The sequence below is a fragment of the Streptomyces sp. NPDC107498 genome, assembly GCF_055582805.1.
Window position 1 is genome coordinate 111,217 of record NZ_JBVJPE010000009.1, and the last position, 56,397, is coordinate 167,613.

The following is a 56,397-nucleotide window of genomic DNA, read 5'->3' on the forward strand; positions in this document are numbered from 1 at the left end:
GCCGTCCGCTTCGAACCCGGCATCCCCGTCGAGGTCGAACTGGTCCCGATCGCCGGCCGCAGGATCGTGCCCGGCCTGCGCGGCGAGACCGCCGGCCCCCTCGACGCCCCCGCACACGACAAGGACGGCGACCGTGCCTGACCTCCACCGCGCCGTCTACGCCGACCTGTTCGGCCCCACCACCGGCGACCGCGTGCGCCTCGCCGACACCGACCTCCTCGTCGAGATCGAGGAGGACCGCTGCGGCGGCCCGGGCCGGGCCGGCGAGGAAGCCGTCTTCGGCGGCGGCAAGGTCGTCCGCGAATCCATGGGTCAGGCCCGCACCACCCGCGCCGAGGGCGCCCCCGACACCGTCGTCACCGGCGCCGTCGTCATCGACCACTGGGGCGTCGTCAAGGCGGACATCGGCATCCGGGACGGCCGGATCACCGCCCTCGGCAAGGCCGGCAACCCCGACACCATGGACGGCGTCCACCCCGACCTCGTCATCGGCCCCGAGACCGAGATCATCGTCGGCAACGGCCGCATCGTCACCGCGGGCGCCGTCGACACCCACGTCCACTTCATCTCGCCGACCGTCGTCGAGCAGGCCCTCGCCACCGGCGTCACCACCCTCGTGGGCGGCGGCACCGGCCCGGCCGAGGGCACCAAGGCGACCACGATCACGCCCGGCCCCTGGCACATGGCCCGGATGTTCGAGGCGCTGGACACCTTCCCCGTCAACATCGGCCTGCTCGGCAAGGGCAACACCATGTCCCGGGAGGCGATGCACTCCCAGCTGCGCGGCGGCGCCCTCGGCTTCAAGATCCACGAGGACTGGGGCGCCACCCCCGCCGTCATCGACGCCTGTCTGGGCGTGTGCGAGGAGACCGGCGCCCAGCTCGCCATCCACACCGACACCCTGAACGAGGCGGGCTTCGTCGGCGACACCCTCGCCGCCATCGCAGGCCGCACGATCCACGCGTACCACACCGAGGGCGCGGGCGGCGGGCACGCCCCCGACATCATCACCGTCGTCTCCGAGCCGTACGTCCTGCCCAGCTCGACCAACCCGACCCGGCCGCACACCGTCAACACCATCGAGGAACACCTCGACATGCTGATGGTCTGCCACCACCTCAACCCGGCCGTCCCCGAGGACCTCGCCTTCGCCGAGTCCCGCATCCGGCCCTCCACCATCGCCGCCGAGGACGTCCTCCACGACCTGGGGGCCATCTCGATCATCTCGTCCGACTCCCAGGCCATGGGGCGGATCGGCGAGGTGATCATGCGGACCTGGCAGACCGCCCACGTCATGAAGAAGCGCCGCGGCGCCCTGCCCGGCGACGGCCGCGCCGACAACCACCGCGCCCGCCGTTACGTCGCCAAGTACACGATCAACCCGGCCGTCGCCCAGGGCATGGACCACCTCATCGGCTCCGTCGAGCCCGGCAAGCTCGCCGACCTCGTCCTCTGGGAGCCCGCCTTCTTCGGCGTCAAGCCGCTGATGGTCGTCAAGGGCGGCCAGGTCGCGTACGCGCAGATGGGCGACGCCAACGCCTCCATCCCCACGCCGCAGCCCGTGCTGCCCCGCCCGATGTTCGGCGCGCTCGGCCGGGCCGCCGCGGCCGGTTCGGTCAACTTCGTCGCCCAAGCGGCGATCGAGGACGACCTGCCCCGGAGGCTCGGGCTGCACAAGGAGTTCACCGCGATCGGCTCCACCCGACGGGTGACCAAGGCCGACATGCGCGAGAACGACGCCCTGCCCCGGGTCGAGGTCGACGCCGACACCTTCACCGTACGCATCGACGGCGAGGTGGTCGAACCCGAACCGGCCGCCGAACTGCCCATGGCCCAGCGCTACTTCCTCTTCTGATGACACTCTCCGCTCTGCTCGTGCTCGCCGACGGGCGCTTCCCCGCCGGCGGGCACGCCCACTCCGGCGGCGCCGAGGCCGCGGTCAAGGCGGGCCGCATCAAGGACGCCGCCGACCTGGAGTCCTTCTGCCGGGGCCGCCTGCACACCACGGGCCTCACCGCGGCCGCGCTCGCCGCCGCGGCCGCGCACGGACTCGACCCGTACGAGCTCGACGCGGCGGCCGACGCCCGCACGCCCTCACCGGCCCTGCGCGCCACCGCCCGCAGACTCGGCCGCCAGCTGATGCGGGCCGCCCGCGCCACCTGGCCGAGCCCCGAACTCGACGCGCTGGCAGCCGCGTTCCCGCGCGGCGCCCACCAGCCCGTCGTCCTCGGCACCGCCGCGCGGGCCGCCGGGCTCGGCCCCGAGGAGGCGGCGCACTGCGTCGCGTACGAGACGGTCGGCGGCCCGGCGACCGCGGCCGTCCGCCTCCTCAGCCTCGACCCCTACCAGGCCACCGCCGTCCTCGCCCGCCTCACCCCCGAGATGGACCGGGTGGCCGAGCGCGCCGCCGAAGCCGCCCGGCAGGGCGTCGTCGACGCCCTGCCCGCCGCCTCCGCGCCGCTGCTCGACCTCACCGCCGAACAGCACGCGGCCTGGCCCGTCCGCCTCTTCGCGTCCTGAGCACCACCTCGCACGCACCTCGAACACCCGGGAGCCCGCCATGCACCTCGACCACGACCACACCCACCACGGGGCCGTCTCCGCCGACGCCCACCGCCCCGACGGCACCCGCCGCGCCCTGCGCATCGGACTCGGCGGACCGGTCGGCTCCGGCAAGACCGCCACCGTCGCCGCGCTCTGCCGGGAACTGCGCGACACCCTCTCCCTCGCGGTCGTCACCAACGACATCTACACCCGCGAGGACGCCGAGTTCCTGCTCCGCGAGGCCGTGCTGCCGCCCGAGCGGATCGCCGCCGTCGAGACCGGCGCCTGCCCGCACACCGCCATCCGCGACGACATCTCCGCCAACCTCGAAGCCGTCGAGGACCTGGAGGCCGCGTTTTCCTCAAAGGGGGTCGGCCCCCTCGACCTCGTCCTCGTCGAGTCCGGCGGCGACAACCTCACCGCCACCTTCTCCAAGGGCCTCGTCGACGCCCAGATCTTCGTCATCGACGTGGCCGGCGGCGACGACATCCCCCGCAAGGGCGGGCCCGGCGTCACCACCGCCGACCTCCTCGTGATCAACAAGACCGACCTCGCCCCGTACGTCGGATCCGACCTGGAGCGGATGGCCCGCGACGCCGAGGAGCAGCGCGGCGACCTGCCCGTCGCCCTCACCTCCCTGCGCGGCGAGAACGGCGTCGCGCCCGTCGCCGACTGGGTCCGGGCGCAGCTCGCGGCGTGGACCGCGTGAGCCTGCGCGCCACCGCCCGGATCACCGCCGACGCCGACGGCGGACTGCCGCTCCTGGTGAGCGACGGCCCCCTCGCGCTGCGCCGCACCCGGGCCGCCGGACCGCACGCCAGGGTCACCGTCGTCGGCGCGATGAGCGCCCCGCTCGGCGGTGACCGGCTCGCGATCGAGACCGAGGTACGGGACGGGGCCAGGCTCCTGGTCGACTCGGCCGCCGCCACCCTCGCCCTGCCCGGCCGGAGCACCGACCCCGCCGCGTACGACGTGCGGATCGCCGTCGGCGACGGGGCGGAGCTCCGCTGGCTGCCCGAGCAGCTCGTCTCCGCCGCCGGCTCGCACCTGCGGATGCGCACCACCGTCGACCTCGCGCCCACGGCGCGGCTCGTCCTCCGGGAGGAACAGGTACTCGGCCGCCACGGCGAACCGCCCGGCACCCTCGTCACCCGCCTCACGGTCCGCCGCGCCGGCCGCCCCCTGTTCGACCAGGAGCTGGCCTTCGGCCCCGGCGCGCCCGGCGGCTGGGACGGCGGCGCGGTCCTCGGTGGCCACCGCGCCACCGGCCAACTCCTCGTCGTCGAACCGGCGTTCGCCGAGAAACCGGTGGAGGCGCGGTTGTACGGGGAGAACGCCGTGGTCAGCCCGCTCGCCGGCCCCGCCGCCCTCGTCACCGCCGTCGCCCCGGACGCGCTCGCGCTGCGCCGGCTCCTCGATGCGGCCTTGTCCGAACTCGCCCCGTTCTGACCCCTTCCCGAAGCCGTACCGCTCAGCGGTACACCACTCACCGGTTATTGGTTCGGCAAAGAAACACGTGTACGCCCTTACATCCCGAGCCCCAGGAACGAAAGGATCCCCCGGACACACAGACTCCTTCAGGGGGAGGACCATTGAGACGCACAGCAGTGCTCGGCTCCGCCGGCACTCTGATAGCGGGCACGCTCATGGCGACCGCGCTCGCCGCGCCGACGGCCGGTGCCGCCACCGGCCACGACCGTGACGACGAGGCGCGCGGCGCGGTCATCGCCGCCGCCCAGGCCGCCAAGACCGGCATCGACTGGCAGGACTGCCCGGCCGACTGGGGCCTCGCCAAGCCCATCCAGTGCGGCTGGGTCACCGTCCCGGTCGACTACGCCAAGCCCTACGGCAAGAAGATCAAGCTCGCCGTGGACCGCACGGTGTCCACCGGCACCGCCGCCGAGCGCCAGGGCGCGCTGCTCTACAACCCGGGCGGCCCCGGCGGTTCCGGCCTGCGCTTCCCGCGCCGGGTCACCACCAACAGCCCGCTCTGGGTGAACACCGCCAAGGCGTACGACTTCGTGGGCTTCGACCCGCGCGGCGTCGGCCACTCGGCGCCCATCTCCTGCGTCGACCCGACCGAGTTCGTCAAGGGCCCCAAGCTCGACCCGGTCCCGGACAGCGAGGCGGACAAGCTCGCCCAGCGCAAGCTGGCCGCCGAGTACGCCAAGGGCTGCGCCGAGAAGAGCGGCGCCATGCTGCCCTTCATGACGACGCGCAACACCGCCCGTGACCTCGACGTCATCCGGGCCGCGCTCGGCGAGAAGAAGCTCAACTTCATCGGCGTCTCCTACGGCACCTACCTGGGCGCCGTCTACGGCACGCTGTACCCGAACCACGTGCGTCGCATGATCGTCGACAGCGTGGTCAACCCGGCGAAGAGCAACATCTGGTACCAGGCCAACCTGGAGCAGGACATCGCCTTCGAGGGCCGCCTCAAGGACTGGATGACCTGGGTCGCCCAGAACGACGCCACCTACCACCTCGGCGACACCCTGGCGGAGGTCCAGCAGCAGTGGGTGACCCTGCGCGCCGCCGCCAAGAAGAACCCCCTGGGCGGCAAGGTCGGACCGGCCGAGCTCATCGGCTTCTTCCAGAGCGCCCCGTACTACGACTCCTCGTGGGTCCCGGTCGCGGAGGCCTGGAGCGCGTACGCCGCGGGTGACCCGCAGCCGCTCATCGACGGAGCCGCCGCGGACCTCACCGACACCGCCGGCAACATCTCCTCGGAGAACGGCAACGCCGTCTACACCGCCGTCGAGTGCGCCGACTCGCCCTGGCCGACGAACTGGAACAAGTGGGACCGGGACAACTCCCGCCTCCACGAGCAGTACCCGTTCATGACCTGGGCGAACGCCTGGATGAACCTGCCGTGCGCCACCTGGTCCGCCCCGCGGCAGAAGCCGACCGAGGTCAAGACCGGCAAGGGCCTGCCGCCGGTGCTCATCGTCCAGTCCGAGCGCGACGCGGCGACGCCGTACGTCGGCGCGGTCGAGCTGCACAAGCGCTTCAAGGGCTCGCGTCTCATCACCGAGAAGAACGCGGGTTCGCACGGCGTCACCGGTCTGGTGAACCCGTGCATCAACCCGAGGGTCGAGACGTACCTGCTCACCGGCAAGGTGGACAGCCGGGACGTGACGTGCGAGCCGCACGCCACGCCCAAGCCGTAGCACCCCGCACGGTGTGAAGGGAGGGGCGGCCGTCGGACGGCCGCCCCTCCCGTCATGCCCGGGACGCCAGCCAGGCGTCCTCCGCCGCGTAGGCGAAGAAGTCCACCCCGTACTTCGCGAGACCGGGGAAGGCCTCCCGCCACTCCCGCCCCTTCAGGTGCCCGGCCAGCCACTCGACCGTCTCCGGCAGCGACTCCGCGTACGACACCACCGGTCGGTACCCCAACTCCCGCCCCGCCGCCGTCATGTCGTAGACGACGGAGTGCGGCGCGGTCCACGGAGTGAGCCCCACGACCCCTTCCGGCGGCGCCCCCTCGACCAGCACCGTCTCGCTTTCCACGCCCAGGACGGCGTCGATCGCCGCGCCGATCTCCGCCACCGTCGGCGCCTCCGGGTCCGCGGCGTTCAGCACCCGGCTGCCGGGGGCCGCCGCCGCGAGCCGGATCAGTTCGGCCAGGTTGTCCACGTGCGCCGGATGGAACCGCGACGAACCGCCGTACGCCAGCACCCGCACCGGTCGCCCGTCGAGCGCCCGCTTCACGAACCACAGCTCGCGCGGCGACCGGCAGTGCGGGCCGTGGATCGCGCCCGCCCGCAGCAGCGTCGTCGGCAGCAGCTCCCCGGCCGCCGTCAGCGCCCGCTCCAGCGCGATCTTCCGCGTGCCGTACGTGCTGTCGTCCGGCGCGACCGTCGCCAGGGACTCCGGGATCGGCACCGGATAGCACGGGAAGCCGTCCGCCTCGTCCTGGGTGTCGAAACTGCGCCCCTCCTCGTCCTCGTACACCGCCCCGCTGGAGATCACCACCGCCGAGCCGATCCTGTCGGCGAGACCGATCAACTGCTCGGCGTGTCCCGAGCCGTACGCCACCACGTCCACCAGGACGTCGGCGCCCCCGCCGAGCGCCGACGCCAGCGCGCCCTCCTCGTCCCGGTCGAGCCGCACCGACCGCACCCCGTCCGGCCACCCTTCGTCCCCGGCGCCGCCCCGGGAGGCGGCCGTCACCTCCCAGCCGTCCGCGACGAGCGCCCGCACGGCCGCCCGCCCCACCTGTCCCGTCGCACCCAGCACGAACGCGTTTCCCTTGGTCATGCAGGGGACGCTACGGGCGCCCGGGGCCGTGGCCCAGGGGATTGCGCCGTGCGCGGATCCGCCCTCGGCGTTCCCCGCACGGGAACTATTCCGACGGTGCGTCACCACGCGGCCCGGCGGCCTTCACCACCGCCGCGTACTCGTCCACGTACTCCTGACCCGACAGGCGCAGGATCGCGTGCATGATCTCGTCCGTCACCGTCCGGACCGCGGTCCTCTCGTCCGCGGACCCGGCGAACCGGGAGAAGTCCAACGGCTCCCCGAACCGGATGGTGACCCGGCGGATCCTCGGCACGACCTTCCCCGGCGGCTGGATCTCGAAGGTCCCCACCATCGCGCACGGCACCACCGGGACCCCGGCGGTCAGCGCCATCACCGCCACCCCCACCTTGCCCTTGTAGAGCCGCCCGTCGTGCGAACGCGTCCCCTCCGGATAGATCCCGAGCAACTCGCCCCGGCCGAGGACGCCTAGGCCCTCCCGGATCGCCGCCCGGCCGGCCTCCTTCCCCGACCGGTCGACCGGGATCTGCCCGGCGGCCCGGAAGAAGGCCGCCGTCAGCCTGCCCTTGAGGCCGGGGCCCGTGAAGTACTCCTGCTTCGCGAGGAAGGTGATCCGCCGGTCCAGGACGGCCGGCATCAGGAAGTGGTCGGAGAAGGAGAGGTGATTGCCCGCGACGATCGCGGCCCCCTCCTCCGGGACGTGCTCGAGCCCCTCGATCCGCGGCCGGAACAGCAGCTTGAGGAGCGGCCCGAGCAGCACGTGCTTCATCAACCGGTAGAACACCCGCGACCCCCGTTCGTCGTCCGTCACGCCCGTTGTATCCCCGCACGGGCCCGTGGTCCACTGGTGGGGGAGCGTCACATGACAGACGAGCGCGGGGCCAGGCGCCCCGGCCGCGTCCTCACCGCGCTGCTGTGCGCGCTGACGGCGGCCGGGCTCTACGGCTGCTCCGACCCGGGCCGACCGCAGCCGAGCCCCACGCCGACGACCGCGCCCGCCACCGGTGTCTCGCCCCTCACCGGACTTCCCGCGAAGCCCGGCCCCGTCCTGGCCGTGAAGATCGACAACGTGCCGGCGGCCCGTCCCCACACCGGGCTCGGCGCCGCCGACCTCGTCTACGTCGAACAGGTCGAGGGCGGAGTCACCCGGCTCCTGGCCGTCTACTCCTCCCGCCTCCCCGACCTCACCGGCCCCGTCCGCAGCGCCCGCGAATCGGACATCGCCCTGCTCGCCGACCACGGCCGCCCGGTCCTCGCCTACTCCGGCGCCCAGTCCGCCCTCGACCCGCTCCTCCGGGCCGCGCCGCTCGACCTCGTCACGGAGAGCACCGCACCCGGGGCCTTCCTGCGCTCACCGGACCGACCCGCCCCGCACAACCTCTATCTGCGTCCCGGCCGGGCCCTCGCCGCCGCACCGAGGGCCGACGACGCCCGGGACATCGGCTTCCGCTTCGGTGCCGCCCCGCCCGGCGGCACCCCGGTCACCACCTCGACCGTCCGCTACCCGGCGGCCCGCTACGCCTTCACCTGGTCCGCCGCCGACCGCGCCTGGCACGTGGCCATGGACGGCCGGGAGGCCCGCGCCACCGACACGGGACCGCTCACCCCGGAGACGGTCGTCGTCCAGCACGTCACGATCCGCCCCTCCCGCTTCCACGACCGCTTCGGCTCGGTCTCCCCGTACAGCGAGACCATCGGCAGCGGCACCGCCCTCGTCCTGCGCGACGGGCGCGCCCACGAGGCCCGCTGGTCCCGCCCCTCCGCCGGTTCCGGCACCACCTTCACCACCCCGACCGGAGCGCCCCTGCCCTTCGCCCCGGGCCAGACCTGGATCGTCCTGGCCCCGCGCGCGTAGGGGGTTCCCTCGGTCAGGACGTGGTGCCCGGCGGGCGGGGCCCGGGCGACGGTGGTACGGAGCTGTCCGCCGCCGCCATCCCGATCGTCGCCACGACCAGGACCACCAGGCCGAACCAGAGCCAGCCGCTGCTGCCGAGCGCCACCGTGTAGGCCGTCGTCAGCACCAGCGCCGCGCAGGTGAGCACCGTCATCGTCTTCGTGGGACCGGACATGGGTCCGCCCTCCTCCCGACCGGGGCCGCGCAAGCCGTCCAGCCCATCGTGACCCCGCGAGAGGGGCGCGCGCTACTCCCCGGACGCTCCGGCGTGCGCCGGAACGCGGACCGGGCCCGGCGCCGGAAGCGGCACCGGGCCCGGAAGGGGGCCGTGGATCCGATGTCCCGGATCCAAGATCCAAGATCCAAGATCCAAGATCCAAGATCCAAGATCCAGGATTCGGGATCCCGGATCCCGACGTCAGCGACTCCGCGCCCGCAGCGACGCCAGATACGCGTTGTACGCCTCCAGCTCCTGGTCGCCGTCCCGGTCCGCCGCCCGGTCCTTGCGGACGGCCTGCCGCTGCTCGGAGTGGTACCACTGGTAGACCAGCGCGATCAGCACCAGCACGGACGGGATCTCGCTGAAGGCCCAGGCGATGCCGCCCGCGGCGTTCTGGTCGGCGAGGGCGTCGATGCCGAGCGAGGCCGGCGGGTTCTTGTACGCCTCCACCAGCGGCTCGGTCGCCATCATCATCGCGATGCCGAAGAACGCGTGGAACGGCATTCCCGCGAACAGCTCCAGCATCCGCATCACGTAACCGGGCCGGTGGGGGCCCGGGTCCACGCCCATGATCGGCCAGAAGAAGACCAGGCCCACCATCAGGAAGTGCACCATCATCCCGATGTGCCCGGCCTTCGACCCCATCAGGAAGTCGAAGAGCGGGGAGAAGTACAGCCCGTACAGGCTCGCGATGAACAGGGAGATGGTGAACGCCGGGTGCGTGATCACCCGCATGTATCGGCTGTGCAGCAGCTTCAGGAGCAGCTCGCGCGGCCCGGTGGAGCCCCGGCCCGCCACCGGCAGCGCCCGCAGCGCGAGGGTCACCGGCGCGCCGAGCAGCAGCAGGATCGGCGACAGCATGGAGATCACCATGTGCTGCACCATGTGCACGCTGAACATGACCATGCCGTAGTCGTTGAGCCCGGTGCACATCACCAGCGCGATCGTCAGCACGCCGACGGCGAAGAGCACCGTCCGGCTGATCGGCCACGCGTCGCCGCGCCGCCTCAGTCGCGCCACGCCCCAGCCGTACAGGCCGAGCGCCGCCAGGCATCCGACCAGGAAGAAGAGGTCCGGGGAGAACTCCAGGCCCCGCCCCAGCGTGAACGGCGGCAGATCCGTGGTCATGCCGTGCCCGCTGTGATCCATCCGTACACTCCTGGAGCCCGATTCGCGCTTGTTGTCCGCACCAGACTAGAACCGCCCCCGGTCGCGACCGCGACCGGGGGCGGATGTCACGCACGGGAGCCGTCAGAGCACGCACTCCGCCTCGACGTACCGGTCGGCCGGAACCGTCTTGAGGGTCTCCACGGCCTGCGCCAGCGGGACCATCGTGATCTCCGTGCCGCGCAGCGCGGTCAGCATGCCGAACTCGCCGCGGTGCGCCGCCTCCACCGCGTGCCAGCCGAAGCGGGTCGCGAGCACCCGGTCGTACGCGGTCGGCGTGCCGCCGCGCTGGACGTGGCCGAGGATCACCGGGCGGGCCTCCTTGCCGAGGCGCCGCTCCAGCTCGGCGGAGAGCTGGTTGGCGATGCCGGTGAAGCGCTCGTGGCCGTAGATGTCGGTGCCGGCGGTCTTGAAGTCCATCGAGCCCTCGCGCGGCTTCGCGCCCTCGGCGACGACCACGATCGCGAACCGCTTGCCGGCCTCGAAGCGCTCGCCGACCCGGGAGGTCAGCTCGTCGATGTCGAAGGGGCGCTCGGGGACGACCACGGCGTGCGCGCCGGCGGCCATGCCGGAGTGCAGCGCTATCCAGCCGGTGTGGCGGCCCATCACCTCGACGACGAGGACCCGCTGGTGCGACTCGGCGGTGGTCTTCAGCCGGTCGAGGGCCTCGGTGGCGACGGTGACGGCCGTGTCGAAGCCGAAGGTGACGTCGGTGGAGGCGATGTCGTTGTCGATCGTCTTCGGGACGCCGACGATCGGGAGCCCCGCCTCGGAGAGCAGGTTCGCCGCCTTCAGGGTGCCCTCGCCGCCAATCGGGATGATGGCGTCGAGGCCGAGGTCGGCGACGTGGCCCCGGGCGCGCTCGACGCCGTCGACGAGGTGCGCGGGCTGGACCCGGGAGGAGCCGAGGATGGTGCCGCCCCGGGCCAGGATGCCGCCCACCGCGTCGAGATCGAGCTTGCGGTAGTCGCAGTCCAGGAGGCCCTTCCACCCGTCGTGGAAGCCGATGACCTCGTCGCCGTGGTCGACGACGGCGCGGTGCACGACGGAACGGATGACAGCGTTCAGACCGGGGCAGTCTCCGCCGGAGGTGAGCACGCCAATGCGCATAGCCCAAAAACCTTTGCAACGTGGGCCGACTCCCGGACCACGTCGTCCGGCTGGATCCCCGCCACCCTATAGCCGAAGGGGCGGCGGGGCCGAACCGGATGTCCGCACAGTGGACGACGTACGTTCGTACGAGGGGCGGGCGGCGGCCCCGGGGTGACTCAGGCGGGCTGCGTGGCCGCCGCGATGCGCTCGGCGCGCAGCGCCTCGTACCAGCGGTCGTCGGTCGGCGGCAGCGCGTTCACGTCGAGGGCCAGCTTCAGGAGCAGGTCCGCGATCTGCGGGTTGCGGGCCATGACGGGGCCGTGCATGTACGTACCGAAGACGGTGTCGTTGTACGCGCCCTCGGTGCCGTCGCCGGTCCCGTTGCCGTTGCCGAAGACGGTCCGGGCGAACGGCCGGGCCGTCGGGCCCAGATGGGTGATGCCCTGGTGGTTCTCGAACCCGGTCAGCTGGGGGAGGCCCAGGCGCGGGTCGATGTCCCCGAGGACGTCGCCGACGCAGCGGGCGCCCTCGCCACGGGTCGAGATCACGTCGATGAGCCCGAGGCCGGCCTCGCGCTCGCCGAGGTCGTTGATGAACTCGTGGCCCAGGATCTGGTACCCGGCGCAGACCGAGAAGATGATCGCGCCGTTGGAGGCGGCCCGGCTCAGGCCGCCGTCCCGCCGCAGCCGCTCGGCCGCGAGCCGCTGCGGACGGTCCTCGCCGCCGCCGATCAGGTAGATGTCGCCCGAGGTGGGCACCGGCTGGTCGCTGCGGACGTCGACGCGCTCGACGCTGAGGCCGCGCTGTTCGGCACGGCGCTGGACGACGAGGACGTTGCCCTGGTCGCCGTAGGTGCTGAGCAGGTCCGGGTAGACCCAGACCAGGCGCAGGCTGCTGTCACTCATGCTGCAAGTCCTCTACGGGTCAGTTGCCGACGCGGCGGCGGACGTCCTGGAAGGCGGTGTAGTTGGCGATCAGCTCGATCTGTCCGGGCGGGGCCATCGTGACGGCCTCGTCCAGGGTCTCGCAGACGCGGAAGTCCACGCCCGCGACCTCCAGGCGGACCGCGAGGTCCAGCTTCCGGTCGCCGATCACCATGATGGGGTGGCCGGCGAGCCGGCCGTAGTCCACGTCCCACAGCCAGGAGGTGTCCGTGCCGTCGGCGCCCCGGGCGTTGACCGAGAGGATCACCGGGGCGGGCGGCCCGTCGATGAGGGAGAACGTTTCGAGCCAGCCGGCCGGGTTCTTCGCGAGGAGCAGACGCAGGTCGCGGTTCTGGAAGGAGACCACGTCGTAGCGTCCGGCGACGGCCTGCACCTGGTACATGCGCTCCAGGGCCACCTGCGGCGGCACCCCGAAGACCGCGGCGACGGCGGCCGAGGTGGCGGCGTTCGCCTTGTTGGCGCGGCCGGGCAGCTGGAGGCGGATCGGCCAGGCCGAACCGTGCGGGTCGAGCACGTGGTCGCCGCTGAGCGCCCAGCTCGGCGCGGGACGGCGGAAACCGCACTCGCCGCAGAACCAGTCGTCGCCCGGACGCTGCATCACACCGCCGCAGGCGGGGCACGACCAGGCGTCGTCCTTCCACTCCTGGCCGGCGGCGACCCACACCACGTTGGGGGAGGAGGAGGCGGCCCACACGATGAGCGGGTCGTCGGCGTTGGCGATGACCACGGCCTTGGTGCCGTTGAGGCCCTCGCGCCACTTCTCGGCGAGCATCCGGGTCTCGGCCGCGCGGTCGAGCTGGTCGCGGGAGAGGTTGAGCAGCGCGATCGCCTTGGGCGTGGTGTCCCGGGCGACGCCCGCGAGGTACTTCTCGTCGACCTCGATCACACCGAACTTGGAGTCCGTGCCGCCGGCCAGCGCCGAGGTGATGCCGGCGGGCATGTTGGCGCCGAGGGCGTTGGAGACCACGGGGCCGGCGGCGCGCAGGGCCTCCGCGATGAGCCGGGTCGTGGTGGTCTTGCCGTTGGTCGCCGACACCAGGACGACGTCCAGATGCTGCGCGAGCCGACCGAGGAGGTCGGGGTCGAGCTTCAGCGCCACCCGGCCGCCGATCACCGATCCGCTGCCGCGCCCCGCCGCACGCGACACCGCGGCCGCGGCCTTGCCCGCCGTCACGGCCAGCTTGGCGCGCGGCGACAGCGGCTCTGGATTACCGGGGTGTCCTGACATCGTTCTTGTTCCTCCTTGCGTCGGTCCGGGCTCAGCCTATCGAGATCCGGCCAGCAGCCCGAACAGCGGCACCGGCGAGCGGTCACGCGAAACGAGGAGGTCACGACGGACCGTACCCTTACGGCCATGCGAAACCGGCCCATCCCCGGCAGTTCCGGCCTCGTCCGAGCGATGACGCTCCTCGGCGACCCCGTGCTGCACACCCCCTGCGCGCCCGTCACCGACTTCGGCCCCGAACTGGCCCGGCTCGTCGAGGACATGTTCGCCACGATGTACGCGGCGCACGGCGTGGGCCTGGCGGCGAACCAGGTCGGCACGGGCCTGCGGGTGTTCGTGTACGACTGCCCCGACGACGAGGAGAAACGCCATCTGGGCCATGTGGTGAACCCGCGCCTGGTGGAGGCGGACGGCGACGTGGTCCGGGGCCCCGAGGGCTGTCTCTCCCTGCCGGGCCTGGAGGCGCCGACCCCCCGCTTCGACCGCGCGGTGGTGGAGGGCGTACGCCTGGACGGCACCCCGATACGGATCGAGGGGACGGGTTTCTTCGCCCGCTGCCTCCAGCACGAGACGGACCACCTGGAGGGCGGGGTCTACGCGGACCGCGTCACGGGGTGGCGCAAGTCACGCCTGCTGCGCACGATCCGCAAGCAGCCGTGGGGGTCCGGGGCATCCCTCCTGGAGGCCTGAGGCTTCCCGGAGGCCCGGGGCCTCCTAGAAGCCCGGCCCGCCCGGGAGGTCGTCGGCCGCCGCGAGGCGGCCCCACAGGAGGTCGGCCAGGCTCTTGACCAGGTCCGGGCGGGAGCAGGGGCGCTCGCCGAGCCACCAGTCGCCGGCCGCGTGCATCATGCCGACGATGCCGTGGCCCCAGATCCGGGCCTGGGCCTCGGCGGCCGGTCCCAGGTCGACGCGCTCGGCGATGACCTGGCCGAGCTCCTCGCCCATGCGGCGCAGCAGCGGGGCCGAGTGGCGGCCGACGTCGAAGCCCTGCTCGGTCTGGTGGGACTCCTCCGCCGGGTGCATGAGGAAGCGGTAGACCTGGGGCATCGCCTCGATGGACGCCAGGTACGTGTCGAGGGTGGCCTCGACGCGGCGGCGCCGGTCGGCGGGCGCGTCGAGCGAGGCCCGGAGGGAGGCGAGGAGCGCGTCCGTGTGCCGGGTGGCGAGGGCGCGGTAGAGGCCGCCCTTGTCGCCGAAGTGGCGGTAGAGGATCGGCTTGGTGATGCCGGCCTCGGCCGCGATCGCGTTCATGGACGCCTTGGGGCCGTCCCGGAGCACCACCCGGTCCGCCGCCTCCAACAGCTCGCGGCGCCGCTGCTCGGCGGCCGTCTGCTGGTCGGTGGCCCGGTGTGCGATGTCCATGTGCGTGTCTCCCCGCCCGTGCGATTCGTGAGGCTCTCGCAACGTAACACCCGGCCGGGATCCGGTGTCGGTCGGGCCGAACCGCTCCACCGCAGGTTGACAGCCTCTACCCACCGGTAACAGACTGCTGTTACCGCAAGTAACGTCATGCTGGGAGGGAACATGGGCGAGTTCACGCTCGAACTCAACGAGGACCAGAAGCAGGTCCGCGACTGGCTCCACGGCTTCGCCGCCGATGTGATGCGCCCCGCGGCCGCCGAGTGGGACGAGCGTGAGGAGACTCCCTGGCCGATCATCCAGGAAGCGGCCAAGCTCGGCATCTACTCCCTCGACTTCTACGCCCAGCAGTTCTTCGACCCGACCGGCCTCGGCATCCCCATGGTGATGGAGGAGCTCTTCTGGGGCGACGCCGGCATCGCCCTCTCCATCGTCGGCACCGGTCTCGCCGCCGTCGGCGTCCTCGCCAACGGTACCGAGGAGCAGATCGGCACCTGGGTCCCGCAGATGTACGGCGACGCGAACGACGTCAAGGTCGCCGCCTTCTGCTCCTCCGAGCCCGACGCCGGCTCGGACGTCGCCTCCATGCGCACCCGCGCCGTGTACGACGAGGCCAAGGACGAGTGGGTCCTCAACGGGACCAAGACCTGGGCGACCAACGGCGGCATCGCCAACGTCCACGTCGTCGTCGCCGTCGTCGACCCCGGGCTCGGCTCCAAGGGCCACGCCTCCTTCATCGTGCCGCCGAACACCCCCGGCCTCTCCCAGGGCCAGAAGTTCCAGAAGCACGGCATCCGCGCCTCCCACACCGCCGAGGTCGTCCTGGAGGACGTCCGCGTCCCCGGCTCCTGCCTGCTCGGCGGCAAGGACAAGCTGGACGAGCGGCTCGCCCGCGCCCGCGAGAAGGCGAAGTCCGGCGAGCGCGTGAAGAACGCCGCCATGGCCACCTTCGAGGCCTCCCGCCCGGCGGTCGGCGCCATGGCCGTCGGCACCGCCCGCGCCGCGTACGAGGTCGCCCTCGACTACGCCAGGACCCGCGTCCAGTTCGGCCGCCCGATCATCGAGAACCAGGGCGTCGCCTTCCAGCTCGCCGACATGGCCACCCAGATCGACGCCGCCCGCCTCCTCGTCTGGCGCGCCTCCTGGATGGCCACCGCGGGCAAGCCCTTCACGGCGGCCGAGGGCTCGATGTCCAAGCTGTACGCGAGCGAGGTCGCCAAGAAGGTCACCGCCCAGGCCATCCAGATCCTCGGCGGCAACGGCTACACCCGCGAGTACCCGGTGGAGCGCATGCACCGCGACGCCGCCATCTACACGATCTTCGAGGGCACGAGCGAGATCCAGCGCATGGTCATCAGCCGCGCCCTCGCGAAGTAGCCGCCCGGTCCTCACACGAGGCAGAACTCGTTGCCCTCCGGGTCCTGGAGGACCACCGCGTAGTGGTCCATGCCGTTCGGCTCGTCCATCGCGTACAGGACGGTCGCGCCGAGCGCCGTCAGCCGGGCCACCTCGCCGTCCACGCGCTCGCGCCGGACGGCGAGGGGGACCTCGCGGCCGCCGCCGACCTTCAGGTCGAGGTGGACGCGGTTCTTGACGGTCTTGCGCTCCGGGACGCGCTGGAACCAGACCCGGGGGCCCGCGCCCTTCGGGTCGACGATGGACTCCGGCAGCTCCCCGGCGTCCCCGCCGAGCTCGTCCTCCGGCACGCCGATCGCCTCCCAGTACGCCCGCCAGGTCGCGTGCCCGGCGGGCGGCGGGTCGGGGACGTACCGCAGGGCGTCCAGCCAGAAGGGCACCAGCCGCTGGGGGTCGGCGCAGTCGATGGTCAGTTGCAGCGTCAGCTCGGGTCGCTCCATGGGAAGGAGCCTTCCAGACGCCACTGACAACGGCCCCTGACAACGGCCTCCGATCAACGGACCCTGCGACCGACCGACCGACCGACCGACCGACCGACCGACCGGCCGGATCCTGTCCACGGTCCGGGCCTCCCTACCCGTGAGTCACCTCCTGAGGGAGAATCAGCTCGCAGGCGACGATCGAGGGGGAACCGTTCATGGCCATCACCACAGGTGTCGAAGCACCCGAACTCGCGGGAAGTCCGCTGCTCGGCTCCATGCTCGACCTCAAGAAGGACTCGCTGGGCACCTTCCTGCGCGCCCGGCGCGAGCACGGGGACGTCGTGAAGCTGACCGCGGGCCCGCCCGGGATCCGCGCCTCCTTCTACGGCGTCTTCTCCGCGGAGGGCGCCCAGCAGGTCCTCGCCGGGGAATCCGCCAACTTCCGCAAGGACAACGCCTTCTACCAGGAGATCCGCGAGTCCTTCGGCAACGGCCTGCTGACCAGCCAGGACGAGGACTACCTCCGCCAGCGCCGGCTCGTCCAGCCCCTCTTCACCAAGCGCCGCGTCGACGGCTACGCGGGGGCCGTCGCAGCCGAGGTCACCACCCTCGTCGGCGAATGGGAGGACGGCGGCGCCGAGACCGTCGACGTCCTCCACGAGATGACCCGCCTCGCCCTGCGCGCGGTCGCCCGCATCCTCTTCGGCACCGACGTCGACGCGGCCGTCGAGATCGTCGAGCGCTGCTTCCCCGAACTCGGCGCCTACGTGCTCCGCCGCGGCTACTCCCCGGTCAAGTTCCCGCGCGACTGGCCCACCCCCGGCAACCGCAAGGCCGCCGCCGTCCACCAGGCGCTGTACGAGGTCTGCGACCGGATCATCGCCGAGCGGCGCGGCTCCGGCCGGGCCTTCGCCGACGGCGACGACCTCCTCACCCTGCTCGTCGAGGCGGAGAGCGCCGAGGACGGCAGCTTCGACGCCACCGAGCTGCGCGAACAGGTCCTCGTCTTCCTGCTGGCCGGGCACGAGACCACCGCCACCTCCCTCGGCTTCGCCCTCCACCTCCTCGCCCGCCACCCGGAGGTGCTGAAGCGGGCCCACGAGGAGGTCGACCGGGTCCTCGGAGGCCGTACCCCCGGCGCCGCCGACCTCGACGCGCTGCCCTACCTCACGCAGGTGCTCAAGGAGACCATGCGCCTCTTCCCCGCCGCCCCGGCAGTGGGCCGCCGCGCCGTCGCCGCCACCGTGATCGGCGGCGTCACCATCCCGGCGGGCGCGGACGTCATCGTCTCCTCCTGGGTCACCCACCGGCACCCCGCCTACTGGGAGGACCCGGAGCGCTTCGATCCGGACCGCTTCACGCCCGAGGCGGAGGCGGCCCGCCCCCGGTACGCCTGGTACCCCTTCGGCGGCGGCCCGCGGGCCTGCATCGGCCAGCACTTCTCGATGCTGGAGTCGGTGATCGCGCTGGCGATGGTCCTCCAGAAGTACGGCTTCGAGGCCGTCGACACCGAGGTGCCGGTCGGCTCCGCGATCACCCTCACCACGCACGGCCCGGCCCGCTGCCGACTGGTGCCGAGGAAGGCGTAGCCGGGCCGCACGGGGGAGCGGTCAGGGCCGCTCCCCCCGTCTCACGGCCGGGTCGCGACGACGATCGTCGCCCACCACTCCTCGGAGGTGACGACCCGCGGCAGCAGGCCGGCCGCGGACGTCACCGCGAGGGCCGTCTCCGCCTGCCGCTCGCTCGTCTCCACCAGCAGGTGCCCGCCCGGTGCCAGCCACTCCGGAGCCTCGCCGGCGACCCGCCGCAGCACGTCGAGACCGTCCGCGCCGCCGTCGAGCGTGACGAGCGGCTCGTGGTCGCGGGCCTCGGGCGGCAGCAGCCCGATCTCCCCGGTCGGCACGTACGGCACGTTGGCGACCAGGACCTCGACCAGGCCCCGCAGCTCGCGCGGCAGCGGTGCGAAGAGGTCCCCCTCATAGACCCGGCCGCCGCGCGGCTCGACGTTCCGCCGGGCGCAGCGCACCGCCGCCGGTTCGATGTCCGAGGCGTGCACCCGAGCCCCCTCGACCCCGGCGAGCAGCGCGGCGCCCGCGGCGCCGGAGCCGCAGCACAGGTCGACGCAGAGGGCGCCGGGCCGGGCCAGCTCCACCGCCTGGCCGACGAGGAACTCCGTACGCCGCCGGGGCACGAAGACCCCGCCGTCGACCTCGATCCGCAGCCCGGCGAACCCGGCCCAGCCCACGACGTGCTCCAGCGGCAGGCCGGAGGCCCGCCGCCGGACCATCAGGTCCAGCTCGGCGGGCCCGGTGGCGGTCGCGAGGAGCATCTCCGCCTCCTCCTCGGCGAAGACGCACCCGGCGGCCCGCAGCCGTTCGACGACCCCGGGGTCAGACAAGCTGCGCCTCGATCGCCGCCACGACCTCGGGGGCGTCCGGCTCGGTGCGCGGACGGAAGCGGGTGACCTCGCCGTCCCGGCCGATGAGGAACTTCTCGAAGTTCCACTGCACGTCACCGGCCTCGCCCTCGGCGTCGGCGACCTTCACCAGCTCCGAGTAGAGCGGGTGGCGGCCCTCGCCGTTCACGTCCGTCTTCTCCAGCAGCGGGAAGGAGACCCCGTACGTCGCCGAACAGAAGGTCGCGATCTCCTCGGCGCTGCCGGGCTCCTGCCCCGCGAACTGGTTGCAGGGCACCCCGAGCACGGTGAAGCCGCGCTCCCCGTACTCCTTCTGCAGCCGCTCCAGACCCGCGTACTGCGGGGTCAGGCCGCACTTCGAGGCCACGTTCACCACCAGCACGGCCCGGTCGCGGTAGTCGGCCAGGGAGACCGGCTCGCCGGTCAGGGTCTTCAGGGGGATGTCGTACAGGCTCATGGACTGCTCCTCGTCGAAATGGGGTTTGATCTCAACATGGGAGACGAACCACTGGCAATCGCGATCGATTCCGCAGCTCGGACAGGACTTCGCCGGGTGTCCTGCCGACTCTGCGGCCGCCCCCTGACCGGCGCCGACTCCCGGCGCACGGGCCTGGGCCCCACCTGCGACGCCAAACTCCACCCGGCGCCCCCGGACATCCGCACCCGCCGCCACGAGGTGGCCCAGGACACCCTCCCGGGCCTGGACGACGAGCCGTAGGCCCCGGACCCGGCGACGCTACCAGGCGGCAAATCGATCGCCCACGGGAATTCGAGTCGGCACAGTCGGTCGCGATGAGACCGAAACCCGAGCGACCGGAGTCCTGAACCGTGTCCACCCTGCGCGTCACCGCCGAAGTCCTGACCGTCCACCCGCACCCGAACGCCGACGCCCTGGAGCTCGCCCAGGTCGGGCTCTACCGGGCCGTCGTCGCCAAGGGGGCCTACCGGACGGGCGACGCCGCCGTGTACATCCCCGAGCAGGCCGTGCTGCCCCCCGCGCTCGTCGACGAGCTGGGGCTGACCGGACGGCTCGCCGGAGGGAACGCGGACCGGGTGAAGGCCGTACGGCTGCGCGGCGAGCTGTCGCAGGGGATCGTCTGCCGGCCCGCCGCGCTCGCCGGCACGGACCTGGCGCGGGCCGCGGCCGAGGGGACCGACTTCGCGGAGGCGCTCGGGATCGCCAAGTGGGTCCCGCCGGTACCGCCGACGATGAGCGGGGACGTGGAGGCGGCGCCGGACCTGCTGCCGTGGGTCGACATCGAGAACCTCCAGCGCTACCCGGACCTGTTCGAGCCCGGCGAGCCCGTCGTCCTGACGGAGAAGCTCCACGGGACCGCGTGCCTGCTGACCTTCCACGCCGGGGAGGGACGCACGCAGGTCTCCTCGAAGGGATTCGGGGCGAAGGGCCTCGCCCTCCGGGAGGACCCGCGCAACCTGTACTGGCGGGCCGTCCGCGGCCACGGCCTCGCCGCCGTCGCCGAGCGGCTCGCGCAGCGCCTCGGCGCCCGCCGGGTCGGCCTCTTCGGCGAGGTGTACGGCTCCGGGGTGCAGGACCTCGCCTACGGCGCCGACGCGCGCTCCGAGACCGTCGGCTACGCGCTGTTCGACGTGTCCGCCGAGATCGACGGGCAGGTGCGGTGGCTCGACCCGGCGGAGGTCCTGGAGAGCGGCGAGGTCCCCCTCGTCCCGCGCCTGTACTCCGGCCCGTACGACCTCGACACCGTCCTCGCGCACGCGAGCGGCCGGGAGACCGTCTCCGGCCGGGAGGCCCATCTGCGGGAGGGCGTCGTCATCCGCCCCGCGACCGAGCGGTACAGCCCGGTCACCGGCGGCCGGGCCATCGCCAAGGCGGTCAGCCCGGCCTACCTCACCCGCAGGGGCGGCACCGAGTTCGAGTGACGCACGGGGGCCGGGCCCCCGCGGCCCGTGGGGTCAGAGCTTCCTGAACAGGCCCTCCTGGACCACCGACACCAGGAGCCTGCCCTCGCGGTCGTAGATCCGGCCCCGCGCGAGTCCCCGGCCGCCCGTGGCGACCGGGGACTCCTGGTCGTACAGGAACCACTCGTCCGCCCGGAAGGGCCGGTGGAACCACATCGCGTGGTCCAGCGAGGCCATGTCGAAGCCGCGCGGGCCCCAGAGCGGCTCGACCGGGATCCGGACCGCGTCCAGGAGGGTCATGTCCGAGGCGTACGTCAGGGCGCAGGTGTGGACGAGCGGGTCGTCGCCCAGCGGCCCCACCGCCCGCATCCACACCGCGGAGCGCGGGTCGGCGTCCTTGACCTCCTCCGCGGTCCAGCGCAGCCGGTCCACGTACCGGATGTCGAAGGGCTGCCGGCGGGCCATCCGCTCCAGGGCCTCGGGCAGCGCGCCCAGGTGCTCCCGGATCTCGTCCGCGAGGTTCGGCAGCGTCTCCGGATCGGTCAGGTGCCTCGGCGGCAGCTGGTGCTCGAAGGCGCCCTCCTCCGGCTTGTGGAAGGAGGCGGTGAGGTTGAAGACCGTCCGGCCCTCCTGGACCGCGGTGACGCGGCGGGTCGTGAACGACCGGCCGTCCCGCACCCGCTCCACCTGGTACACGATCGGCACCCCGGGCCGACCCGGCCGCAGGAAATAGGCGTGCAGCGAGTGCACCGGCCGGTCGCCCTCCGTGGTGCGGCCGGCCGCCACCAGGGCCTGCCCGGCGACCTGCCCGCCGAAGACCCGTTGCAGCGACTCCTGCGGGCTGCGCCCGCGGAAGATGTCGACCTCGATCCGCTCCAGGTCGAGCAGGTCCACGAGCCTCTCGGCGGGATTGGTCACCACGGGTCTCCTCTACAGCTGTCCGACGGACGTCACGCGGACCACCGCGCGGCCCTCCTCGTCGGAGGCCGCGAGATCCACCTCCGCGCCGATGCCCCAGTCATGGTCGCCGTTCGGGTCGGCGAAGGTCTGCCGGACGCGCCACAGCCCGTGCGCCGCGTCCTCCTCGATCGCGAGCAGCTTCGGACCGCGCGCGTCCGGGCCCGTGCCCAGGTCGTCGTACTCGTCCCAGTACCCGTCCATCGCCTCGCCCCACGCGTCCGCGTCCCAGCCGGACTCGGCGTCCAGCTCGCCGAGCGCGTCGACGTTGTCGAGGGCGGCCAGCTCCACCCGGCGGAACATGGCGTTGCGCACCAGCACCCGGAACGCGCGGGCGTTCGCCGTGACCGGCTTGACCTGGTCGGCCTTCTCCTGGGCCTCCTCGGCCGTCTGGACCTCCGGATTGGCCAGCTGCTCCCACTCGTCGAGCAGCGAGGAGTCCACCTGCCGCACCATCTCGCCCAGCCAGGCGATCAGGTCCTCCAGGTCCTCGGTCTTCAGGTCGTCCGGGATGGTGTGGTCGAGCGCCTTGTACGCGCTCGCGAGGTACCGCAGGACGATGCCCTCGGTCCGCGCCAGCTCGTACCAGGAGGTGAACTCCGTGAAGGTCAGCGCCCGTTCGTACATGTCACGGATGACCGACTTCGGCGACACCGGGTGGTCGCCGACCCACGGGTGCGACTTCCGGTACACGTCGTACGCGTGCCAGAGCAGCTCCTCCAGCGGCTTCGGGTACGAGATGTCCTGGAGCCGCTCCATCCGCTCCTCGTACTCGACGCCGTCCGCCTTCATCCGTCCGACGGCCTCCCCGCGCGCCTTGTTCTGCATGGCGGCGAGGATCTGGCGCGGGTCGTCGAGCGTCGACTCGACGACGGACACCATGTCCAGGGCGTACGAGGGCGACTCCGGGTCCAGCAGGTCGAACGCGGCGAGCGCGAACGTCGACAGCGGCTGGTTGAGCGCGAAGTCCTGCTGGAGGTCGACCGTCAGCCGGATCGTGCGGCCCTCGGCGTCCGGCTCGTCCAGCTGCTCCACCACACCGCCGTCGAGCAGCGAGCGGTAGATCGCGATGGCCCGGCGGATGTGCCGCAGCTGCGCCTTGCGCGGCTCGTGGTTGTCCTCCAGGAGCTTGCGCATCGCCTCGAAGGCGTTGCCCGGCCGGGCGATCACCGAGAGCAGCATGATGTTGGTGACCTTGAAGCGGGAGGTCAGCGGCTCCGGCTCGGCCTCGATCAGCCTCTCGAAGGTGGTGTCGCTCCAGGCGACGAAGCCCTCGGGGGCCTTCTTGCGGACCACCTTGCGGCGCTTCTTCGGGTCGTCGCCGGCCTTCGCGAGCGCCTTCTCGTTCTCGATGACGTGCTCGGGGGCCTGCGCCACCACGAGGCCGGCGGTGTCGAAGCCGGCCCGGCCGGCCCGGCCCGCGATCTGGTGGAACTCGCGGGCGCGCAGCGTGCGCACCCGGTTGCCGTCGTACTTGGTGAGGGCCGTGAAGAGCACCGTGCGGATCGGCACGTTCACCCCGACGCCGAGGGTGTCGGTCCCGCAGATCACCTTCAGGAGGCCCGCCTGGGCCAGCTTCTCCACGAGCCGCCGGTACTTCGGCAGCATGCCCGCGTGGTGCACGCCGATGCCGTGCCGCACGTACCGCGAGAGGTTCTGGCCGAACTTGGTGGTGAAGCGGAAGTTGCCGATCAGCTCGGCGATCCGGTCCTTCTCCTCGCGCGTGCACATGTTGATGCTCATCAGCGACTGCGCGCGCTCGACGGCCTGCGCCTGCGTGAAGTGCACGATGTAGACGGGCGCCTGCTTGGTCTCCAGGAGCTCGGTCAGGGTGTCCGTGATGGGCGTGAGCCGGTACTCGTACGACAGCGGCACCGGCCGGGTCGCCGAGCGGACCACCGAGGTCGGCCGCCCGGTCCGCCGGGTCAGGTCCTTCTCGAACATCGACACGTCGCCGAGCGTCGCCGACATGAGGACGAACTGCGCCTGCGGGAGTTCGAGCAGCGGGATCTGCCAGGCCCAGCCGCGGTCCTGCTCGGCGTAGAAGTGGAACTCGTCCATGACGACCTGGCCGATGTCGGCGTCCTTGCCGTCCCGCAGCGCGATCGAGGCGAGCACCTCCGCCGTGCAGCAGATCACCGGCGCGTCCGCGTTCACGGACGCGTCGCCGGTCAGCATGCCGACGTTCTCGGTGCCGAAGAGCTTGCACAGGTCGAAGAACTTCTCCGACACCAGCGCCTTGATCGGCGCGGTGTAGAAGGTCACCTGGTCATGGGCGAGCGCGGTGAAGTGCGCCCCCGCCGCGACCAGCGACTTTCCCGATCCGGTGGGCGTGGACAAGATCACGTTGGCCCCGGAGACGACCTCGATCAGCGCCTCTTCCTGGGCCGGGTAGAGCGTGATGCCCCGGTCCTCGGCCCAGGAGGAGAAGGCCTCGAAGAGGGCGTCGGGGTCGGCGGTCGGCGGCAGCTGATCGATAAGGGTCACGCCCCCATCTTGCCCGCATTCCGCTCGGATGAGGGAACCGGCCATCAGCCGTCGTGATCACGGACGGTAGGCTCGTCCGTCGACCGGTCGTCAACTGAGCGCCGGCAGGGGAGAAACGGGGCGGGGCAACCATGATGGGACCGGCGCACTCGCTGTCCGGAGCGGCCGCCTGGCTGGGCGTCGGAGCGGCCGCGGCGGCCTTCGACCGTCCCATGCCGTGGCCGGTCCTCGTCGCGGGCGCGCTCATCTGCGCGGGCGCGGCCCTCGCGCCCGACCTCGACCACAAGTCGGCGACCATCTCCCGCGCCTTCGGTCCGGTCTCCCGGGGCCTCTGCGAGATCGTCGACAAGCTCTCGTACGCCGTCTACAAGGCGACCCGCTCCTCCGCCGACCCCCGCAGGTCCGGCGGGCACCGGACCCTGACCCACACCTGGCTCTGGGCGGTCCTGATCGGCGCCGGGGCCTCCGTCGCGGCGGTCACCGGCGGCCGCTGGGCCGTCCTCGCGATCCTCTTCGTGCACCTGGTCCTCGCCGTGGAGGGCCTGCTGTGGCGGGCCGCCCGGATGTCCAGCGACGTCCTGGTCTGGCTGCTCGGCGCCGCCGGCGCCTGGATCCTCGCGGGGGTCCTCGACCAGCCCGGCAACGGCTCGGACTGGCTCTTCACCGGCCCCGGCCAGGAGTACCTGTGGCTGGGCCTGCCCATCGTCCTCGGTGCCCTCGTGCACGACGTCGGCGACGCCCTGACCGTCTCGGGCTGCCCGATCCTGTGGCCCATCCCCGTCGGCCGCAAGCGCTGGTACCCGATCGGCCCGCCCAAGGGCATGCGCTTCCGGGCCGGCAGCTGGGTCGAGCTCAAGGTCCTGATGCCCGCCTTCATGCTCCTGGGCGGCGTCGGCGGAGCCTCGGCGCTCGGCTTCCTCTAGGAAGCGCCCGGCCGGGAAGCGCCCGCCGCGTCATCGGTTCCCCCATCGGGGAACAGATCGCGCCACGTCCGTTCATCGTCCTCTGGACCGCGGCGCGGGACCGCGCTTCACTTCCGCCCCATGAGACCACTCAAGATCACGAGCGTGATCGGCGGTCTGGTGCTCGCCGCCGGCGCGCTGCTCACCGCCCACCCGGCCGCCGCCGACGGTCCGACCGGCCCGACGCCCCCCGCCGAGTTCACCACCGACTGGCACGACCCGGTCACCGCCGCCCCGCCCGTCGCCACCCCCGGCACCCGCACCTGCGAGGTCACCCTCGCCGCCGCGCAGTTCCGCGACTTCACCCCGTACCGGGGGCGCTACGCCCCGCCGAAGGCGTGCGGCCCGGACACCCGCTGGAACAAGGTCGTCCTGCGCCTCGACGGACGGGTCAAGGGCCGCCAGTACGACCGCCTCGGCCACCTCTCCCTCGGCGGCGTCGAGATCCTGCGGACCTCCACCCCCGAGCCCTCTCCCGACGGCATCGCCTGGTCCGTCGAGAAGGACGTCACCCGCTACCGGGACGCGCTCAGCCGCCCGCAGTCCGTCGAGATGCTCATCGGCAACGTCGTCGACGAGACGTACACCGGCGTCATCGACGTCCGCGTGACCCTCACCTTCCACGTCGCCGAGGGCCGCGTGAAGCCCGCCGCCGGCACCCCCGACCGGGTCGTCCCGCTCACCGGCGCCACCCTCACCACCCCGCGCAACACCGAGCGCGTCCTCGCCGAGGTGTACGCCACCGGCTCCGGCGGCGGCTGCGAGGAGTTCTGGTACCTCACCGTCCCCGACGCCGCCCCCTACTCCTGCAAGGCCACCGACGGCCCCTACCGGGAGGTGCGGATCTCCGTCGACGGGAAGCTCGCCGGCATCGCGGCCCCCTTCCCGCACGTGTGGACCGGCGGCTGGTCCAACCCCTTCCTCTGGTACGTGACGCCCGCGCCGCGCGCCTTCGACGTGCGGCCGATCGTCTACGACCTCACGCCGTTCGCGGCCCTGCTCAACGACGGCGCGGCCCATCGCGTCGAGGTGTCCGTCGCCGGCGTCCCCGCCGGACAGTCCGGCTGGAGCGTCCCCGCCAACGTGCTCCTCTGGCAGGACGAGGGCAGCGAGGTCGTCACCGGCGCCCTGGACCGGCACGCGTTCGGCACCCCGCGCAACTCCGCCGTGCACACCGCCGGTTCGCCGGACGTCCTGGAGACCACGGGCGGCGACACGCTCACCGTCGCCGGCCACCTGAACACCTCGCACGGCCGCGTCGCGACGACCGTCACCCGTACCGTCGACCACCGCTCCACCCACCGCTGGGGCGCCGACGAGAACCCGGACGCGCTGACCGCCCGCTGGACCGACGACGAGACCGTGACCGTCGGCCGGACCGCGACCCGCACCCGGCGCGCGTACACCATGGACGGCGAGATCTCCGTCGACGGCGCGAACCGCCTGCGGACCGTCCTCACCGTCGGCGACCGCGCGGCCGTCGACGTCGTCCGGGGCGGCGAGCGGCTGTCCTGGTCGCGCCTGGACGACACGTACACCGGCGACGCCTCCTTCGACCTCGGCGTCCCCCGCGAGCAGCGGCACGCGCTCGGCACCGGCACCGAGCGCTACCGCCTGTACGGCTCCGACGGCTGCTACGACCGGAGCCTGACGTCCGTCCAGGGCACGGTCACCGAGGACCTGCGGCGCTGCTGAGCGCAAGGGCCGCCCGTCCCCGTCACGGGGCCGGGCGGCGCCCCCGCGTCAGACCGGCTTCGCGGAGTCCACGCCCGAGCGGGCCCCGCGCCACTCGCCGCGGGTGAAGTCGGGGATCTCCTGCGGCGCGCCGTCCGCCTTGATCGAGGCGTGGCTCAGCGGCACGGGAGCCGTCCAGGTGGCGGCGTCGTACACGTCGAAGTCCGGCGGAAGACCCAGCTGGAGACACTGCATCAGACGGAAGACCATGAGGTAGTCCATGCCGCCGTGGGCCCCCGGCGGGTCGGCGTGCTCCTTCCACAGCCAGTGGTCGAACTCGGCCGCGTACGCCGAGAAGTCGCCCCACTCGTCGTCCTTGTGGTCCGGCTCCAGATAGATCCGGGCCGGGTAGTCCTCGAAGATCCCCCGCGTGCCGCCGAGGCTGTTGACCCTGCTGTACGGGTGCGGGGTGGAGACGTCGTGCTCCAGACGGATCAGCCGCCCCTTGGCCGTCCTGACCATGCTGACCGTCCGGTCGCTCTCGACGTACGTCTCCTTCCAGCTCGGGTCGCCGGACGGCACGTGCGCCGCCCGGTACTCGGCGAGACCGAGGGCCGGGGTGCCGAAGCTGCTGATGCTCACCGCCCGGTCGCCCCGGTTCACGTCCATGTAGTTGGCGACCGGCCCGAAGCCGTGGTTCGGGTAGAGGTCCCCGCGCAGCCGCGTGTGCCACAGCCGGCGCCAGGGCCCCTCGTAGTACGTCGGCGAGAACAGCAGGGCGCGCAGGTCGTGCTGGTACGCCCCCGCGCCGTGCAGCAGCTCCCCGAACCTCCCCGCGTGCGCCATCCGCAGCACCCGCATCTCGTTCCGCCCGTAGCAGCAGTTCTCCATCTGCACGCAGTGGCGGCGGGTCTGCTCCGACAGGTCGACCAGCTCCCACAGCTCGGCGAGCTCCATCGCGACCGGACACTCCACACCGACGTGCTTGCCGCCCAGCATCGCCGACCGGGCGATCGCGAAGTGGGTCTCCCAGGGGGTCGCCACGTACACGAAGTCGAGGTCCGCGCGGGTGCAGAGGTTCTCGTAGTCCTCCTCGCCACGGGTGTACAGGGCGGGGGCGGGGCGGCCGGCGGCCACGACGGTCGCGGCGGCCCGCTCGGCCTTCTCGCGCACCGGGTCGCAGACGGCGACCACCCGGACCCAGGGCAGGGCGAGGAAGTTGCCGATCATGCCGGCACCGCGGTTGCCGAGCCCGACGAGGCCGACCCGGACCGTGGAACGGCCCTCGAACGGGACCCCGGCCATGGTCGCGCCCCGGCGCCGCGGCACGGCCGCGGCCTCCGGTCGGGCGGCGGGAGGGGGTCCGGTGGCGGCCCGGGCGGTCCGCCCGCCCCCTGCGGCGATGCCGAGTCCGGCCCCGGCCGCTCCCGCGGTGGTCCTGAGGACCGTGCGGCGGCTCGCGGGGCGCGGTGTCTGGTCGTCCATGGGGCCTCCCTGCTGACGGGTGGTTGGACTGTACTGTTCCGGTTCCCCCGCCGAGCCGCACCGGCCGTGGATGATCACCCGAACATACGAAGGGCCCTCACCGCACGGGGTGAGGGGCCCTTCGTGTGTTCGGACCGTCGGACGATCAGGGGCGAGTGGCGCGTTCCAGCGCGAGGAGCACCGAGCCGTAGCTCCGGCCCGTCGCCCGCTCCATCCCGATCTCGCACATCCGGTTGGCCGAGAGGTGCGCGTCGAACGGCCTGGCCGTGACCTCGGCCGCCTCGCGGGCCGTCGCCGAGGCCGTCAGCTCCGGATGCAGCATGCCCCGGTCACCGGCGAAGGCGCAGCAGCCCGCGTCGGCCGGGACGACGACCTCCTCCGCGCAGGCCCCGGCGAGCTCGGTGAGCTTCTCCTCGTCGCCCAGGTGCCGCATCGAGCACGTCGGATGGACCACGGCCGAGGCGACGCGGCGGCGCACCTCCAGCCGGGGGAGCAGTTCGTCCGCCGCCCACACGAGCGAGTCGAGCACGGTCAGTTCGGCGTGCAGGGCCCGGTTGTCCTCCGTCAGGTACGGCACCACCTCGTGCGCGACCCCCAGGGCGCACGAGGAGGCGTCCACCACGAGCGGCAGCCGCCCGCCGGCCGTCCACCCCCAGGCGGCCTCGACGATCCGGTTCGCCATCACCTCGTTGCCCCGCTCGTACCCCTTGGAGTGCCAGATCGTCGCGCAGCACGTGCCGGCCACGTCGTCCGGGATCCACACCGGCCGGCCGGCCCGCGCCGACACCGCGACGACGGCCTCCGGGAGCGAGGGCCCGCCCTCGCCCTCCGGACCGCCGAAGACGCGGTTGACGCAGGCCGGGTAGTAGACGGCGACCGCCGCCGGGCGGTGGGTGCGGGGCAGCCGCCGGGCCGCCGCACCCGGGATCTCCGGCAGCCACGCCGGTACGAGGTCGGGGCGGACGGCCCTGCGGGCGAGGCCCGTCAGCGGCCCCAGGACCCGGTCGCCGATCCGGTCCGCGGCGGCGACCGCGAGCCGCGCGGAGGCCTCCACCGCGCGGAAGTTCCGCGCGGCCAGGGCGGCGATCCGCTCCTCGCGCGCGGAGTGCCGCTCGTGCCGGAACTCCTTCATGAGCGCCCCCGTGTCGATCCCGACCGGGCAGGCCAGCTTGCAGGTGGAGTCGCCGGCGCAGGTGTCGACGGCGTCGTAGCCGTACGACTCCAGGAGCCGGGCCTCGACGGGGGAGCCGTCGGACTGGCGCATCATCTCCCGGCGCAGCACGATCCGCTGGCGCGGAGTGGTCGTCAGGTCGCTGCTGGGGCAGGTCGGTTCGCAGAACCCGCACTCGATGCAGGGATCGGCGGCCCGCTCCACGGTGGGGATCGTCTTCAGACCGCGCAGATGGGCCTGCGGGTCGCGGTCCAGGACGATCCGCGGGGCGAGCACGCCGGCGGGGTCGAGGGCCTCCTTGACCCGCCACATCAGATCGGTCGCCCGCGTCCCCCACTCCAGCTCCAGGAAGGGCGCGATGTTGCGGCCGGTGGCGTGTTCCGCCTTCAGCGAGCCGTCGAAGCGCTCCACGGTCAGCTTGCAGAACTCGTCCATGAAGGCCGCGTACCGCTGGACGTCGGACGGGTCGGCCGCGTCGAAGGCGAGCAGGAAGTGGAGGTTGCCGTGGGCCGCGTGGCCGGCCACGGCCGCGTCGAAGCCGTGCCGGGCCTGGAGGCCGAGCAGCGACTCGCAGGCCTCCGCGAGCCGCTCCGGCGGCACCGCGAAGTCCTCGGTGATCAGGGTCGTACCGGAGGCGCGGGAGCCGCCGACCGCCGCCACGAAGGCCCTCCGGGCCTTCCAGTAGCCGGAGATCCGCTTCGGGTCCCGGGTGAAGGCGTTCTCCACGGAGGCCACCGGGGCGACCAGGTCGAGGCCGGAGAGCACGGCCCCCGCCGCCCGCTCGTACGCGTCCAGGGCCGGTGCGTCCGGGGCCCGGAACTCCACCAGGAGCGCCGCCGACTCCTTCGGCAGCTCCGCCCAGTCGGCGGGCACGCCCGCCACCCTCACCGAGGCCCGCAGCGTGTTGCCGTCCATCAGCTCGACGGCGAGCGCCCCGGCCTCGTTGAACAGGGGCACGGCCGCGGCGGCGGCCGGCAGCGAGGGGAAGAGGAGCAGGGCCGTGGACACCTCCCGGTCCAGTGGCAGGGTGTCGAAGACGACCTCGGAGATGAAGCCGAAGGTGCCCTCGGAGCCGACCATCAGGCCGCGCAGGATCCGCACCGGGGTGTCGCCGTCGAGAAAGGCGTCGAGCCGGTAGCCGTTGGTGTTCTTGATGGTGTGCTTGGCGCGGATCCGCGCGGTCAGCGCGGTGTCCGCCTCGATCTCCGCCTTCAGGGCCATCAGCTCCGCGCACAGCCTCGGCTCGGCGCGCGCGAGCTCCTCGTCGGCGTCCGGGTCCGCCGTGTCGACCACGGTCCCGCTCGGCAGCACCACGGTCAGGGACGCGACGGTCCGGTACGAGTTCCGGGTGGTGCCGGCCGTCATCCCCGAGGCGTTGTTGGCGACGACGCCGCCGATCGTGCAGGCGACCGCGCTGGCCGGATCGGGCCCCAGGACCCGCCCGTACGGGGCGAGCGCGGCATTCGCCCGCACCACCGTGGTGCCGGGCCGGATCCGTGCCCGGGCCCCGCCGTCCAGGACCTCGACGCCCGACCAGTGGCGGCGCACGTCGACGAGGATGTCCTCGCCCTGCGCCTGTCCGTTGAGGCTGGTCCCGGCGGCCCGGAAGACCACCTCGCGGCCCTTGCCGTGGGCGTACGACAGGACGGCGGAGACGTCGTCGACGTCCTCGGCGACCACGACGACCTGCGGGACGAAGCGGTACGGGCTCGCGTCCGAGGCGTAGCGCACCAGGTCGGAGATCTTCGACAGGACCTTCCCCGGCCCGAGGAGCTCGGTGAGCTCCTCGCGCAGCCGCCGCGGCGTGCCCCGCGCCTGGAGCTCCGGCACGCGGTCCGGGGCGGGGGTCCGCTTCCTGCCGGGGCGCAGGGCCTGCGGGTTCGGCTCCAGCAGCGGCATGTCACGGCTCCCCTTCGGCGCGGCCCGCGCCCGACGGGTCAGCAGCCGCGCTCCGGGCCGGAGTCGACCAGGGCGGACAGCAGACCTTCGAGCACCTCGCGCTGTTCGACGGTCAATGGAGCAAGGATGTCCTCTGCGGCGGCCCGACGCGCGCTGCGCAGCTCGCGCAGCGTGGCGCGTCCCGCGTCGGTGAGCTCGATCCGCACCACCCGGCGGTTGCTCGGGTCGGGCACCCGGCGCACCCGGTCGCCCGCCTCCAGGCCGTCGACGAGACTGGTCACGGCCCTCGGGACGACCTCCAGGCGGGCCGCGAGGTCCGCCATCCGGGGCGGCTCCCCGAAGTGCGCGACCGTGCGCAGCAGCCGCGACTGGGCGGGGGTGATGCCGACCGGCTCCAGGTGGCGCTTCTGGATGCGGTGCAGGCGTCGGGTGAGCCGCAGCAGCTGCTCGGCGAGGAGCCCGTCGGTGTCGGTTCCGCCCAGTGGATCGGAGGTGCTCATGCGGGAACAATATCAGGACCTCGTTCATTGTGAGCATAGGTAACAGTGAGCTATGCTCCGATGGATCGCCTCTCTTCGAAGGAGCCCATGCGCCCCCACGACCCGTCCGACTGGACGCCCCCGCCCCGCGACTCCGGGCAGCCCAAGGAGCCCGCGCAGGTGCGGCGGATCCTGCGGCTCTTCCGCCCCTACCGCGCGCGCCTCGCGCTCGTCGGCCTCCTGGTCGGCGCCGCCTCGCTCGTGTCGGTCGCCTCGCCGTTCCTCCTCCGCGAGATCCTGGACACCGCGATCCCCCAGGGCCGCACCGGGCTGCTCAGCCTGCTGGCCCTCGGCATGATCGCCACCGCCGTCCTGACCAGCGTCTTCGGCGTGCTCCAGACCCTCATCTCGACCACCGTCGGCCAGCGCGTCATGCACGACCTGCGCACCGGGGTCTACGAGCAGCTCCAGCGGATGCCGCTCGCCTTCTTCACCCGCACGCGCACCGGCGAGGTCCAGTCCCGCATCGCCAACGACATCGGCGGCATGCAGGCGACCGTGACCTCCACGGCCACCTCCCTCGTCTCCAACCTCACCGCCGTCGTCGCGACCGTCGTCGCCATGCTCGCCCTCGACTGGCGCCTCACCCTCGTCTCGCTGCTCCTGCTGCCGGTCTTCGTCTGGATCAGCCGGCGCGTCGGCCGCGAGCGCAAGAAGATCACCACCCAGCGCCAGAAGCAGATGGCCGCCATGGCCGCGACCGTCACCGAGTCCCTCTCGGTCAGCGGCATCCTGCTCGGTCGCACCATGGGCCGCGCCGACTCCCTCACCCGGTCCTTCGCCGAGGAGTCCGAGCGCCTCGTCGACCTCGAAGTGCGCTCCTCCATGGCGGGGCGGTGGCGGATGTCCACCATCGGCATCGTCATGGCCGCCATGCCCGCCCTGATCTACTGGGCCGCCGGCATCGCCCTCGGCTCGGGCGGCTCGGAGATCTCGCTCGGCACGCTCGTCGCCTTCGTCTCGCTCCAGCAGGGCCTCTTCCGGCCCGCCGTCAGCCTGCTCTCCACCGGCGTGCAGGTGCAGACCTCCCTCGCGCTCTTCCAGCGCATCTTCGAGTACCTCGACCTGCCCGTCGACATCACCGAGCCCGAGGAGCCGGTCCGGCTCCCGGAGATCCGCGGCGAGGTCTCCTTCGAGAAGGTCGAGTTCCACTACGACCCCGAGGGGCAGGACCGCCCGACCCTGGACGGCATCGACCTGACCGTCCCCGCCGGCGGCAGCCTGGCCGTCGTCGGCCCCACCGGTTCCGGCAAGTCCACCCTCAGCTACCTGGTGCCCCGGCTGTACGACGTCACCGGCGGCCGCGTCACCCTCGACGGGGTCGACGTGCGGGACCTGGACTTCGACACCCTCGCCCGCGCCGTCGGAGTCGTCTCCCAGGAGACGTACCTCTTCCACGCCTCCGTCGCCGACAACCTCCGCTTCGCCAAGCCGGACGCCACCGACGAGGAGATGGAGGCGGCCGCGCGCGCCGCCCAGATCCACGAGCACATCGCCTCGCTCCCCGAGGGGTACGACACCCTCGTCGGCGAGCGCGGCTACCGCTTCTCGGGCGGCGAGAAGCAGCGCCTCGCCCTCGCGCGCACCATCCTGCGCGACCCGCCGGTGCTGATCCTCGACGAGGCGACCAGCGCCCTCGACACCCGGACCGAGCACGCCGTGCAGCGCGCCATCGACGCCCTGTCGGCCGGGCGCACCACCATCACCATCGCCCACCGGCTCTCCACCGTCCGTGACGCCGACCAGATCGTCGTCCTGGAGGCGGGCGGGATCGTCGAGCGCGGGACGCACGAGGAGCTGCTCGCCCGGGACGGGCGGTACGCGGCCCTGGTGCGCCGGGACGCCCGTACCGAACGGGCGAACGTGGGAGCGGTCGTTCCCCAGAACGTGTGATCGTTCCGGGATTCGTCGCCCGACCCCCTGGCGCAGGTGTCATGCGGGGAGCGGGAGCGCCGCGCGGTTCAGACGGTCGGCGCGGCGACCCGGTCGCGGCCGAGGAGGCGACGGACGTCGGAGGCGGCCGCGCGGCCGGCCCGGTTGGCACCGATCGTCGAGGCCGAGGGGCCGTAGCCGACGAGGTGGACGCGTTCGTCACGGACCGCGCGCGTGCCCTCCACCTGGATGCCGCCGCCCGGCTCGCGCAGCCGCAGCGGCGCCAGATGGTCGATCGCCGCCCGGAAACCGGTCGCCCACAGGATGACGTCCACGTCGACGGTCCGGCCGTCGTCCCAGGCCACCCCGGTCGGGGTGATCCGGTCGAACATCGGCAGCCGGTCCAGGATCCCGCGCGCGCGTGCGTCGCGGATCGCGTCGTTGAGCGGAAGCCCGGTGACCGAGACGACGCTCTGCGGCGGCAGTCCGCGCCGTACCCGGTCCTCGACCAGCGCGACGGCCGCGCGGCCCTCCGCCTCGCCGAAGGGGCCCTCGCGGTAGACGGGCTCGCGCCGGGTCGTCCAGAACGTCTCGGCGGCGACGTCCGCGATCTCCATGAGGTGCTGGGTGCCGGAGGCCCCGCCGCCCACGACGAGCACCCGCTTCCCGGCGAACTCCCCGGGACCCGGGTAGTCGGCGGTGTGCAGCTGACGGCCCCGGAACGTCTCCTGCCCGGGGTAGCGCGGCCAGAACGGACGGTCCCAGGTGCCCGTCGCGTTGATCAGGGCCCGGGTCGCGTACGCGCCCTCCGAGGTCTCGACCCGGAGCCGGCCGTCCTCGCCCTCCCGGACGGCCGTGACGTCGACGGGCCGGTGGACCCGCAGGTCGAACGTCCGCTCGTACGTGTCGAAGTACGCGCCGATCACCTCCGAGGAGGGGCGGGAGGGATCGGCCCCGGTCAGCTCCATGCCGGGCAGCGCGTGCATCCCGTGCACCTTGCCGTAGGTGAGGGAGGGCCACCGGAACTGCCAGGCACCGCCCGGGTCGGGCGCGTGGTCCAGGACGACGAAGTCCCGGTCCGGCTCCAGGCCGGTGCGCCGCAGGTGGAAGGCGGCGGAGAGCCCCGCCTGTCCGGCGCCGACGACGACGACGTCCACCGTCCTGACCTCTTCGAGCCCGAAATCGTTCACGCTTCCACCAACCGGGGCGGGGGCGGGGTTCTTCCCGCCCCCGCCGCGCCCCCGACCCGGGGTCCCGTCTACCGCCCGCCGGGCACGAGCAGCGGCGCGCCGCCCGGGGCCGAGGCCGGCCGCCCGTTCGCCGCCGGGACCCCGAGCAGCGGGGAGGCGGGCGCCGACGGCAGCAGCCCGCGCGCCGCCAGCTCGGGCGTCACGCCCTCGCCGAACCAGTACGCCTCCTCCAGGTGCGGATAGCCGGACAGCACGAAGTGCTCCACCCCCAGGGCGTGGTACTCCTCGATCCGGTCCGCCACATCGGCGTGGCTGCCGACCAGCGCGGTCCCCGCCCCGCCCCGTACCAGACCGACGCCCGCCCACAGGTTCGGCGAGATCTCCAGCCGATCGCGGTCGAGCGAACCGCCGCCGTGCAGCGCCAGCATCCGCTGCTGGCCGACCGACTCGCTCCGGCCGAGCAGCTCCTGCGCCGCGGCCACGGTCTCCGCGTCGAGGTCCGAGAGCAGTCGGTCGGCCGTCGCCCAGGCCTCGCGCGCCGAATCCCGCGAGATCGTGTGCAGCCGGATCCCGAACCGGACCTCCCGGCCCCGCTCCTCCGCGAGCCGCCGGATCCAGTCGATCTTCTCCTTCACCTGCCACGGGGGCTCGCCCCACGTCAGGTACACGTCCGCGTGCTCCGCGGCGACCGGACCGGCCGCAGCGGACGAGCCGCCGAAGAAGATCTCGGGCAGCGGGTCCGGCGGCAGCGCGGTGAGCCCGCCCTCGATCCGGAAGTGCTCGCCGTCGAAGTCGAACGGCCGCCCGCCCCACACGCCCCGCACCACCGAGAGGAACTCGGCCGTGCGCGCGTACCGCCGGTCGTGGTCGAGGTGGTCGCCGAAACGGCGCTGCTCCGCCGAGTCGCCGCCCGTCACGACGTTGAGCAGCAGCCGGCCCCGGGTGATCCGCTGGTACGTGGCCGCCATCTGGGCCGCCAGCACCGGCGAGATCACCCCCGGCCGGAACGCCACCAGGAACTTCAGCCGCTCGGTGTGCTGGGCCAGCGCGACCGTCGTCAGCCAGGCGTCCTCGCACCACGTGCCGGTCGGGGTCAGCACCGCCTCGAAGCCCAGCCGCTCGGCGGCCTTGGCGATCTGGACGAGATAGTCGATGTCGGGCGCGCGCACCCCGGACACGGCCCGGTCCCGGGTGATCCCGCCGTCCGTGTAGGCGTGCCGGTCGACGAGGGTCCGGCCGTCGCCGCCGGTCGGCAGGAACCAGTGCAGGTGGACGGTCATCGTGAGGCCTTTCCGTAGCTGCGCGCCGGGGTGGTGGACGGCGGCAGGTCCTTGTTGAAGCGGGTGTCGACGTAGTCGGCGAAGCGGAACGCGCGGGGGACGAGCTTCAGCGCGACGAAGGTGTCGGCGATCCGCTGCTCGGAGGCGATCGCCGCGTCGTCGAGGGCGACGGGGATCCGGGTCCCGTTGCTGCGCTTCACGGCGGCCAGCGCCACCTCGTACGGCAGCCCGGTCTCCTTCGACCAGACCTTCGCCCACTCCTCGGGGTGCTCGAACACCCAGCCCTGGGCGCGGCGCAGCCGCTCGACGAAGTCGCCGATCGCCTTCGCCTTCTCCTCGTCGGCCAGCGCCGAGGGGGCGGCGACCTGGAAGCCGAGGCCGTTGACGACGCCCCGCCCGTCGGCCAGCACCCGGCCCTTGCCGCTCAGCAGGACCTGGGAGGTGTACGGGTCCCAGACCGCCCAGGCGTCGACCTTGCCGCCGTTGAACGCGGCCAGGGCGTCGGCCGGCTGCAACAGGCTGACCCGGACGTCGTCCAGGCCGAGCCCGGCCCGCCGGAGCGAGGCGATCAGCTGGAAGTGGGCGGAGCTCCCCTGGGCGACGGCGATCCGCTTCCCCTTCAGGTCCCGGGCGGTGCGCAGCGGCGAGTCCTTCGGGACGAGGATCGTCTCGCCCGCGGAGTCGCCGTGCGTCGCGGCGACCACGGTGATCCTCGACCCGGCACCGGCGGCGAAGACGGGCGGGGTGTTGCCGACGGAGCCGACGTCGACGGCTCTGGCGTTCACCGCTTCGAGGAGCGGTGGACCGGAGGTGAACGTCGACCACCTCACCCGGTACGGGAGGCCGTCGAGCTCACCGGCGGCGCGCAGCAGGGCCTCGGAACCGCCCTTCTGGTCACCGACGTTCAGGACCAGGGAGCCCTTGCCGTCGGAGTTCGAGACGTCGCCGGCGGCGGAGGCGCCGGAGCAGGCGGAGACGAGCAGGGCGAGCGGCACGAGCAGCGCCGCGGCGGACGGACGGAAGGACTTCACGGATGTCTCCTCGGGGAGTGGTGGGGGTGCATCGGTCAGGCCGTCGCGTTTCCCGCGAACAGACCCTCTTCGACGCCGAGTTCGGCGAGCAGCCGGGTGCGGAGCGCGGCGAGCGCGGGGTCTCCGGGGGAGCGGGGGCGGTCGAGGTCGACGGCGGTGTCGTACGCGATCACGCCGTCCCGCATCACCAGCGCGCGGTCCGCGAGCAGCAGTGCCTCGTCGACGTCGTGCGTGACGAGCAGGACCGTGCAGCCGCGCCGCTGCCACAGCTCGGCCACGAGTCGCTGGGCCTTGAGCCGCGTCAGCGCGTCGAGCGCGCCGAACGGCTCGTCGAGCAGCAGCAGATCCGGGTTCCGTACCAACGCCCTCGCGAGCGAGGCGCGTTGGGCCTCGCCGCCCGACAGGGTCTTCGGCCAGGCCCCCGAGCGGTGGGCGAGCCCCACCTCCGCGAGCGCCTTCTCCGCCACCGCCCGGTCGGGCGCACCCGGCAGTCCGAGCAGCACGTTCCGCCAGACCTTCTTCCAGGGCATCAGGCGCGGCGCCTGGAAGGCGACCGCGCGGCGGCGCGGCACGAGGACCGTGCCGGAGATCTCCCGGTCGAGGCCCGCGAGGACCCGCAGGAGGGTCGACTTGCCGCAGCCGCTGTGTCCGAGCAGCGCGGTGAACTGGCCCGCGCGCAGGGTCAGATCGAGCCCGTCGACGACGGGGCGCCCGTCGAAGGAGCGGGTGAGGTCCTGGACGGTCACTGCCCCGTGAAGGTCGGTCGCCATTGCAGCAGCAGCCTTTCGAGAGTACGGACGAGGGCGTCGGCGAGCAGGCCGAGGAAGGCGTAGACGACCAGGCAGACGACGATCACGTCCGTGCGGAAGAACTCCCGCGCCTGGTTCATGAGGAAGCCGATCCCGGCGTCGGCGTTGATGGACTCGCCGAAGACCAGCGCGAGCCAGGCCGTGGCCAGGGAGTAGCGCAATCCCGTCATGGCGCCGGGCAGCGCGCCCGGCAGGACGACGTGCCGGACCAGGCCCCATCGCCCGAGCCCCAGGGACTCGCCCGCCTCGACGAGCCGGGCGTCGACGCCCCGGATCCCGGCGTACACGTTCAGATAGAGGTGGAAGGCGACACCGAGGGCGATCAGCGCCACCTTGGGCGCCTCCCCGATGCCCAGCCAGATGATGAACAGCGGGATGAGCCCGACCCACGGCACCGTCCGCAGCATCTGCACGGGAGCGTCGACCAGGTCCTCCCCGAGCCGCGAGAGCCCGGACGCCAGGGCGAGCGCGATCCCCACCACCCCGCCGAGCAGCAGTCCCACGGCGACCCGGCGCAACGAGACGCCCATCGCGGTCGGCAGCGTCCCGTCGCCGACCAGCTCGCCGGCGGCCCGGGCGATGGTCCCCGGCGAGGCCAGTACGTCCGGCGGCAGCACCCCCGCCGCACTGCACGACTGCCAGAGGAGGAGCAGCAGCACCGGGCCCGCGGTCCGGCGCAGCCAGCGAGGAACGGCCGGGCCGCGACCGGGCCGCCGTGCGGGAGTCAGGGGCTCGACATCCGGCAAAGGCGATATGTCGGGCGAAGAGGCGGGAGGGGCGTGGTCGACCGTCATGACGGACTCCGGGGGAGAGGGAGGTGAAGGTACGCCTCAGCGGCCGTGGGCGCGGAGCGGGCACGCGCGCACGGCGATCAGGGCGTCAGGGATGTGAGGAGCGTGAAGGGGCGTCAGCGACCGCGGCGACACGCGGCGGAGGCCACCCGCAGCAGGTCGATGTGACCGCGCGTGGTGAGCAGGGCTGTACGCAACATGGCGCGAACGTAGCGGCCGTCACGCCCCGGGTCAACGGCGTCTCGGACCCTGGACGCACGGCCTCCCCGGCCGGCTCCTCCGGAGCGGGTGGTCCGGGCGGGACCCCGGCAAGGCCTCCCGTACTCCTCCGCCGCCCTCGGCGACGGCGTCCCGGCCGCCCTGACCCGGGGCCCGTCGGCCGGTGCCCTCGCCACCGCGGTGCTCCGGCTCTCCCGGTGGGGCGGGCCGAACCCCGACGCGACCGGGCCTGCACAATACGGGGATGAGCGATGACGACCCGTACCTGTGGCTGGAAGACATCTCCGGTGAGGCCGCCCTCGCATGGGTGGCCGAGCGGAACGCCGAGACGGCGGACGTGCTGGTCGCCGACGCCGGGTTCGCCCCGCTGAAGGCGCGCCTGAGGGAGGTGCTCGACGCCTCGGACCGCATCCCGTACACCGTGCGGCGCGGCGCACACCTCTACAACTTCTGGCGCGACGCCCGGCACGTGCGCGGGGTGTGGCGGCGCACGACCCTGGAGCAGTACCGCAAGGACGAACCCGCGTGGGAGGTCCTCCTCGACGTCGACGCGCTCGCCGCCGCGGAGGGCGAGAAGTGGGTGTGGGACGGGGCGCAGGTGCGGCGTCCCGCGTACGACCGGGCGCTGGTGCGGCTCTCCCGGGACGGCGGCGACGCCGTCGTGGTCCGCGAATACGACCTGGGGACACGGGAGTTCGTCGCGGACGGCTTCGCGGTGCCGGAGGCGAAGACGCGGATCGACTGGATCGACGCCGACACCGTCTTCGTCGGTACGGACACCGGACCGGGCTCGCTCACCGACTCCGGCTACCCGCGCACCGTCCGGCGGTGGCGGCGCGGCACGCCGATCGAGGAGTCCGAGCTCGTCTACGAGGCCGAGGACACCGACGTGTCGGCCTGGGGGTACCACGACGACACGCCCGGCCACGAGCGGGACTTCGTCGGCCGCTCACTGGACTTCTTCCGCAGCGAGACGTACCTCCTGGAGCCCGACGGCACGCCCGTGCGCGTCGACGTCCCCGAGGACGCGGACGTCGACGCGCACCGCGGGCACCTGCTCGTCACCCTGAAGTCCGACTGGCTGGGGCAGCCCAGCGGCTCCCTCCTCGCCTTCGGCTTCGACGCCTTCCTCGCGGGCGACCGCACCCCCGAGGTGCTCTTCACCCCGGACGCGCGGACGGCCCTCGCCGGACACTGCTGGACCCGGCACCACCTGATCCTGGAGACGATGCGGGACGTCAGCGCCCACATCGAGGTCCTCACCCCGGGCCGCGACGGCGCCGGCTGGACGCGCACCCCGCTCGTCGGCGTCCCGCCGCTGTCCGCCGTCGGCGTCGTGGACACGGACCCGGACGTCTCCGACGAGTACTTCCTCGACGTCTCCGGCTTCCTCCAGCCCTCCAGCCTCCACCGCGGGCACATCGGTGCCGACACGGAGGTCCTCAAGCAGGCCCCGGACCGCTTCGACACCGCCGGTCTCACGGTGGAGCAGCACTTCGCGACGTCCCCCGACGGCACCCGCGTGCCCTACTTCGTCATCGGCCCCGACCACGCCGTCACCGGGCCCGGCCCCACCCTGCTCTACGGCTACGGAGGTTTCGAGGTCTCCCTCACCCCCTTCTACGGCGCCGTCACCGGCCGGGCGTGGCTGGAGGGCGGCGGCACGTACGTCATCGCGAACATCCGGGGCGGCGGCGAGTACGGCCCCGACTGGCACCAGGCCGCGCTGGGCGCCCACCGGCCGCGGGCCTTCGAGGACTTCGCGGCCGTCGCCGAGGACCTCGTCGCGCGGGGCGTCACCACACCGGACCGGCTCGCCGCCTCGGGCGGCAGCAACGGCGGCCTGCTCATGGGCGCGATGCTCACCCGGTACCCGGAGCTCTTCGGAGCGATCGTCGCGCAGGTCCCGCTGCTCGACATGACCCGCTTCCACAAGCTCCTCGCGGGCGCGTCCTGGATCGCCGAGTACGGCGACCCCGACGATCCGGCCGACCTCGCCCACCTGCGCGAGCTCTCCCCGTACCACCGGATCGCCGCCGACCGGGCCTATCCGCCGGTGCTCCTGATGACCTCCACCCGCGACGACCGCGTCCACCCCGGCCACGCGCGCAAGACGGCGGCGCGGCTGCGGGAACTCGGCCACCCCGTGCTGTTCCACGAGAACACCGGCGGCGGCCACGCGGGCGCCGGGGACAACGAACAGGCCGCCCACAACAGCGCCCTCGTGCACACCTTCCTCCGGCGGCACCTGACCTGACCCGCCCGTCACAGCCATCCCTGGCGCTGCGCCTGCAGCGCCATCTGGAAGCGGCTCGTGGCGCCCAACCGGGCCATGAGGACCTGGATCCGGCGGAAGAGCGTGCGGCGGCTGACCCCGATCTCCCGGGCGACGACCTCGTCGCTCGCGCCGCCCGCGAGCAGCCGCAGCAGCCGTCGGTCGGCCGGCAGCAGCCCGGCCGGCCGGACGGAACGGCCGTGCAGCGGCAGCGCGCTCTGCCAGGCCTGCTCGAACAGCGCCACGAGCGCCGACAGCAGGCCGCACGGCTGCACCACCAGCATGCTGTTGTGCACGTCGGCCTCCTTGATGGAGAGCGAGACCATGGCGTACGCCTCGTCGATGATCACCAGCTTCACCGGCACCGACGGCAGCACCCGCGCCTGCTCGCCCGCCTCCACGCACGGCTCGATCGACTCCTCCAGCTGCCCCGGGTGCTCCAGCGACGCCTGCGAGTAGACGACCCGCTGGGTCACCCCGCGCGCCAGGGTCGCGAGGGCGTCGTCGGTGGCGCTCGGCAGCGGGAAGTACGGGGGAGAGTCCAGCTGCCGGATCTCCTCGCGCGCGCTGGCCCAGGCGTGCCGCATGCGGGGGCCCACCGCGTCCCCCGTCACCACCTCGACGAGATCGTCGTGGTACGCGGCGAGCCGCTGCCGCCGGAAGGACTCGAAGGCCCCGCCGACGGTGATCCGCGACTCGTCGAGCTCGGCCGCCCGGTGCCGTCCCAGGATCTCCAGGCCCGCCGCGGGCGGCACCGGAGCCACCGGGTCCGGGTCCTGCCCGGCGGGACTCGCCAGGCCCGCGTCGACCAGTTCCCCGTACGCCGCGGACAGCTCCGCACCGTCGAGACCGGCCGCGGAACCGATGGCGCCCAGGGGCGCGGGACCGAGGTCCAGGAGCCGGACGTAGACCCGGCGGGCCTCGGCGCCGATCCCGAGCAGCCGGAGTGCCTCACCGAGCTTCGCGTTCGCCATGGACCGCATTATCGACCCGCCCCGGCCGCCCCCGCCGCCCGGGTGTGGCCGATCCGTGCCACTGGCCGATCCGGGCACCCGGCGTGCCCGGGACGGAGTACCGTCCGGGGGCCGTCGACGAGCGGCGGCCGAGAATGTACGCGGAAGAAGGTGCAGGACGTGGCGAAGGGTCGCAAGAACGGCCTCTACAACGGCGTCTCCGAGGAGCTCTCCGCTCTGATGAGGACGGGGTGGGCGGACACCGAGCGGCACGATCTCGAACCGGCCGGGCAGGCGCCGTACGCGGCCCGCCGCCGCGCCGCGCTCTCCGCCCTCTTTCCCGGCGAGCGCCTGATCGTCCCCTCGGGGAACCTCAAGTACCGCTCCAACGACGACACCTACCCGTTCCGCCCGTACTCCGGCTACGTGCACATGACCGGCGACCAGGCCCGGGACGGCGCGCTCGTCCTGGAGCCCCGCGCCGACGGCGGCCACGACGCCTCCTGCTACCAGCTGCCCCGCGACAGCCGGGACGACGACGAGTTCTGGATCGGCTACACGGCCGAGCTGTGGATGGGCCGCCGCCGCTCCCTCGCCGAGTCCGCGACCGTCCTCGGGCTGCCCTGCCGCGACGTCCGCACCCTCACCGAGGACCTGGCCGCCGGCTCCGGCGTCCCGACCCGGATCGTCCGCGGCATCGACCCCGCCCTCGAAGCCGCCGTCACCACCGACGAGGAGCGCGACCTGGAGCTGGAGGGCGCGCTCGGCGACCTCCGCCTCGTCAAGGACGAGTGGGAGATCGGCGAGATGCGCAAGGCGGTGGACTCCACCGTGCGCGGCTTCACCGACTGCGTCGCCGAACTCTCCCGGGCGATCGCCTCGTCCGAGCGGTGGATCGAGGGCACCTTCTTCCGCCGCGCCCGGCTGGAGGGCAACCACGTCGGCTACGGCTCGATCTGCGCCGCCGGCGACCACGCCACGATCATGCACTGGACGGACAACGACGGCCCGGTGCGCCCCGGAGAGCTGCTCCTCCTCGACGCCGGCGTGGAGACCCACTCCCTCTACACCGCCGACGTCACCCGCACGCTCCCCATCAGCGGCACCTTCACCCCGGTCCAGCGCCAGGTGTACGACGCGGTGTACGAGGCCCAGGAGGCGGGCATGGCGGCGGTGAAGCCGGGTGCCCCGTACCGCGACTTCCACGAGGCGTCCCAGCGCCACCTGGCGGCGCGGCTCGTCGAGTGGGGCTTCATCGAGGGCCCCGTCGACCGCGCGTACGAGCTCGGCCTCCAGCGCCGCTTCACCATGGCGGGCACCGGCCACATGCTCGGCCTGGACGTCCACGACTGCGCGCAGGCCCGCACGGAGGGGTACGTCGACGGCGTCCTGGAGCCGGGCATGGTGCTCACGGTGGAGCCCGGCCTGTACTTCCAGCCGGACGACCTGACCGTGCCCGAGGAGTGGCGCGGCATCGGCGTCCGGATCGAGGACGACCTGGTCGTCACCGAGGAGGGCCACGAGAACCTGTCGGCCGGTCTGCCGCGCTCCTCGGCCGAGGTCGAGGCGTGGATGGCCCGGTTCGCGGGCTGAGGCGCCGTCCCGTGCGGGAGGGGCCGGCCGCGCGGCCGGCCCCTCCCGCCGTCTCCGGACGCACGTCCGGGCCGCGCGTGCCCGAACGAGGGTCAGAGGGACGGATCTTCACCGGTTCAGGTGACAGCGGTCGAGGTGAAACGTCCCTCCCGACGAGGGGGCGGCCACGCTCGACGTGACACATGGAGCCACCCTGTGGAGCGTCCGATGCAGCTGATCCCCCGTCACGACCCGTACCTCGTCGTCCACTCGGCCGACGGAACCACGGTCGCCGCCCTCCGGGGCGAACTCGACCTCGTCCTGGTGCGGCACCTGCGGCCCGAGCTCGACGCCCTCGTCCGGGAGTCCGACGCCCTGACCGTCGACGTCCGGCGCCTCTCCTTCTGCGACGCCACGGGCCTGGGGCTCCTCGCCCACTGCGCCGGGTGCGTGCGCCGGCGCGGTGCGCGCTGGCGGCTCGTCTGCGACCAGCCGTGGATCCTGCGACTCATCCGGCTGACCGAACTGACCGACGTCCTCCGCCCCGAGCCGGGACCCCCGGACTTCCTGGACCGGCCGGACCCGCTCGACCAGTTGGGGCTGCTGGACCGGCCGGGTCCGCTCGACCAGTTGGGGCCGCTCGACCTGCCGGCCCTGCTCGGTCAGCAGGGCCTGCTCGATCGGCCGGGTCCGCTCGACCGGCCGGGTCCGGCGGTCCGGCCGGAGCCCCTCGATCCGCCGCGTCCGGACGGCGGGCCCGTCCCGCCCGGGTCTGCGGTCCCGCTGCCGTCCGAGCCCGGCGCGACGCGTCCCGTCCCGTAGACGGCGGACGCCCCCCGAACGCCTTCGTGCCCTTCGTGCGGCGGCCGGTTCACGACAGCGGCGACGGTCCCGCGTCTGGGCGCGAAGCGTCCGGGGGGCGGTGCCCGCGATCCGCCGGAACGGGCGGTTCGGGGGCGACGAACTCCCGGAGGGGGAGCGGGGCGCCGTCGCGGGCGGTGGGCAGGCCGCCCGCCCCGCCGGACATCTGCCGTTCGCGCACGGCGGCACGCCCTGCGGGGGCGCGGCCGGCGGGGCGCGTGTCCTCTCAGGTCAGGGCCGCCTCAGGTCAGGGCCGCCGAGAAGTGCAGTGCCGAGATCGTCAGGTGGTGGGAGTGGTAGAAGCGGTGCGCCGCTTGGTTGGCGGTGCCCGAGTCCAGTTCCACGCGGGCGCAGTCCACCTCCCGGGCCCGGGCCTTGAGTGCCTCCAGGAGCAGTGCGCCCACGCCGCCCCCTCGGCGGTCGGGGTGGGTGACCAGGTCGTCGACGAAGAAGACCCGGCCGCGGCTCGTCGCCAGGACGCGGTGGGTGGCCGCCGCCAGGGCGTGGTCCGCGGCGTCGTACGCCACGGTGAAGACCAGGCCCTGGTCGTGCGCCTCCCGGGCGAAGGCCGTGAACGCCTCCGCCGACAGGGCGGGGCGCAGGGCGCGGATCAAGGGTTCGACGTCCGTGCTCATGCGCGGGTCGTCGGGCGTCACGTCCCGCAGGGTGATCGTCATGGCGCAGAGGCTAGTGACGAGGGGGGGGAGCCGTGGGCGGGAACGGCGGCGGCGACATGACGGATCAGGGCCCCGTCGGCGGGGACTTGACGGACCCGGCGGAGGAGGTGACGGACCCTTCGCGGCGGGCCCGGCGGCTCTGGGAGGAGCCCCCGTCCCGCGGCCAGAATCGGCCCCATGCATGCCGCCTTCATCGAAGAGCTCGGTTCACCGGACCTCGTCCGGGTCGGTGAACTGCCCCCTCCCTCGCACGGTCCCGGCGACGTGCTCGTCGACGTCGAGGTGACCGCCGTCAACCACGTGGACACCTTCGTGCGTTCGGGAGCCTGGCGGACGCCGGTGTCGTTCCCCTTCGTCATCGGACGGGACCTCGTCGGCACGGTCGTCGAGGCCGGGCCCGGCGCTCCGGGCTTCCGGCCGGGCGACCGGGTGTGGTGCAGCAGCCTGGGGCACGCCGGCCGCCAGGGCGCCGCCGCCGAGCGGGTCGCGGTGCCGGCCGACCGGCTGTACCGGCTGCCCGGCGGTGTCGACGCGGTGGACGCCGTCGCGCTCTCGCATCCCGCGTCCACCGCCTATCTCGCCCTCTTCACCCACGGCGGGCTCCGCGCCGGGGAGACCGTCCTCGTCCTCGGTGCCGCGGGCAACGTCGGCAGCGCCGCCGTCGTCATGGCCGCCCACGCCGGCGCCCGGGTGATCGCCGTCGCCTCCGCCGCGGACGCCGACCACTGCCGTGGGCTCGGCGCCCGGCACGTGATCGACTACCGGGACCCCGATGTGCCCAAGCTGATCCGCGACGTCGCCCCCGGCGGGGTCGACCTGCACATCGACACCTCCGCCCGCAACGACCTGGAGACCGCGGTCGAGCTCCTCGCCCCGCGCGGCCGGGTGGTGATCCTGGCCGGGCTGCGCACCCGCCCCGTGCTCCCCGCGGGGGCGCTCTACCTCCAGGACCGTTCGGTGCGCGGCTTCGCCATCTCGCACGCCAGGCCCGACGAACTCGCCGAGGCCGCCGCCCACATCGGCCGGCTCCTCGCCGACGGCCTGCTGCGCCCCCGGGCCACCGAGGTGCTGCCGCTCGCCGCCGCCGCCGAGGCGCACCGCAGGCTCGAAGCGGGCGAGGTGCGCGGAAAGCTCGTGCTGCGGGTTGCCGAACCCGCGGTGTGAGGGGTGTTCTCTCGTATTCCTCGTTTTCGCCGCATTGGATTTTCCGAGGAATTCCGAAAACCTGACGGATAACCGTGATCATGGTTGACCCGTACACGACCGAATCGGGAGTATCTGAATCATGACGAAAACCATCATTGAAAAGTCCCCGCTCTTCGAACTGCGTGCCGAGAAGTGGATTTCCGCGACCCCCGAGCAGGTCTACGCGGTCATCAGCGACCTCCCGCGGAGCGCCGAGTGGAGCCCCGAGTGCCGGGGCGGCGAGTGGATCGAGGGCGCGCCGTCCGCGGTCGGGTCGATCTTCCGCGGTGAGAACCTGCGCGCCGAGGACGTGGTCGGCTGGGCCCCGCTGATCCGCGGCACCTGGTACACCGAGGCCCGGGTCACGCGGGCCGAGCCGGGCGTGACCTTCCAGTGGATGATGCTCACCCACGCCCGCGACGACCAGGAGAGCGTCTGGGGCTTCGACATCGCGGCCGACGGCGACGGCAGCGTCCTCACCCACCACTTCCGGATGGGGAAGGCGACCGCCGGAATCCACAAGATCGTCGCCGGTCTGAGTGAGCCGGAGCGCGAGAAGTTCATCACCGAATGGACCGCCAAGCTCGTCCAGGACCTCGACGACACGCTCGACCGGATCAAGGTCGTCATCGAGAAGTAGAAAAGGGCTCGACCCCCTTCCGGTGCACCGGCCGTATCGGAAAGCTCGGCAGCACGAGAAACCGTAGTCATGGACGAGAGAGCGGGCACATGTTTCTGCAGCGCATAGGAAACAAGGGCATTCGCCTGGGAACCCTGTTCGACCGGGCGGCCGTCCGGCACCCGGCGAACTTCGTGATCCTCGATCACGATCTCGACATCGTGCCCGAGCTGGGCCGTCGCGCGACGCTGACGGAACTGGCGGGAGTGATCGACGACTTCGCCTCCCGGCTGTGGTCGGTCCAGGTACGGCCGGGCGACCACGTCGTCGTGCACAAGAGCGACGGCTTCGACATCTCGCTGCTGGCCTGCGCCGTCGCGCGGATCGGGGCCATCCCCGTGCTGCTGTCGCCGATGCTGGACGGCGAGACGGTCGCGGTCCTGCTGCGCCGGGTCGGCCGGCCCTTCCTGATCACCGATCAGGTCAAGCTGGAGACCTCGCTGCCGGCCGAGGTCCTCGACATCTCCCGGAAGGTGCTGCTCGCCTCCGGGGAGTACGACGGGACCACCCCGTTCGCCGAACTGGCCGGGGCCCCGCGGGTGCCGGCGGTCACCATGCCCCCCGACCACCCCACGCTCATCACCCACACCTCCGGCACCACCGGCACCCCCAAGCTGGCCGTCCACACCGGCCGCAGCTTCCAGGCCCGCTACCGGCCGCAGGCCGCCGTGGTGGCGAGCGCGGTGCGCCGCAGCGAGCCGGTCGCGGTGCACGTCTCGTTCGTGCACTCCCGGATGTTCACGGCCATGCCCATCTCGATCCTCCAGGGCCACCCCCTGATCGTGCTGCGCGACGACGACCCGGAGACCGTCGGCGACCTGTTCACCCAGGTGCCCCCCGGCTTCATCGAGGCCCACCCCAACACCTTCCTGCGCTGGGAGGTGCTGGCGGACGACCCGCGCGGACCGCTGGCCAACGTCAAGTACTTCTCCAGCACCTTCGACGCCATCCACCCGCGCACCGTCAACCGGCTGCTCCGGGGGACCCGCCGCAAGGGCCGCCGCTTCGCCCAGGCGTACGGGCAGAGCGAGGTCGGCCCGATCGCCGCCCGCACGTACTCCCTGAAGGACGGCGCCGACTTCAACGGGCGCTGCGTGGGCGTGCCGTTCCCCGGCATGACCGGTGTGCGGGTCGTCAGCCGCGACGGCAACCCGCCGTCCAAGGAGAACCCCGGCTTCATCGAGGTCCGCAGCGACGGCCGGATCGTCACCTACCTGGGGGAGCACGACCGCTGGGAGAAGCAGGTCAACGACGGCTGGTGGCGCATGGGCGACGTCGGCTACCGCACCAAGTACGGCTGCCTCCACCTCCTCGACCGCGAGGTCGACGAGATCCCCGGCGTCCAGAGCACCCTGGAGATCGAGGACAAGCTCTTCACCCGGGTCCCGGAGCTCGTGGAGGTCATCATCATCCCGGGCGCGGACGGCACCCCCGTCCCCGTGATCTGCACCCGTGACAACAAGCCGCTGGACCAGGTCGCCTGGCAGTCGGCCGTGGCCGGACTGCCCCCGATGGGGGAGCCCGTGCAGTGGCGCCAGGAGGACCTGCCGCAGACCGCCACCACCAAGATCAAGCGGCTGGAACTGGCCCGGCTGCTCACCACCCGCGGCCCCGGCGCGTAACCCCGTTCCCCGATCCCCGATCCCCGATCCCCCGAGACGAGGAGAACCTCCGGCATGAACAGCCGCCGACGTGAGATCGCGGTCATCGGCGCCGGCCCCCGGGGCCTTTCGGTCCTGGAACGGATCGTCGCCAACGAACGCGTGTCCCCTTCCCGGGCCGAGCTCGTGCTGCACGTCGTCGACCCGTCCGCGCCCGGCGCGGGCACGGTCTGGCGCACCGAGCAGTCCCGGCACCTGCTGATGAACACCGTCGCCTCGCAGATCACCGTCTTCACCGACGACAGCGTGCGCATCGAGGGCCCCGTCGAGACCGGCCCCAGCCTCTACGAGTGGGCCCGGGGACTCGCCCTGCTCGGCGACTCCGAGCGGTACGGGCCCGAGACGACCGCCGAGGCCCGCCGGCTCGGCCCCGACTCGTACCCCACCCGGGCCTTCTACGGGCACTACCTCAACGACTGCTTCGAGCGCGTCGTCAACGGAGCGCCCGACCACGTGACCGTGCGGCTGCACCGCTCCCGCGCCGTCGCCATGGCCGACACCCACGGGGTGCCCGGCGGCCCGCAGGGCGTCCGCCTGGAGAACGGCGTCCGCCTCGACCACCTCGACGCCGTCGTCATGGCCCAGGGACACGTGCCCGCCCGGCTCACCCCCCGCGAGGCCCGCACCGCGAGCCTGGCCCGCATCCACCACCTGACCTACATCACCCCGGCCAACCCCGCCGACCTCGACCTGAGCGGCGTCGCACCCGGCCGGAACGTGCTGCTGCGCGGCCTGGGCCTGAACTTCTTCGACCACATGGCCCTGCTCACGGCCGGCCGGGGCGGCACCTTCACCCGCACCGGCGACCGCCTCACGTACCACCCCTCCGGGCAGGAGCCCCGCCTGTACGCCTTCTCCCGCCGCGGCGTGCCCTACCAGGCGCGCGGCGAGAACGAGAAGGGCGCGACCGGCCGCTACTTCCCCCGGCTGCTGACCGTCGAGCGGATCGCCTCCCTGCGCCGCCGCGCCGAGGACGGCGAGCGCGTCAACTTCAGCACCGACCTGTGGCCGCTGATCGCCCGCGAGGTGGAGAGCGTCTACTACGGGACGCTGCTCACCGCGCGCGGCGACGACGCCGACCGGGCGGAGTTCACCGACGCCTACCTGGCCCTCGACCCGGACGAGGACCCGTCGGCGCTGCTCACGCGCTACGGCATCGCCGAGGCCGACCGCTGGGACTGGGAACGCGTCTCCCGCCCGTACGGCGACCGGAAGTTCACCGACCGGGACGCCTACCGGGCCTGGCTCCTCGACCACCTCGCCCGGGACGTGGCGGCGGCCCGGCAGGGCAATGTCAGCGGCCCCCTCAAGGCCGCCCTCGACGTCCTGCGCGACCTGCGCAACGAGATCCGGCTCGCGGTCGACCACGGCGGCCTGGAGGGCAACTCGCACCGCGACGACCTCGAAGGCTGGTACACCCCGCTCAACGCCTTCCTGTCCATCGGCCCGCCGGTCTCCCGCATCGAGGAGATGACGGCGCTGATCGAGGCCGGCGTCCTCACCGTGCTCGGGCCGCGGGTGCGGGTCCTGATCGACACCGACGCCCAGGAGTTCGTCGCCGACTCGGAGGCCGTGCCGGGCGAACCGGTGCGCGCCACCGTCCTGATCGAGGCCCGGCTGCCCGAACCCGACCTGCGCCGCACCGAGGACCCGCTGCTGCGCCACCTGCTCGACACCGACCAGGTCACCCCGTTCCGGATCGACGGCAGCTGCGGCACCCACTACGAGACGGGCGGCCTCGCGGTCACCGAGCGGCCCTACCGGCTGCTCGACAGCCGCGGACGCGCCCACCCGCGCCGCTTCGCCTACGGCGTGCCCACCGAGGCCGTCCACTGGGTGACCGCGGCGGGCATCCGGCCCGGCGTGGACTCGGTCACCCTCGGCGACTCCGACGCCATCGCGCGCACCGTGCTGGCCCTGCCGCCCGTCGCCGACGTGCCCGCGGCCGTACGCCCGGTGGAGGCCGGCATGCCGCTCGCCGGGGTGGTCGTGTGACACCGGCGGCCGACGCAGAAGGCCCGGACGCCGACCGCGCCCCCGCCGACACCGGCCTGCTGTCGCCGGTCCGCGCCGGCACCCCGGTGGAGGCGGCGACCGGCGACACGGCCTGGCTCCAGGCCATGCTCGACGCCGAGGCCGCCCTCGCCCGCGCCCAGGCCCGCCTGGGCACGGTGCCCGGCTGGGCCGCCGACGCCATCACCCGGGCCGCCCGCGCCGAACGCCTCGACGCGCGGCGGATCGCCCTCGACGCCCGGGAGAACGCCAACCCGGTCGTCGCCCTCGTCAGGGACCTCACCCGGGTGGTCGCCGAGGACGACCCCAAGGCCGCCGAGTACGTGCACCGCGGCTCCACCAGCCAGGACGTCTTCGACACCGGCGCCATGCTGGTCGCCCACCGGGCCCTCACCCTCGTACGGGCCGACCTGGCGGCCACCGCCGACGCCCTCGCCCGCCTCGCGGCCCGGCACCGGGACACCCCCGTCGCCGGCCGCACCCTGGCCCTGCACGCCGTGCCCACCACCTTCGGCCTCAAGGCCGCCGGGTGGCTGGGCCTGGTGCGGGACGCCGAGGCACGCCTCGCCCGGGTCCACGAGCGCGGACTGCCCGTCGCCCTCGGCGGCGCCGCCGGGACCCTGGCCGGGTACGTCACCTACGCGCGGCTCGACGGACCGGACCCCGGCGCGGACGCCGGCGAACTCACCGACCGGCTCGTCACCGCGTACGCGGAGGAGACCGGGCTCGCCCGGCCCGACCTGCCCTGGCACGCCCTGCGCACCCCGCTCGCCGACCTCGCGGCCGCCCTCGCCTTCACCGCGGGAGCCCTCGGCAAGTTCGCCGTGGACGTCCAGGGCATGGCCCGCACCGAGGTCGCCGAGGTGCGCGAACCCGGCGGCGCCGGGCGCGGCAGGTCCTCCGCGATGCCCCACAAGCGCAACCCCGTCCTGTCCACCCTGGTGCGCAGCGCCGCGCTCCAGGTCCCCGCGCTGGCCACGGTGCTGACCCAGGGTCTGGTCACCGAGGACGAGCGCTCGGCCGGCGCCTGGCACGCCGAGTGGCTGCCGCTGCGCGAATGCCTCCGCCTGGTCGGCGGCGCCGCGCACACGGCCGCGGAGCTGGCCCGGGACATCGAGGTCAGCCCCGAGCGGATGCGCGGCAACCTCGGCCTCACCGGCGGACTCGTCGTCTCCGAACGGATCGCGGCGGTCCTGGCGCCGGCCCTCGGCAAGGCCGCCGCCAAACAGCTCATGGACGACGCCGCCGGCACCGCCGTGCGCACCGGCCGGACGCTGGCCGAGGTCCTCGCCGACGCCCCGGAGCTGTCCGGACGGCTGACCCCGGCGGAACTGGCCGACCTGTGCGACCCGGCCCACTACACCGGAGCCGCCCCCCAGCTCGTGGACCGGGCGCTGCGCCGCTGACCGCGGGTGTGCCGGCCGGCCCGCCCGGCACACCCCATCCCCACAGGAGACCGATCACGCATGAGCACCCGACAGTCCGTTCCCGGCCGGTGGATCGAGGGCTGGGACCCGGAGAACGAGGAGTTCTGGGAAAACAGCGGCAAGCGGATCGCCCGCCGCAACCTGCTGATGTCCGTCCTGTCCGAGCACATCGGCTTCTCCGTGTGGAGCCTGTGGTCGGTGCTGGTCCTGTTCATGTCCCCGGAGATCGGCCTGGGCTTCGCCCCCGCCGAGAAGTTCCTGCTGGTCGTGACCCCCACCCTGGTCGGCGCCGTGCTCCGGTTGCCGTACAGCTACGCCGTGACCCGCTTCGGCGGCCGCAACTGGACGGTCTTCGCCTCGGCCGTGCTGCTCGTGCCGGCCGTCCTCGCCCTCGTCTTCGTGCAGCGCCCCGGCACCCCGCTCTGGGTGTTCCTGCTCATCGGCGCCACGGGCGGGGCCGGCGGCGCGAACTTCGCCTCGTCGATGACCAACATCACCATCTTCTACCCGCAGCGGCACCAGGGCTGGGCCCTCGGCCTGAACGCCGGCGGCGGCAACCTCGGGGTCGCCGTCGTCCAGCTCCTCGGCCTGCTCGTCATCGCCACCGCGGGCGACGCCCACCCCGCCTACGTGGTCGCCGTCTACCTGCCCCTCATCGCGGTCGTCACCCTGCTGGCCGCGCTCACCATGGACAACGTCGACGCCGTGCGCGCCGCGCCGGGAGCGCTCCGCGAGGCCGCCGCGTCCCGGCACACCTGGTGGATCTCGCTGCTCTACATCGGCACCTTCGGCTCGTTCATCGGCTACGGCTTCGCCTTCGGACTCGTCCTCCAGAGCCAGTTCGGCTCCACCCCCCTGGAGGCGGCCTCCCTCACCTTCATCGGACCGCTCCTCGGCTCCGTGGCCCGGCCCCTCGGCGGCAAGGCCGCCGACCGGTGGGGCGGTCCCCGGGTCACCCTGTGGGCCTTCGTCGGCCTCGGCGCGGGCACCCTCGGCCTGCTGGCCGCCTCCCGGGCCGGCTCCTTCGGCCTGTTCGTCGCCGGCTTCACCGTCCTGTTCGTGCTCAGCGGCGCGGGCAACGGCTCGACGTACAAGATGATCCCGGACGTCTTCGCCCGGGACGCCGAGGCCGCCATCACGGAAGGCGCCGCCGCCCGCCCCGCCTTCGCCCGCGCCCGGCGCCTGTCCGGCGCCGTCATCGGCATCGCCGGGGCGATCGGCGCGCTCGGCGGCGTCGCCATCAACCTGGTGTTCCGCGCCTCGTACCAGGGCCCCGCGGGCAGCGGCGAGGCCGCCTTCCTCAGTTTCCTCGGCTTCTACGCCCTGTGCGTGCTCGTGCTCCTGAAGGTGTACGTGCACCCGCGCCGTCCCGAGCGCTCCGCCCCCCGTCCGGCCCGGCCCCGCCCCACCCGTGTCCACTGACCGCGCGCCGGGCGGCGCCGTCACCGCCGAGACCCACTGCGCCTACTGCGCCCTCCAGTGCGGCACCCTGCTGCACCGCGTCGGCCCCCGGGTCGAGGTCGAGCCGTCCCCCGACTTCCCGGTCAACCAGGGGGGACTGTGCCAGAAGGGCTGGACCGCCCCCACCCTGCTCTCCGTGCCCGACCGGCTGCGCACCCCCCTGGTGCGCGGGACCGGCGGCACGCTCGCCCCGGCCTCCTGGGACACCGCCCTCGACCTGGTCGCCGGCCGGCTCGCCCGGCTGCGGCGGGCACACGGGCCGGACTCCGTCGCGGTGTTCGGCGGCGGCGGGCTCACCAACGAGAAGGCGTACGCGCTGGGCAAGTTCGCCCGGGTCGCGCTCGGCACCAGCCAGATCGACTACAACGGACGCTTCTGCATGGCGTCGGCCGCCGCCGCGGGCAACGCGGCCTTCGGACTCGACCGGGGGCTGCCGTTCCCCGTCACCGACCTCGGCGACGCCGACGTGGTCCTGCTGGCCGGCGCCAACCCCGCGGAGACCATGCCCCCGCTGATGCGGCACCTGACCCGCCCCCGGCTCGTCGTCATCGACCCGCGCCGCACCCGCACCGCCGAACAGGCCGCCCTGCACCTCCAGCCCGCCCCCGGTACGGACCTCGCGCTCGCCCTCGGCCTGCTCCACCTCGTCGTGACCGAGGGCCACCTCGACAAGGAGTACCTCGACGCCCGCACCCGCGGCTTCGACGCCGCCTGGCGGCACGCCGTCGCCTGGTGGCCCGAGCGGGTGGAACAGGTCACCGGCGTGCCCGCCGCCGACCAGCGCGAGGCCGTGCGCATCCTCGCCGGAGCACGCAACGCCTACGTCCTCACCGGCCGCGGCGCCGAGCAGCACAGCAAGGGCACCGACACCGCCGCCGCCTTCGTCAACCTCGCCCTCGCCCTCGGCCTGCCCGGCAGGGCCGGCAGCGGCTACGGCTGCCTCACCGGCCAGGGCAACGGCCAGGGCGGCCGCGAGCACGGCCAGAAGGCCGACCAGCTGCCCGGCTACCGGTCGATCACCGACCCGGCCGCCCGGGCGCACGTCGCCGGGGTGTGGGGAGTGCCGCCCGACGCGCTGCCGGGACCCGGCCGCAGCGCGTACGAACTCCTCGACGCGCTCGGCACCCCCGGCGGCCCCCGCGCCCTGCTCGTCTTCGGCTCCAACCCCGTCGTGTCCGCCCCGCACGCCGCCCACGTGGCCCGCCGGCTCGCCGCCCTCGACCTGCTGGTCGTCGCCGACCTGGTGCCCTCCGAGACCACCGAACTCGCCGACGTCGTCCTGCCGGTGGCCCAGTGGGCCGAGGAGGACGGCACCACGACCAGCCTCGAGGGCCGCGTCCTGCGCCGCCGGCCCGTGACCGCGCCGCCCGCCTCCGTCCGCACCGACCTGGAGGTGCTGCACGGCCTCGCGATCCGCCTCGGCCAGCCCGCGGACCGCTTCCCCACCGACCCCCGCACCGTCTTCGACGAACTGCGGCGCGCCTCCCGGGGCGGCCGCGCCGACTACTCCGGCATCAGCTACGCGCGCCTCGACGCGGGGGAGGCGCTGCACTGGCCCTGCCCCGAGGAGGCGCCGGCCGGCGAGGGCGCGGCGCCCACCGGGGCGCCCGGCGCGCACCCGGGGACGCCCCGGCTGTTCCTCGACCGCTTCGCGCACCCCGACGGCCGGGCGCGGTTCGCCGCCGTCGACCACCGTGACGCCGCCGAGACGCCCGACGCCTCCTACCCCCTCCACGCCACCACCGGCCGGGTCCTCGCCCACTACCAGTCCGGCGCCCAGACCCGCCGGGTGCCCGAGCTCGTCACCGCCGCGCCCGAGGCGCACGTGGAGGTCCACCCCGACACCGCCGCCCGCCACGGCCTGCGCGAGAACGGCCTGGCCCGGATCTCCTCGGCGCGCGGCAGCGTCGTCGCCCGCGTGCGGCTGGTGCGCACCCTGCGCACCGACACCGTCTTCCTGCCGTTCCACTTCCCGGGCGCCGGGCGGGCCAACCTGCTGACCGGCACCGCCCTCGACCCGACCAGCCGGATGCCCGAGTTCAAGGTCAGCGCCGTGCGCGTCGAGCCCTGGCCGGAGGACGGACCCACCGGGGGCGCGCCGTGACCGGAGTCCTCGTCGTCGGCAACGGCCCCGCCGCGCACCGCCTGGTCCAGCGGCTCCACCACCACGGCCACCCCGGGCCCGTCACCGTCCTGGGGGCCGAGCCACGGCCCGCGTACAACCGGGCCCTGCTCACCGCCGTCCTCGACGGCACGCTGACCCCGGAGGGCCTGGAGCTGCCCGAACTCCCGGCCGGGACCCGGATCCGCACCGGGACCCGGGCGACCTCGATCGACCGCCGCCGCCGTCTCGTACGGACCGAGGACGGCGCCGCCCACCCGTACGACGTCCTCGTGCTCGCCACCGGCTCCCGGCCCGTCGTCCCCCGA

The 56,397-nt window shown here is 73.5% G+C and carries 49 protein-coding genes (2 of these 49 cut by a window edge); 26 read left to right on the forward strand and 23 right to left on the reverse strand.

Annotated elements, in window-relative coordinates:
• From ACZ66Z_RS18015 to ACZ66Z_RS18040, 6 genes are all read left to right on the forward strand, one after another.
• Positions 1-141 carry the final stretch of an urease subunit beta gene (locus ACZ66Z_RS18015; RefSeq protein ID WP_469934974.1) on the forward strand. 201 nt of this gene lie to the left of the window's left edge, so 141 of the gene's 342 nt are visible here — the last part of the coding sequence; its start codon lies off the left edge, out of view; the stop codon is at positions 139-141.
• Complete coding sequence (locus ACZ66Z_RS18020) at positions 134-1,855, forward strand: urease subunit alpha (protein ID WP_469934976.1); 1,722 nt, start codon at positions 134-136, stop codon at positions 1,853-1,855. The genes ACZ66Z_RS18015 and ACZ66Z_RS18020 overlap by 8 nt, the downstream gene beginning before the upstream one ends.
• A complete protein-coding gene (locus ACZ66Z_RS18025) occupies positions 1,855-2,520 on the forward strand; it encodes an urease accessory protein UreF (protein ID WP_469934978.1) in 666 nt (221 codons plus the stop codon). The genes ACZ66Z_RS18020 and ACZ66Z_RS18025 overlap by 1 nt, the downstream gene beginning before the upstream one ends.
• A gap of 40 nt (positions 2,521-2,560) precedes the next feature.
• Positions 2,561-3,253 carry an urease accessory protein UreG gene (ureG, locus tag ACZ66Z_RS18030; RefSeq protein WP_469934980.1) on the forward strand — a complete coding sequence of 231 codons (693 nt, stop codon included), beginning with the start codon at positions 2,561-2,563 and terminating at the stop codon, positions 3,251-3,253.
• Positions 3,250-3,993: an urease accessory protein UreD gene (locus ACZ66Z_RS18035; RefSeq protein ID WP_469935263.1), complete on the forward strand. Its 744-nt coding sequence runs from the start codon at positions 3,250-3,252 to the stop codon at positions 3,991-3,993. The genes ureG and ACZ66Z_RS18035 overlap by 4 nt, the downstream gene beginning before the upstream one ends.
• 143 nt (positions 3,994-4,136) lie before the next feature.
• Positions 4,137-5,714 carry an alpha/beta hydrolase gene (locus ACZ66Z_RS18040; protein WP_469934982.1) on the forward strand — a complete coding sequence of 526 codons (1,578 nt, stop codon included), beginning with the start codon at positions 4,137-4,139 and terminating at the stop codon, positions 5,712-5,714.
• A 52-nt stretch (positions 5,715-5,766) separates the two neighbouring features.
• On the opposite strand, the gene ACZ66Z_RS18045 is transcribed toward ACZ66Z_RS18040, so the two are convergent.
• Positions 5,767-6,804, reverse strand: coding sequence for an NAD-dependent epimerase/dehydratase family protein (locus tag ACZ66Z_RS18045; RefSeq protein ID WP_469934984.1), 1,038 nt, complete (start codon positions 6,802-6,804; stop codon positions 5,767-5,769).
• A gap of 85 nt (positions 6,805-6,889) precedes the next feature.
• Entirely contained in the window at positions 6,890-7,588 is a 699-nt protein-coding gene (locus ACZ66Z_RS18050; RefSeq protein WP_469935264.1) for a lysophospholipid acyltransferase family protein, read from the reverse strand.
• A 78-nt stretch (positions 7,589-7,666) separates the two neighbouring features.
• Between ACZ66Z_RS18050 and ACZ66Z_RS18055 the strand changes: the two genes are divergently transcribed.
• Positions 7,667-8,659 carry a DUF3048 domain-containing protein gene (locus ACZ66Z_RS18055; protein ID WP_469934986.1) on the forward strand — a complete coding sequence of 331 codons (993 nt, stop codon included), beginning with the start codon at positions 7,667-7,669 and terminating at the stop codon, positions 8,657-8,659.
• A 13-nt stretch (positions 8,660-8,672) separates the two neighbouring features.
• On the opposite strand, the gene ACZ66Z_RS18060 is transcribed toward ACZ66Z_RS18055, so the two are convergent.
• The 5 genes from ACZ66Z_RS18060 to ACZ66Z_RS18080 all read right to left on the reverse strand — a co-directional run bounded on the left by ACZ66Z_RS18060 (position 8,673) and on the right by ACZ66Z_RS18080 (position 13,349).
• Positions 8,673-8,873: a hypothetical protein gene (locus ACZ66Z_RS18060; protein ID WP_469934988.1), complete on the reverse strand. Its 201-nt coding sequence runs from the start codon at positions 8,871-8,873 to the stop codon at positions 8,673-8,675.
• 243 nt (positions 8,874-9,116) lie between these two features.
• Positions 9,117-10,067 carry a cytochrome c oxidase assembly protein gene (locus tag ACZ66Z_RS18065; protein ID WP_469934990.1) on the reverse strand — a complete coding sequence of 317 codons (951 nt, stop codon included), beginning with the start codon at positions 10,065-10,067 and terminating at the stop codon, positions 9,117-9,119.
• Between the two features lie 102 nt (positions 10,068-10,169).
• Entirely contained in the window at positions 10,170-11,195 is a 1,026-nt protein-coding gene (locus ACZ66Z_RS18070; RefSeq protein WP_391912207.1) for a 6-phosphofructokinase, read from the reverse strand.
• A 158-nt stretch (positions 11,196-11,353) separates the two neighbouring features.
• Complete coding sequence (locus ACZ66Z_RS18075; RefSeq protein ID WP_030686136.1) at positions 11,354-12,082, reverse strand: type 1 glutamine amidotransferase; 729 nt, start codon at positions 12,080-12,082, stop codon at positions 11,354-11,356.
• Between the two features lie 19 nt (positions 12,083-12,101).
• Positions 12,102-13,349, reverse strand: coding sequence for a Mur ligase family protein (locus ACZ66Z_RS18080; RefSeq protein ID WP_356901112.1), 1,248 nt, complete (start codon positions 13,347-13,349; stop codon positions 12,102-12,104).
• A gap of 126 nt (positions 13,350-13,475) precedes the next feature.
• Between ACZ66Z_RS18080 and def the strand changes: the two genes are divergently transcribed.
• The gene (def, locus tag ACZ66Z_RS18085) at positions 13,476-14,036 is read left to right on the forward strand and encodes a peptide deformylase (RefSeq protein WP_469934993.1); all 561 of its coding nucleotides are present in this window, start codon (positions 13,476-13,478) and stop codon (positions 14,034-14,036) included.
• A gap of 24 nt (positions 14,037-14,060) precedes the next feature.
• On the opposite strand, the gene ACZ66Z_RS18090 is transcribed toward def, so the two are convergent.
• Entirely contained in the window at positions 14,061-14,708 is a 648-nt protein-coding gene (locus ACZ66Z_RS18090) for a TetR/AcrR family transcriptional regulator (RefSeq protein ID WP_469934995.1), read from the reverse strand.
• 162 nt (positions 14,709-14,870) lie between these two features.
• Between ACZ66Z_RS18090 and ACZ66Z_RS18095 the strand changes: the two genes are divergently transcribed.
• Positions 14,871-16,082: an acyl-CoA dehydrogenase family protein gene (locus tag ACZ66Z_RS18095; RefSeq protein ID WP_469934997.1), complete on the forward strand. Its 1,212-nt coding sequence runs from the start codon at positions 14,871-14,873 to the stop codon at positions 16,080-16,082.
• 11 nt (positions 16,083-16,093) lie between these two features.
• On the opposite strand, the gene ACZ66Z_RS18100 is transcribed toward ACZ66Z_RS18095, so the two are convergent.
• Entirely contained in the window at positions 16,094-16,561 is a 468-nt protein-coding gene (locus ACZ66Z_RS18100; RefSeq protein WP_469934999.1) for a VOC family protein, read from the reverse strand.
• Between the two features lie 197 nt (positions 16,562-16,758).
• Here ACZ66Z_RS18100 and ACZ66Z_RS18105 point away from each other — a divergent pair, with 197 nt between their 5' ends.
• Complete coding sequence (locus ACZ66Z_RS18105) at positions 16,759-18,132, forward strand: cytochrome P450 (RefSeq protein WP_469935000.1); 1,374 nt, start codon at positions 16,759-16,761, stop codon at positions 18,130-18,132.
• 41 nt (positions 18,133-18,173) lie between these two features.
• On the opposite strand, the gene ACZ66Z_RS18110 is transcribed toward ACZ66Z_RS18105, so the two are convergent.
• Positions 18,174-18,941, reverse strand: coding sequence for a putative protein N(5)-glutamine methyltransferase (locus ACZ66Z_RS18110; protein WP_469935002.1), 768 nt, complete (start codon positions 18,939-18,941; stop codon positions 18,174-18,176).
• Positions 18,934-19,416, reverse strand: a complete 483-nt coding sequence (locus ACZ66Z_RS18115) for a glutathione peroxidase (protein ID WP_469935004.1) — start codon at positions 19,414-19,416, stop codon at positions 18,934-18,936. The genes ACZ66Z_RS18110 and ACZ66Z_RS18115 overlap by 8 nt, the downstream gene beginning before the upstream one ends.
• A gap of 36 nt (positions 19,417-19,452) precedes the next feature.
• On the opposite strand from ACZ66Z_RS18115, the gene ACZ66Z_RS18120 reads away from it, so the two are divergent.
• On the forward strand, positions 19,453-19,677 hold the full coding sequence (locus ACZ66Z_RS18120; protein WP_469935006.1) for a DUF6011 domain-containing protein: 225 nt from the start codon (positions 19,453-19,455) through the stop codon (positions 19,675-19,677).
• Positions 19,678-19,787: 110 nt separating this feature from the next.
• Complete coding sequence (locus ACZ66Z_RS18125; RefSeq protein WP_469935008.1) at positions 19,788-20,858, forward strand: RNA ligase (ATP); 1,071 nt, start codon at positions 19,788-19,790, stop codon at positions 20,856-20,858.
• Positions 20,859-20,891: 33 nt separating this feature from the next.
• Here ACZ66Z_RS18125 and ACZ66Z_RS18130 read toward each other — a convergent pair whose 3' ends face one another.
• Both ACZ66Z_RS18130 and ACZ66Z_RS18135 read right to left on the reverse strand, forming a co-directional pair.
• On the reverse strand, positions 20,892-21,755 hold the full coding sequence (locus ACZ66Z_RS18130) for an acyl-CoA thioesterase (RefSeq protein WP_469935010.1): 864 nt from the start codon (positions 21,753-21,755) through the stop codon (positions 20,892-20,894).
• Positions 21,756-21,767: 12 nt separating this feature from the next.
• On the reverse strand, positions 21,768-24,326 hold the full coding sequence (locus ACZ66Z_RS18135; protein WP_469935012.1) for a DEAD/DEAH box helicase: 2,559 nt from the start codon (positions 24,324-24,326) through the stop codon (positions 21,768-21,770).
• Between the two features lie 86 nt (positions 24,327-24,412).
• Here ACZ66Z_RS18135 and ACZ66Z_RS18140 point away from each other — a divergent pair, with 86 nt between their 5' ends.
• Positions 24,413-25,204: a metal-dependent hydrolase gene (locus ACZ66Z_RS18140; protein WP_469935014.1), complete on the forward strand. Its 792-nt coding sequence runs from the start codon at positions 24,413-24,415 to the stop codon at positions 25,202-25,204.
• Positions 25,205-25,324: 120 nt separating this feature from the next.
• Positions 25,325-26,938: a peptide-N4-asparagine amidase gene (locus ACZ66Z_RS18145; protein WP_469935016.1), complete on the forward strand. Its 1,614-nt coding sequence runs from the start codon at positions 25,325-25,327 to the stop codon at positions 26,936-26,938.
• Between the two features lie 48 nt (positions 26,939-26,986).
• Here ACZ66Z_RS18145 and ACZ66Z_RS18150 read toward each other — a convergent pair whose 3' ends face one another.
• The 3 genes from ACZ66Z_RS18150 to ACZ66Z_RS18160 all read right to left on the reverse strand — a co-directional run bounded on the left by ACZ66Z_RS18150 (position 26,987) and on the right by ACZ66Z_RS18160 (position 31,972).
• A complete protein-coding gene (locus tag ACZ66Z_RS18150) occupies positions 26,987-28,402 on the reverse strand; it encodes a Gfo/Idh/MocA family protein (RefSeq protein ID WP_469935018.1) in 1,416 nt (471 codons plus the stop codon).
• 145 nt (positions 28,403-28,547) lie between these two features.
• Positions 28,548-31,472, reverse strand: a complete 2,925-nt coding sequence (locus ACZ66Z_RS18155) for an FAD-binding and (Fe-S)-binding domain-containing protein (protein ID WP_469935020.1) — start codon at positions 31,470-31,472, stop codon at positions 28,548-28,550.
• A 38-nt stretch (positions 31,473-31,510) separates the two neighbouring features.
• Entirely contained in the window at positions 31,511-31,972 is a 462-nt protein-coding gene (locus ACZ66Z_RS18160) for a MarR family winged helix-turn-helix transcriptional regulator (protein WP_469935022.1), read from the reverse strand.
• 87 nt (positions 31,973-32,059) lie between these two features.
• Between ACZ66Z_RS18160 and ACZ66Z_RS18165 the strand changes: the two genes are divergently transcribed.
• The gene (locus tag ACZ66Z_RS18165) at positions 32,060-33,904 is read left to right on the forward strand and encodes an ABC transporter ATP-binding protein (RefSeq protein WP_469935024.1); all 1,845 of its coding nucleotides are present in this window, start codon (positions 32,060-32,062) and stop codon (positions 33,902-33,904) included.
• Between the two features lie 68 nt (positions 33,905-33,972).
• On the opposite strand, the gene ACZ66Z_RS18170 is transcribed toward ACZ66Z_RS18165, so the two are convergent.
• The 5 genes from ACZ66Z_RS18170 to ACZ66Z_RS18190 form a co-directional block, all read right to left on the reverse strand.
• On the reverse strand, positions 33,973-35,073 hold the full coding sequence (locus ACZ66Z_RS18170; RefSeq protein WP_469935026.1) for an NAD(P)-binding domain-containing protein: 1,101 nt from the start codon (positions 35,071-35,073) through the stop codon (positions 33,973-33,975).
• 68 nt (positions 35,074-35,141) lie between these two features.
• Positions 35,142-36,353 (reverse strand): LLM class flavin-dependent oxidoreductase, encoded by a 1,212-nt coding sequence (locus tag ACZ66Z_RS18175; protein WP_469935028.1) that lies wholly within the window; start codon positions 36,351-36,353, stop codon positions 35,142-35,144.
• On the reverse strand, positions 36,350-37,384 hold the full coding sequence (locus tag ACZ66Z_RS18180; RefSeq protein ID WP_469935030.1) for an ABC transporter substrate-binding protein: 1,035 nt from the start codon (positions 37,382-37,384) through the stop codon (positions 36,350-36,352). The genes ACZ66Z_RS18175 and ACZ66Z_RS18180 overlap by 4 nt, the downstream gene beginning before the upstream one ends.
• Before the next feature lie 35 nt (positions 37,385-37,419).
• Positions 37,420-38,154: an ABC transporter ATP-binding protein gene (locus tag ACZ66Z_RS18185; RefSeq protein ID WP_469935032.1), complete on the reverse strand. Its 735-nt coding sequence runs from the start codon at positions 38,152-38,154 to the stop codon at positions 37,420-37,422.
• Positions 38,127-38,987: an ABC transporter permease gene (locus ACZ66Z_RS18190; RefSeq protein WP_469935034.1), complete on the reverse strand. Its 861-nt coding sequence runs from the start codon at positions 38,985-38,987 to the stop codon at positions 38,127-38,129. The genes ACZ66Z_RS18185 and ACZ66Z_RS18190 overlap by 28 nt, the downstream gene beginning before the upstream one ends.
• 460 nt (positions 38,988-39,447) lie before the next feature.
• Between ACZ66Z_RS18190 and ACZ66Z_RS18195 the strand changes: the two genes are divergently transcribed.
• Positions 39,448-41,460 carry a prolyl oligopeptidase family serine peptidase gene (locus tag ACZ66Z_RS18195; protein WP_469935036.1) on the forward strand — a complete coding sequence of 671 codons (2,013 nt, stop codon included), beginning with the start codon at positions 39,448-39,450 and terminating at the stop codon, positions 41,458-41,460.
• An 8-nt stretch (positions 41,461-41,468) separates the two neighbouring features.
• On the opposite strand, the gene ACZ66Z_RS18200 is transcribed toward ACZ66Z_RS18195, so the two are convergent.
• The gene (locus ACZ66Z_RS18200; RefSeq protein WP_469935038.1) at positions 41,469-42,452 is read right to left on the reverse strand and encodes a LuxR family transcriptional regulator; all 984 of its coding nucleotides are present in this window, start codon (positions 42,450-42,452) and stop codon (positions 41,469-41,471) included.
• A gap of 159 nt (positions 42,453-42,611) precedes the next feature.
• On the opposite strand from ACZ66Z_RS18200, the gene ACZ66Z_RS18205 reads away from it, so the two are divergent.
• Complete coding sequence (locus ACZ66Z_RS18205) at positions 42,612-44,024, forward strand: aminopeptidase P family protein (protein ID WP_469935040.1); 1,413 nt, start codon at positions 42,612-42,614, stop codon at positions 44,022-44,024.
• A 207-nt stretch (positions 44,025-44,231) separates the two neighbouring features.
• Positions 44,232-44,825, forward strand: coding sequence for an STAS domain-containing protein (locus ACZ66Z_RS18210; protein ID WP_469935042.1), 594 nt, complete (start codon positions 44,232-44,234; stop codon positions 44,823-44,825).
• A 281-nt stretch (positions 44,826-45,106) separates the two neighbouring features.
• On the opposite strand, the gene ACZ66Z_RS18215 is transcribed toward ACZ66Z_RS18210, so the two are convergent.
• Positions 45,107-45,541, reverse strand: a complete 435-nt coding sequence (locus tag ACZ66Z_RS18215) for a GNAT family N-acetyltransferase (RefSeq protein WP_469935044.1) — start codon at positions 45,539-45,541, stop codon at positions 45,107-45,109.
• Positions 45,542-45,718: 177 nt separating this feature from the next.
• On the opposite strand from ACZ66Z_RS18215, the gene ACZ66Z_RS18220 reads away from it, so the two are divergent.
• The 8 genes from ACZ66Z_RS18220 to ACZ66Z_RS18255 form a co-directional block, all read left to right on the forward strand.
• A complete protein-coding gene (locus ACZ66Z_RS18220) occupies positions 45,719-46,705 on the forward strand; it encodes an NADPH:quinone reductase (RefSeq protein WP_469935046.1) in 987 nt (328 codons plus the stop codon).
• A gap of 121 nt (positions 46,706-46,826) precedes the next feature.
• Positions 46,827-47,366, forward strand: a complete 540-nt coding sequence (locus ACZ66Z_RS18225) for an SRPBCC family protein (protein WP_469935048.1) — start codon at positions 46,827-46,829, stop codon at positions 47,364-47,366.
• Positions 47,367-47,455: 89 nt separating this feature from the next.
• Entirely contained in the window at positions 47,456-49,027 is a 1,572-nt protein-coding gene (locus ACZ66Z_RS18230) for a class I adenylate-forming enzyme family protein (protein ID WP_469935050.1), read from the forward strand.
• A 54-nt stretch (positions 49,028-49,081) separates the two neighbouring features.
• Complete coding sequence (locus tag ACZ66Z_RS18235; RefSeq protein WP_469935052.1) at positions 49,082-51,061, forward strand: FAD/NAD(P)-binding protein; 1,980 nt, start codon at positions 49,082-49,084, stop codon at positions 51,059-51,061.
• The gene (locus tag ACZ66Z_RS18240; RefSeq protein ID WP_469935054.1) at positions 51,058-52,485 is read left to right on the forward strand and encodes a nitrosuccinate lyase; all 1,428 of its coding nucleotides are present in this window, start codon (positions 51,058-51,060) and stop codon (positions 52,483-52,485) included. Before ACZ66Z_RS18235 ends, ACZ66Z_RS18240 begins: the two co-directional genes overlap by 4 nt.
• 60 nt (positions 52,486-52,545) lie before the next feature.
• Positions 52,546-53,928 carry a nitrate/nitrite transporter gene (locus ACZ66Z_RS18245; protein WP_469935056.1) on the forward strand — a complete coding sequence of 461 codons (1,383 nt, stop codon included), beginning with the start codon at positions 52,546-52,548 and terminating at the stop codon, positions 53,926-53,928.
• The gene (locus tag ACZ66Z_RS18250) at positions 53,918-56,071 is read left to right on the forward strand and encodes a molybdopterin oxidoreductase family protein (RefSeq protein WP_469935058.1); all 2,154 of its coding nucleotides are present in this window, start codon (positions 53,918-53,920) and stop codon (positions 56,069-56,071) included. Before ACZ66Z_RS18245 ends, ACZ66Z_RS18250 begins: the two co-directional genes overlap by 11 nt.
• Positions 56,068-56,397, forward strand: partial view of an FAD-dependent oxidoreductase gene (locus ACZ66Z_RS18255; RefSeq protein WP_469935060.1) — the 5' end (the start) only. 1,074 nt of this gene lie beyond the right edge of the window; only the first 330 of its 1,404 coding nucleotides appear in the window; the start codon lies at positions 56,068-56,070; its stop codon lies off the right edge, out of view. The genes ACZ66Z_RS18250 and ACZ66Z_RS18255 overlap by 4 nt, the downstream gene beginning before the upstream one ends.

Excerpts from the sequence above, each read along its gene's own strand:
- ACZ66Z_RS18200 (WP_469935038.1), bottom strand. The coding sequence starts at position 42,452 with ATGGCGAACGCGAAGCTCGGTGAGGCACTCCGGCTGCTCGGGATCGGC.
- ACZ66Z_RS18145 (WP_469935016.1), top strand. The coding sequence starts at position 25,325 with ATGAGACCACTCAAGATCACGAGCGTGATCGGCGGTCTGGTGCTCGCC.
- ACZ66Z_RS18070 (WP_391912207.1), bottom strand. The coding sequence starts at position 11,195 with ATGCGCATTGGCGTGCTCACCTCCGGCGGAGACTGCCCCGGTCTGAAC.
- ACZ66Z_RS18060 (WP_469934988.1), bottom strand. The coding sequence starts at position 8,873 with ATGTCCGGTCCCACGAAGACGATGACGGTGCTCACCTGCGCGGCGCTG.
- ACZ66Z_RS18065 (WP_469934990.1), bottom strand. The coding sequence starts at position 10,067 with ATGGATCACAGCGGGCACGGCATGACCACGGATCTGCCGCCGTTCACG.
- ACZ66Z_RS18165 (WP_469935024.1), top strand. The coding sequence starts at position 32,060 with ATGCGCCCCCACGACCCGTCCGACTGGACGCCCCCGCCCCGCGACTCC.
- ACZ66Z_RS18080 (WP_356901112.1), bottom strand. The coding sequence starts at position 13,349 with ATGTCAGGACACCCCGGTAATCCAGAGCCGCTGTCGCCGCGCGCCAAG.
- ACZ66Z_RS18190 (WP_469935034.1), bottom strand. The coding sequence starts at position 38,987 with ATGACGGTCGACCACGCCCCTCCCGCCTCTTCGCCCGACATATCGCCT.
- ACZ66Z_RS18120 (WP_469935006.1), top strand. The coding sequence starts at position 19,453 with ATGGGAGACGAACCACTGGCAATCGCGATCGATTCCGCAGCTCGGACA.
- ACZ66Z_RS18055 (WP_469934986.1), top strand. The coding sequence starts at position 7,667 with ATGACAGACGAGCGCGGGGCCAGGCGCCCCGGCCGCGTCCTCACCGCG.
- ACZ66Z_RS18090 (WP_469934995.1), bottom strand. The coding sequence starts at position 14,708 with ATGGACATCGCACACCGGGCCACCGACCAGCAGACGGCCGCCGAGCAG.
- ACZ66Z_RS18215 (WP_469935044.1), bottom strand. The coding sequence starts at position 45,541 with ATGACGATCACCCTGCGGGACGTGACGCCCGACGACCCGCGCATGAGC.
- ACZ66Z_RS18045 (WP_469934984.1), bottom strand. The coding sequence starts at position 6,804 with ATGACCAAGGGAAACGCGTTCGTGCTGGGTGCGACGGGACAGGTGGGG.
- ACZ66Z_RS18140 (WP_469935014.1), top strand. The coding sequence starts at position 24,413 with ATGATGGGACCGGCGCACTCGCTGTCCGGAGCGGCCGCCTGGCTGGGC.
- ACZ66Z_RS18160 (WP_469935022.1), bottom strand. The coding sequence starts at position 31,972 with ATGAGCACCTCCGATCCACTGGGCGGAACCGACACCGACGGGCTCCTC.
- ACZ66Z_RS18095 (WP_469934997.1), top strand. The coding sequence starts at position 14,871 with ATGGGCGAGTTCACGCTCGAACTCAACGAGGACCAGAAGCAGGTCCGC.
- ACZ66Z_RS18230 (WP_469935050.1), top strand. The coding sequence starts at position 47,456 with ATGTTTCTGCAGCGCATAGGAAACAAGGGCATTCGCCTGGGAACCCTG.
- ACZ66Z_RS18210 (WP_469935042.1), top strand. The coding sequence starts at position 44,232 with ATGCAGCTGATCCCCCGTCACGACCCGTACCTCGTCGTCCACTCGGCC.
- ACZ66Z_RS18175 (WP_469935028.1), bottom strand. The coding sequence starts at position 36,353 with ATGACCGTCCACCTGCACTGGTTCCTGCCGACCGGCGGCGACGGCCGG.
- ACZ66Z_RS18100 (WP_469934999.1), bottom strand. The coding sequence starts at position 16,561 with ATGGAGCGACCCGAGCTGACGCTGCAACTGACCATCGACTGCGCCGAC.
- ACZ66Z_RS18025 (WP_469934978.1), top strand. The coding sequence starts at position 1,855 with ATGACACTCTCCGCTCTGCTCGTGCTCGCCGACGGGCGCTTCCCCGCC.
- ACZ66Z_RS18235 (WP_469935052.1), top strand. The coding sequence starts at position 49,082 with ATGAACAGCCGCCGACGTGAGATCGCGGTCATCGGCGCCGGCCCCCGG.
- ACZ66Z_RS18155 (WP_469935020.1), bottom strand. The coding sequence starts at position 31,472 with ATGCCGCTGCTGGAGCCGAACCCGCAGGCCCTGCGCCCCGGCAGGAAG.
- ACZ66Z_RS18075 (WP_030686136.1), bottom strand. The coding sequence starts at position 12,082 with ATGAGTGACAGCAGCCTGCGCCTGGTCTGGGTCTACCCGGACCTGCTC.
- ACZ66Z_RS18195 (WP_469935036.1), top strand. The coding sequence starts at position 39,448 with ATGAGCGATGACGACCCGTACCTGTGGCTGGAAGACATCTCCGGTGAG.
- ACZ66Z_RS18115 (WP_469935004.1), bottom strand. The coding sequence starts at position 19,416 with ATGAGCCTGTACGACATCCCCCTGAAGACCCTGACCGGCGAGCCGGTC.
- ACZ66Z_RS18185 (WP_469935032.1), bottom strand. The coding sequence starts at position 38,154 with ATGGCGACCGACCTTCACGGGGCAGTGACCGTCCAGGACCTCACCCGC.
- ACZ66Z_RS18225 (WP_469935048.1), top strand. The coding sequence starts at position 46,827 with ATGACGAAAACCATCATTGAAAAGTCCCCGCTCTTCGAACTGCGTGCC.
- def (WP_469934993.1), top strand. The coding sequence starts at position 13,476 with ATGCGAAACCGGCCCATCCCCGGCAGTTCCGGCCTCGTCCGAGCGATG.
- ACZ66Z_RS18220 (WP_469935046.1), top strand. The coding sequence starts at position 45,719 with ATGCATGCCGCCTTCATCGAAGAGCTCGGTTCACCGGACCTCGTCCGG.
- ureG (WP_469934980.1), top strand. The coding sequence starts at position 2,561 with ATGCACCTCGACCACGACCACACCCACCACGGGGCCGTCTCCGCCGAC.
- ACZ66Z_RS18150 (WP_469935018.1), bottom strand. The coding sequence starts at position 28,402 with ATGGACGACCAGACACCGCGCCCCGCGAGCCGCCGCACGGTCCTCAGG.
- ACZ66Z_RS18135 (WP_469935012.1), bottom strand. The coding sequence starts at position 24,326 with ATGGCCGGTTCCCTCATCCGAGCGGAATGCGGGCAAGATGGGGGCGTG.
- ACZ66Z_RS18105 (WP_469935000.1), top strand. The coding sequence starts at position 16,759 with ATGGCCATCACCACAGGTGTCGAAGCACCCGAACTCGCGGGAAGTCCG.
- ACZ66Z_RS18245 (WP_469935056.1), top strand. The coding sequence starts at position 52,546 with ATGAGCACCCGACAGTCCGTTCCCGGCCGGTGGATCGAGGGCTGGGAC.